Origin of the sequence: Brevundimonas bullata, assembly GCF_003350205.1 — a bacterium.
GTDB classification, from domain to species: domain Bacteria; phylum Pseudomonadota; class Alphaproteobacteria; order Caulobacterales; family Caulobacteraceae; genus Brevundimonas; species Brevundimonas bullata.
This window is the reverse complement of record NZ_QLLC01000027.1, coordinates 1-41,424: the sequence shown is the minus strand read 5'-3', so window position 1 is coordinate 41,424 and position 41,424 is coordinate 1. Positions and strand designations below refer to the sequence as shown.

Here is a 41,424-nt window from a genome sequence, read left to right as displayed (position 1 = left end):
TCCTCGTCGCTTCAATCCGCTTGTGGGTCAGGCACTTTGTCCACACCACCTAGGCCAGACGACGGCGCGCCGTGCGGGCGTCGTCGGGGAAGCTGACGCTGGTCTCGGCGCAATCCAGCCGCCATAGTTGCGGGACTATGAGACCCGGCCGAGCATTCGGGTCGCTGGCGACAGGGACCTCAGCAACATGCGGTTAAATCAGTATTCGGCCTTTGGCCTCTGCATCCTCGTTCTCATCGTCGGCGTGGCGTTGGCCCTGTATTATCCGTGGCTGTGGTTTGTGCCCGTGATCGCCGGCGCGCTGGTCCTGCTGGGCGTCGTCGACCTGATCCAGCCGCAACACTCGATCCGCCGCAACTATCCGGTCCTGGGCCACGTCCGCTGGTTGGCCGAGATGGTCCGACCGGAAATCCGGCAGTATCTGATTGAGGCCGATCAGGAGGCTGCGCCCTTTTCCCGCAACCAGCGCTCGCTGGTCTATGCCCGGGCCAAGAAGGAAGGTTCGGAACGATCGTTCGGCACCCAGATGGATGTCTATAGCGTCGGCTATGACTTCATGGGCCATTCGATCCGGCCCGCGCCCGCTGCGGACCCCGCCACCTTCCGCATCCTGATCGGCGGCGACCAGTGCGCCCAGCCCTACTTGGGCTCGGTTTTCAACATTTCGGCCATGAGCTTCGGTTCGCTCAGCGCCAACGCCATCCGCGCCCTGAACAAGGGCGCGGCCATGGGCGGGTTCGCCCATGACACGGGAGAGGGCGGCTATAGCCCCTATCACCGCGAAAACGGCGGTGACATCATCTGGGAGCTGGGCAGCGGCTATTTCGGCTGCCGCACGGAGACCGGGGCCTTCGACCCCGAAAGGTTCGCGGCCCAGGCGGCGAACCCCCAGATCAAGATGATCGAAATCAAGCTGAGCCAGGGCGCCAAGCCGGGCCACGGCGGGATACTGCCCGCTCAAAAGGTCAGCGCCGAGATCGCGGCCACGCGCGGCGTGCCCATGGGGCAGGACTGTGTCTCTCCCGCAAGCCACAGCGCCTTTTCGACCCCGCTGCAGATGATGGAATTCATCGCTCGCTTGCGTGAACTGTCGGGCGGCAAGCCGGTGGGCTTCAAGCTGTGCATCGGCCAGCCGTGGGAGTTCATGGGCATCGTCAAGGCCATGCTGGCGACGGGCATCCGTCCCGACTTCATCGTCGTCGACGGCGGCGAGGGCGGCACCGGCGCGGCGCCCGTGGAGTTCACCGACCATCTGGGCACGCCGATGCGCGAGGGTCTGCTGTTCGTCCACAATACGCTCGTCGGCGCCGGCCTGCGCGACCAGATCCGCATCGGCGCGGCCGGCAAGATCACCAGCGCCTTCGACATCGCCAGCGTTCTGGCCATAGGCGCTGACTGGGCCAATGCCGCGCGCGGCTTCATGTTCGCCCTTGGCTGCGTCCAGTCTCTGAGTTGCGGCACCAACCGCTGCCCCACCGGGGTTGCGACCCAGGACCCCCTGCGCCAGCGCGCCCTCGTCGTGCCGGACAAGGCCGAGCGGGTGCACCAGTTCCACCGCACCACCCTGAAGGCCTTGTCGGAAATGCTGGCGGCGGCGGGCATCCGCCACCCCAGCGACCTGCGCCCCCACCATCTGGCGCGTCGCATCAGCCAGACCGAGATCAAGCTGTTTTCACAGCTTCACGTCTTCCTTCGCCCGGGCGAACTCCTGACTGGCGAAGAGGGCCGCAGCTTCTATTCCGAGAGCTGGCGCCTGGCCCGGGCCGACCGTTTCGATCTCGAAGAGCCCGCGACAGCGCGGGTCTAGCAGGGCGGCCCCACGGTTTGCCAATCTACGTTCTTGAACGCCGTCCCAACGGGTTGATTTTGGTCTTGGGCATCGGACCGAAACCGTCCTGGAATTTTTAATGACATAAAAAGCGAAATTTGGCGCAACAAGAAAAGCGAAATTTAACGCAGCCAAAAAAGCGAAATATAAAACGACATTAAAAGCGAAATTTGATACAGCATAAAAAGCGAAAAATAGCGCGTAGCTTGATTCAGCGATCGAAGCGCACGTTTTGGACGAAGGACGCAGACCCCTTGGCCACGCCGCAGGAAAAGCTAGCTGACGCCCTGGAGGCGCTGCACGCGCTTCAGGAGCAGGGGCGAACCGTCATTCGCACGCAGGATCTCACGCGGGTTCAGCGCGAACGTCTCACCAGGCAGGGTTTCATCCGCCCGGTCATCAACGGCTGGTACATTCCGGCTCGTCCAGACGAGACTGTTGGAGAAACCACCGCCTGGTATGCCTCCTACTGGGATTTCGTCAGCGCCTATCTGGAAGACCGCTTTGGAGACGCCTGGTCGCTTTCCCCGGAACAATCCCTGCTGCTGCATGCAGAGCAGTGGAGGGTGCCTGAGCAGCTTCTGGTCCGGTCTCCACGTGGCCGCGGTCAGGTCACGCAGTTCATTCACGGCTCAAGCGTGTACGATCTCCGCTTGCCGGGGGCTCAGGACCGGGACCAGACGGTTCTGAGAAACCTGCGGGTCTACAAGGTGGAGGCGGCGCTCATCGCCGCTGGGCCCGGCGTCTACGCAACCCATCCGACGGAGATGAGGACCGTTCTGGCTGGCCAGCGCGATTTCTCCGCCGTGCTTGAGAGGCTGTTGAACGGGGGGCATTCCGTCATCGCCGGTCGCCTCGCGGGCGCGTGCCGAAATATCGGCCGTGATGGCGAAGCCGTCGAAATTCTCGAAACCATGCGCGCCGCCGGCTATGATGTCAGGGAGACCGATCCCTTTGCCGGACGATTGCCCGGCTTTGTCTATCGCCGTGACGAGCCGCCGGCTTCCCGACGGATCAGGTTGATGTGGCAAACCTTGCGGGACGACATACCCGCGCGTTTTCCGGCGCCTGCCCACCAAGCCGTCGCCCCCAGGGACTATCTCCAGGCGGTGGAGGACCTCTACGTCACCGACGCCTATCATTCGCTCTCGATCGAGGGCTACCGGGTCGATGCGGCCCTGATCGATCGGGTGCGGCGCGGAGACTGGAATCCCGAGTCAAATGATGAAGACCGTCGGCAACGCGACGCTCTGGCGGCAAGGGGCTACCATGACGCCTTCCAGGCGGTGAAAGCCAGCGTCGCGCGGGTGCTGGAGGGCCAGAACGCCGGGCGCATCGCCGATGAGGACCATAGAGGCTGGTATCGCCAACTCTTCGGTCCGAGCGTCACGGCCGGGCTTATTCCTGCCGGCGCGCTCGCCGGTTATCGCAACGGGCCGGTCTATATTCGCGGGTCGCGCCACACGCCGCTGAACCCTGATGCGGTGAGAGACGCCATGGGGACGCTATTCGAACTGCTCGATGAAGAGGCCGAGCCCAGCGTGCGCGTAGTGCTGGGTCATTTCATCTTCGTCTATATTCACCCCTATCTGGACGGGAACGGCCGGATGGGGCGGTTTCTGATGAACCTGATGTTCGCCTCGGGCGGCTATCCGTGGACCGTCATCCCGGTTCAACGGCGTCAGGCCTATATGGCTGCGCTGGAACAGGCGAGCGTCGATCAGAACATCGGCCCCTTCGCCGACTTTCTTGCAGGTCTGATTGGAGAGACGCCGCCCGCCGCTCCGGCATGATAGGTTGCGGGTCGATCATTCCTGAAGGCGTCGGGTCAGGCTGCTCGTTGGGGGAGGGGCTTGCGCGAGCGCGTCACATCTCGAAGTCTCAGCCAGGAGAGCTTGGTGCATTCAGAGGCTGCTTGGCCACTATCTCACCGACTAACACGCTCCATGCTGCCAGCGCTGATCGCTTCTCCGCCATGAAATCATAGAGGGCGTAGGTCGACAGGGTGACGGCGGCGGCTCCGCCCTTTTCGCTCGTGTGATTGAGGATTCGACCGATGACGAAAGGTGAGATCCGCAGGCGTTCGCTCGCCATGCTGGTCGCCGCCGTGCGTCTCAGGTCATGCGGGGTCAGGGCGGGCAACGAAAGAGCGCTTCTCACATCGCGCAGGGCGCGGCTCAATGCGGCGGGCGTCAGGGATTTCTCACGGTCCCAGCGGGCAGGGAAGATAAACTGCGTGGGTTCGTTGACGAGGGTCATGGCCTCCCGAATGAGCGCCACGGCCCCCGGCGACAGCGGCACCAGCGTAGGTCGGCCGTTCTTGGTTCTCGATCCCGGTATGGTCCAGACCGCCTGTTCGAGGTCGACCTCCGCTCGGGTCATGCATGCGACCTCGTGGCGGCGTTGCAGGGTGAGCAGCAGCAGCTTGATCGCAATGCCGACCGGACGGCTGACGTAGACGCGCTGGTTCTTGCGACGTGCGCTTTTCGCGCACGTCAGCGCAGTGGGGTCATCCAAGGCTCGCCAGATCGCGCCGATCTCCGCATCGCGCAATACGCGTTCACGAGGGGACTCGTCACCCAGGGCCGGCACTCTTGCGACAGGGTTCGCGGTTACGGCTTCGGCCTCGAGGATCGCGTAGTTGAACATCTGACGGATCTGGGCGCGGACTCGATTGGAGCTCGTGTCCTGGCCCTTTGTGATCAGCGCGCGCAGGAGCGTCTTGATCGCGGCTGGAGTGACGTCCTCAAGGCGAAGCGACCCCAGGGCCGGCTCTATGTGCTTGGTCCAAAGCCATTTCTCGCCAGCGATCGTGGACGCCCGCTTGCGCTTTCCGCGCGGCTTCCATTCGCCGCGCTCGGTGGCCTCGAAATAGGCGAGGCTGAGGTCCCGAAATGTCTTGATGGTTTGGGAGCGGCGCTCGACCTTCTTGCGGCGCTTCTCTCCTGCGGGATCCACCCCATCCAAGGCCTGAAGGCGAGCTTGAGCGCAGCGTTTTCGGGCATCGGCGAGCGAAAGGTCGGGGTAGAGGCCCAGACTGAAGCGGCGCTCGTCGCCGTCTTCCGTCCGGTAGCGGATCGCCCAGGTTTTTCTCCCCGTCTCGCTGACTCTCAGCATGAGACCCGCGCCAATCGGGTTTTCATCATAGATCTCAATGCGTGCCCTGGCCGGCGCGACGACCGAAGCGACGAACTTGTCTGTCAATCTGACTTTGGGCATCCGACGAGTATGCCAGATTTGTCTGTGTCCCAAAGCGATTTGGGACACATATGGGACACAGAAAGCAGAAGCAGCCTGAACACCCCTGACGATATTTGAATTTGAAAATCTAATAAAAACAGTGAGTAATGGATTCTCGTGAAATGGCCTGAAACCCAATGAAATCAATATTTCGTCTGACTTTTAATCAGAGGGTCCTCGGTTCGAGCCCGAGGGGGCGTACCATCTCCCCTTTTTTCTGAAACGCTGTGCCCGGCTGCGGACGACCGCTGGCCGCCGCTGGGTTCTGTTCAGGCAGTTTCAGGGAGACCGGCCATGGCGCAATCTCCACACCCGCCCGAACCGCACCGAGGTCCATAGAGGCGTGAGTCTTCACCATGGGCGCGGGGCGTGGTCTAAGGCCGGATGCGCCATATCGCCCTTGCCGTTTCCGCCGTCTCCCTTTCGCTTGTCCTGGCTGGATGCAACGCCGGCGCCTCGGCGCGCGGCGGGGTGGAGCAGGTCGGCGCGGGACTGGGTGACGCCGTCACGGCGCCGCTGGATGATCTGAACCTGCGGCGTCAGGAAATCCCGACGGTTCTGCTACAGGCGGAAAGCAATCCCTATGATCTGCGCAATCTGAACCACTGCCGCACCATCGCCGCCGAGATCGCGCGGCTGGACGAGGCCCTGGGGCCGGATACGGATGCGCCGCCGTCGCAGGACGGTTCCTATATGAGCGAGCGGGCGGCGGACGCCGCCGCCGCGGCTGCGCTCGACGCGGTGCGGGATACGGTGACGGACTTCATCCCGGCGCGCAGCTGGGTGCGGCGCCTGACCGGCGCGGACGCCCACAGCAAGCATGTGCAGTCGGCCATTCAGGCGGGGCTGCGCCGTCGCGCCTTCCTGAAGGGCGTAGGGATGCAGCGCAACTGCGCCCCGCCGGCGGCGCCGGCAGGGTTCGTGCCGCGCAGGGGCCGCAACTAGGCCTTGACGTGCCGGGCGCGGAAGTCGCGCCGGAACTGTTCAAACCGACCTTCGCTGATCGCCTCGCGCATGGCTGCCGTCAGGGCCTGGAAGAAGGCGATGTTGTGCCAGCTCAGCAGGATCTTTCCGAGGATTTCGTCGGCCCGGATGAGGTGGTGCAGGTAAGCCTTTGAATAGTCGTTCGACGCAGGGCAGGGCACGCCCATATCCAGCGGGTCCTGATCCTCGGCGAAGCGGGCGTTCTTGATGTTGATGGGCCCGTCCCAGGTCCAGGCCTGACCGTGACGCCCGGCCCGCGTCGGCAGGACGCAGTCGAACATGTCGACGCCGCGATAGACCGCCTCGACCAAGTCGATCGGCTTGCCCACGCCCATCAGATAGCGGGGGCGATCCTTGGGCAGGAACTCGGGGGCGTAGTCCAGGACCTCGCACATGGCTTCATGGCCTTCGCCGACGGCCAGACCGCCGATGGCGTAGCCGTCGAAGCCGATCTCTTGCAGCCGTTCCGAGGATTCCCGGCGCAGGTTCTCATAGGTCGAGCCTTGCTGGATGCCGAACAGGGCCTGAGTGTCGCGCGTGCCGAAGGCGTTCTTGGAGCGTTGCGCCCAGCGGGCCGACAGCTCCATGCCCTGACGGGCGCGCTTTTCCTCGGCGGGCCAGGCGACGCACTCGTCCAGTTGCATGACGATGTCGGAGCCGAGGCGGTCGGCCTGAATCTGGATCGAGCGTTCCGGCGTCAGGACGTGCTTGGACCCGTCGATGTGGCTGGAGAAGGTCACGGCCTCCTCGGTCAGCTTGGAAATGCCCGACAGGCTCATGACCTGGAAGCCGCCCGAGTCGGTCAGGATCGGCTTGTCCCAGCGCATGAAGTTGTGCAGGCCGCCGAGGCGTTCCATCCGCTCCGGGCCGGGGCGCAGCATCAGGTGATAGGTATTGCCCAGCAGGATGTCGGCGCCGGTCTGCTTGACCTGATCCACCGTCATCGCCTTGACCGTGGCGGCGGTGCCGACCGGCATGAAGGCGGGGGTGCGGATGTCGCCGCGCGGGGTCTTCAGCACCCCGGTGCGGGCGCGGCCTTCGGTGGCGTTGATCTGGAAGGGAAAGGGCAACAGTGAACTCCGCTCATCCCGGCGCGCCGGAATTTGTGAGTGCTCAACCACGGAACGGCGCGCCTGTCATCAGGCTTGGATGCGATCCTCCCTTGCTAAGCGGGGGAGGGGGACCATGCGGAGCATGGTGGAGGGGGCGGAACCAGCGTTGCGGCTAAAAATTCTGGCTTTGGTCATGTATCGCGGGGCCGAAGGTGCGTGCAGCCGCCCCCTCCACCGCTACGCGGTCCCCCTCCCCCGCGAACGGGGGAGGATGAAGTGCGGCCTCAGCCCCGCAGGCCTTCCAGCATTTCGGCCCGCAGCAGGTCCTTGGGGCGGCCGAACAGGCGGCAGGTCTCGATCTGCTCGTTGATCGAGGGGGTGAAGACGGTGAAGTCCTCCAGCACGATCGGCACGCGCGTCGAGAAGGTCACGGGAACCCAGTCGCCGCCGGCGCGCACGTCCATGTTGGCCATGACGTCCAGCGGCACCGGCGTGGTCAGGATCTGGCCGAAGACCTGTGAACGGAACAGGCCCTCGCCCGGATCAGGCGTGACTTCGCCGTGCAGGGCCTCGATCAGACGACGCGCGTCGCGCGGGCTGCACAGGACGTCGATGTCGGGCGCGCGCCAGTCGCGCAGGCCCCACAGCACCATGGCCGCGCCGCCGAAGATCCACCACGGGTCCTGCATCTCGCCCGCCGCCGAGGCGAGGATGTCGAGCGAGGCGGCGAAATCATCGGGCAGGTCGTCGGTCATGCGTCCTTCCTGAACAGCAGGCTCCCGTCGCCATAGGAATAGAAACGATAGCCGCTGTCGATGGCGTGAGCATAGGCGGCGCGCATGGTCTCCAGCCCGGCGAAGGCGCTGACCAGCATGAACAGGGTCGACTTCGGCAGGTGGAAGTTGGTCATCAGCACGTCGCAGGCGCGGAAGCGGTAGCCGGGGGTGATGAAGATGGCCGTGTCGCCGTGGAAGGGCTGGACCACGCCGGCCTCGGTCGTGGCGCTTTCCAGCAGGCGTAAGCTGGTGGTGCCGACGCAGACGATGTGCCCGCCGGCGGCGCGCACGGCGTTCAGGGCGGCGGCAGTCTCGGGCGAGACCTCGCCCCACTCGGAGTGCATCCTGTGGTCCGCGGTGTCGTCGGCCTTGACCGGCAGGAAGGTGCCGGCGCCGACGTGCAGGGTCACGGCGTGGGTGCTGACGCCGCGTGCGCGGATGGCGTCCAGCAGGGCGGGGGTGAAGTGCAGGCCCGCCGTCGGGGCGGCGACCGAGCCGTCGTAGGTCGCAAAGACCGTCTGATAGTCTGATCGGTCGCGGTCGTCCTCCGGCCGCTTGGCCGCGATATAGGGGGGCAGGGGCATGACCCCGACGTCGCGGATGGCGTCGTCCAGCGCAGGACCGGCGAGGTCGAAGCGCAGGGTGATCAGGCCGTCCTCGTCCTTGGCTTCGACGGTGGCGTCCAGACGCCCCAGTTCGCAAGCAGCGTCGTTGGTACGGCCAAAACGGATGCGGTCGCCCGGCTTGATGCGCTTGCCGGGCTTCATGAAGGCGGACCAGACGTCGGGGGCGTCGCGGTGGTGCAGGGTGGCCTCGACCTCGACGGTCAGGGTCTCGCCTTCCGGCCCCCCGACCACGGGATTGGGCCGCTGACGCACGCCCGACAGGCGCGCGGGGATGACGCGTGTGTCGTTGAACACCAGGGCGTCGCCCGGTTGCAGGAAGTCCGGCAGGTCGCGGATGATCCGGTCGTCCAGCGCGCCGTCCCTGACCACCAGCAGGCGCGCGGAATCGCGCGGCTCGGCGGGGCGCAGCGCGATGCAGTCATCGGGCAGGTCGAAGTCGAAATCTGAGGTCAGCATGAGGTGGGGCAAAGGCCATGCCCGCGCCGCCGGGTCAAGGCGCACGGCGGTTGGCCACGCGGCATGAAGCGTCTATCTGAGCCTCAGTTCGCATGAGGAAGACGACATGGCCGATCGCTATCTGGACGACCTGACGGTCGGCGAAAGCTGGGAAGGCGCGCCCTTCACCATCACTGAGGGCGAGATCATCGCCTTCGCCGAGCAGTTCGACCCCCAGCCCATGCACATTGATCGCGCCGCCGCCGCCCAGGGCCGGTTCGGCGGCCTGATCGCCAGCGGCTGGCACGTCGCCTCGCGGGTGATGCGGGAATATGTCGACGCCGCCTATTTCGGCGCCACGCCGATGCTGGGCCTCAGCATCGACGATCTGCGCTGGCTGCGCCCGGTGCGTCCCGGCGACACGCTGACGGCGCGACGCGAGATCCTGGCCGTCACCCCGTCGCAGAGCCGCCCCGACCGGGGTACGGTCAAGACCAAGACCTGGGTCCGCAACCAGGACGGCGACCTGGTCATGACCTTCGAGAACCTGATGCAACTCCCCAAGGACGCCTCGGCGCGGCTCTAGGCGGCGTCCGGGCGCAGGAACAGGGCCATGCCGATGGAGGCGGGCGCCGTGGGCTGGAAGCCGTACTGAGCATAGAGGCGGTGGGCCTCGCCGTCCGCGATCAGGCTGATGTAGGCCTCGGCCGGGACGGTGGCGCGCAGGTGCTCGACCAGCGCCGCCATGACGGCCTTGCCAAGACCCCGGCCCTGATGGGCGGGATCGACGGCGATGTCGACGATCTGGAAGAACAGGCCCCCGTCACCGATCACCCGGCCCATGCCGACCGCTTCGCCCGCCAGATTTTCGATCACCACGGCGAAAACGGTGTTGGGCAGGCCGACCGCAGCGGCTTCGGCGCTGCGCGGGGTCAGGCCCGAGATCGCCCTCAGGCGACGATAGTCGTCGATAGCTGGCGTGCGGGCGACAAGGCGGTAGTCGGGGCTCATGTCACCCTTGCTAACCGATGATCCAGCCGCCTGACAGGGGGATCAAAAGTTGACGTGATGCTGCGGAGCCTTCAAAGCCCGTGGATGCTTCAGAACCTTGAAACCCTGTCCCGTGAGGCCCGTTCGTGGCCGTTTGAGCAAGCGCGCAACCTGCTGGCCCACGTGCTCAAGAAACGGCTGTCGGATGCGGAGCGCGATGCGGCCAAGCTGCTGATCGACGCGGGCAAGGCGGATGAGGCTCTGGCGACCTTTGAGGCGCTGAACGCGCCGGTGATCCTGGAGACGGGTTACGGTCCGTCGGGTCTGCCGCACATGGGCACCTTCGGCGAGGTCGCGCGCACGACCATGGTGCGCAACGCCTTCCGCGCCCTGACCGGCGACCACTGGCGCACGCGCCTGATCGCCTTCAGCGACGATATGGACGGTCTGCGCAAGGTGCCGGAGGGCGTGCCGAACCCGGAGATGCTGCGCGAAGACCTGCACCTGCCGCTGACCAAGGTGCGCGATCCGTTCGGCACGCACGACAGCTTCGGCGCGCACAACAACGCCCGTCTGCGCGCCTTCCTCGACAGCTTCGGCTTCGACTACGAGTTCATGTCCTCGACCGAGACCTATCGGTCAGGCCGGTTCGACGCGACCCTGCTGACCCTGCTGGAACGCTTCGACAAGGTCATGGGCATCATGCTGCCCACCCTGGGCGAGGAGCGTCGCGCCACCTATTCGCCCTTCCTGCCGATCAGCCCGATCACCGGCCATGTGCTGCAGGTGCCGACGCTGGAGCGCAACGTCGAGCGCGGGACCATTGTCTTTGACGACCCGGCGGGCGGCCGCACCGAGGTCCCCGTCACCGGCGGCCATGTGAAGCTGCAGTGGAAGCCCGACTGGGCCATGCGCTGGACCGCGCTGGACGTCGATTACGAGATGTCGGGCAAGGACCTGATCGAGAGCGTGCGCGAGAGCGGCAAGATCTGTCGCGCCCTGGGCGGCACGCCGCCGGAAGGCTTCAACTACGAGCTCTTCCTCGACGTCGAAGGCAAGAAGATCTCCAAGTCCAAGGGCAATGGCCTGACGATGGACGAGTGGCTGCGCTACGGCACGCCCGAGAGCCTGAGCTGGTACATGTTTCAGTCGCCGAAGTCGGCCAAGAGCCTGCATTTCAACGTCATTCCGCGCGCGACGGACGACTATCTGTCCTTCATCGAGCAGTACAAGACGCAGGAACCGGCCAAGCAGATCGACAACGCCGTGTGGCACATCCATTCGGGCCAGCCGCCCGAGAGCGCCTCGCCGGTGTCCTTCGCCCTGCTGCTGAACCTGGTCGGCGTGGCCAACGCCTCCAGCAAGGACCAGCTGTGGGCCTATTTCGCCAAATACCTGCCGGACGCCACGCCCGAGAACGAGCCGGTGCTGGACCGTCTGATGGGCTATGCGCTGAACTACTACGAGGACTTCGTGAAGCCCTCGAAGACCTATCGCCTGCCCGACGACAAGGAGAAGGCGGCGCTGCTGGACCTGGCGGAACGTCTGAAGGCCCTGCCGGCCGATACGACCGACGGCGAGATCATTCAGGGCGAGGTCTATGCCGTGGGCAAGGCGCATGAGTTCGAGCCGCTGCGGGCTTGGTTCCAGGCGCTGTACGAGGTGCTGCTGGGCGCCTCGCAAGGGCCGCGCTTCGGGTCGTTCGCGGCCATCTATGGTCTGCCCCAGACCATCGCCCTGATCGAAGCGGGCGCGAACGGCGAGTTGGTCGCCTAAGCAGCGTCGTTGAGGGCGGTGCTTCCTGCGGTCCCGGATAACGGTTTAGCCGTTTCCGGGATGACGGGGTTAGCGGGCCTCAAGTAGCCCGAAGGGCGGTAGGCCCAGCATCATGGCCTCAAGTAGCGCGAAGCGCGGTAGGCCCCAAGAAAGATGAACCGAATATAACGGTGAGGCCGGGGGAGCCTTCAGCTTCGCTGGCGCATTGTCCTCCTCACGATAGTCGATGACAGGAGAGAGACATGTCGAAGTTCTTCAAAACGGGCCTTGCCGCCACCGCAATGTTCGCCGCTCTGGGTTCGGCCGCCGTGCCGATGACCGCCAGCGCCATGCCTCAAGCCAACGGCGTCACCAACTGCGACGCCCCGGGCGGTCGCCAGCAAGCGGGCGCCGCGATCGGCGCCCTGCTGGGCGGCCTGGCCGGCAGCCAGGTGTCCAAGAATGAGCGCGCCCTCGGCGCCGTGGTCGGCGCGGGCGCCGGCGCCGCCGCCGGTTCCTATATCGGCTGCAACCAGCAGCGCGCGCGTTCGGCCAACCAGGCCGCCGCCAACTCGTACCGCGCCACGTCGAACCTGCGCATCCGCACGGGTCCGGGCGCCAACTATCGCCAGACCGGCAGCCTGTCCGCCGGCCAGCCCTTCACCGCTGTGGGCTCGCAGGGTGAGTGGGTTCAGATCGCCGGCGGCGGCTGGGTGAACGCCCGCTACGTCGCGCAGAACTAAGGGCTTTCAAGCCTGAATCTGATGAGGGCCGCCCCGGTGGGGCGGCCCTTTTTCGTTGGGCGCCTTACTGACTGACCCACAGGATTCGGGCCATCCACAGGATGTCGCGGCGGGGCAGCGCGCGTGGCGGATAGGCGGGATTGATCGAAGCCAGGGTCACTTCGCGGGCGTTCAGGGCGGCGATTTCCTTGGCCAGGGTCTCGCCTCCGGTGGTGCGGACCACGACGCGGTCGCCCTTGCGCACTTCGGTCGCCTCGCGGTCGACGATGACCTTGTCGCCTTCGCGATAGAGGGGCGTCATTGAATCGCCGGCGATCTGCAGACTCAACAGGCTGTCCTTCACGCGCGGCAGGTCGGTCTGCTCCCAGCCCTCGGCCAGAGGCAATCCGGCGTCGTCGAAGAAGCCGTCAGCCCCGGCCTGGGCCATGCCGAGCAGGGGAATCGCTCTGGGTTCGGGCGGCGCATCGTCAGCCAAGGCCGCAAAGGCGCCGAGGGAAATCCCGGTCGCAGCAAGAACCTGCATCAGGCTTTCGGTCGATGGCCAGCGCGGTCGGGGCGGCTCGCCGGGGCCAAAGCGCTTTGACCGATTGAAGCTGGTCGCGTCCAGGCCCGCGCGGCGCGCCAGACCGGAGGGCGACGTGCCTTCGCGCTGCGCCAGGGCGTCGAGGGCCTTCCAGAGCTTGGCGTGGGAAAGGGGCACGGGCGTTCTCGAAGCGGCGACGCCGGCAGTTTAGCGCGAGGCAGTAGGAATATCTACCTAGTCTATATCGGCGCCTATGGCGCGGCGCTCTTGCCAGGCCCAGAAGGTGCCGACCGCGATGGCCAGCATGATGCCGTAACCGGCCATGTTGACCACGGTGTAGAAGGCCGAGATCGGGGGGCTGAGTTTCATCATGACCATGATGTGGCTGGTGACGGTCAGAAGTTGCAGCGCGCAGGCCCAGACCGGCCAGGACCGGGGGGCCTTCCAGACCATGGCGCTGAAGATGATCAGCATCACGACGTCGAGGACGAAAACGCCCCACTGCACGCCGAAGGGGCTGCCCGAGGTCTGAAGCAACAGGGACGCGAACCAGCCTATCATATAGGCTCCGGCGCCGATGCGTTCCGGTTCGCCGCCCTTGAGCAGGGCAAAGAGGCCGACCATGACCATAAAGCCAGCGCCGACATAGGCAGCCATAGTTTCGAACAAGAAGCGCCCCCACTGTCATTTATGACAATGGGGGCGATCATAACCTAGTCTAATCCAGAACCGGAGAGCCGATCCTAAAGGTTACGGGAATTTCACGCGACGCGCAGGTGGTCGCCCTTGTGAGTCATCGGGCGGTTGTCCCATTGGTCGGGCTTGTTCAGCGGGCCCACGGCATAGGTGCCGTAGCCGAGGCGGCGATGATCTTTTTGCAGTTCGGCGTGGCAGGCGACGACGGCGTCGCGGGCGGTGCTGAGCGCCATGATGGCTTCGATGGCCTTGGCCTGCGAGGCCGCGCCCGACACCGGCGAGATCGACAGGGCGGCGCGGGCGCCGATCATCGACTGAACCAGGGTGGTGGCGTGGGTGATGGCGTCATCCACCGCTTTTTCGGTGGCGTAAAGATCGCCGGCGACGCCGGCGATGACTTCTGTGCGGTCCATGACTTTACCCCTCAATAAAGAAACACGTTCATTTCTTAACGCGTATTAAGGGTGTTTGGTAGGGTTTTGTTTACCAAAGGTTATATTTCAACCTTTGGCTGCGCAATCTGCTACCCTAGGTCTCGTCGCCTTCGTCGCCGCTGAGCAGGAAGTGGGCGGTCAATGCGGCGATGGGCTGGTCGCGTCCCTGCTGCCAGGCTTCGGCGGTCACGTGGGCGACGCGCCGACCCGCCTTGTTGATGCGGGCCTGGGCGAAGACGTCGCTTGGCCGACCCGAGCGCAGATAGGCCACGGTGACATTGATCGGGCGGGGCAGACGCAGGCGCGGATAGCTCAGCGACACCTGGGCCACCGCCGTCATCTCCAGCAGGGCGGCGGTCGATCCGCCGTGCAGAGCGGGCAGCATGGGGTTGCCGATCAGATGGTCGGCGAAGGGCATGACCACGGTCAGTTCATCTCCGTTCAACTGCGTCTTCAGGCCGAGGAAGCGGGCGTAGGGCAGGCTGTCCAGCAGGGGGGCGGTCATGCGGCGTCTCCGGCATGGGTCTTGGCGCGCAGGTTGGCCCCGGCGCGGTGATCGCCCTCTGCGCTGATGACATAGGCGGACTGGGCGGCGGCGACGGGATCGGCGGGATCGTCCTCGAAGGCCCAGGCGCGGACGAAGCCGATGCTGCGCGTCAGCCGATAGCAGCGCGCCTCGGCGATCAGGTCCCGGCCTGGGATGGCGGCGCGCATATAGTCGACGCGCAGGTCCAGGGTGGCGATCGGCTGATAGGCCTTCAGCCCGACCCAGACCGCAAGGCCGCCGACGTGGTCTAGAAGGGTAGTGACCAGCCCGCCGGCCAGGACGCCGGTTTCGGGGTCGCCGACCAGATCCTGGCGATAGGGAAGGCGGAGGCGGACACGGTCGCCGTCGAGGCCCTCGTATTGGAAGCCCAAGGCATGGGTATGGGCCGCCCCGGAGGCGAGCTGAGGGAGTAGGGTGGTCAGGAACTGGTCCGTCATCGAGACGCCTTTGGCTGGGCTGTCTACGGTCGTGCGGATCGCGACAGCATCTGCCTTGGTGGCCTGTGGCCCGGGGTCTTGTCCAGTCGCGCGGGGCCGATCAGGTCTTGCAATGACGGATCAGGCGGCGGGGCGCTTGCGTGCGGCAGGGGTGTCCGCGCCTTTGGACGCTTCGGACGCGAGGGCGGCGTTCATGGCCATGCGCAGCCGCTCCGGCTTGATCGGCTTTTCGACGACGGCGGCCATGCCGACAGCCAGATAGTGCCTGGCGTCTTCGGGATCGGCGTTGGCGGTCAGGGCCACGATGGGGATGTTGCGGCTGTCGCCGGGCAGGGCGCGAATGGCCTGCGTCGCCTGAACCCCGTCCAGGCGCGGCATCTTGATGTCCATCAGGATCAGATCGAACGAGCGGACCTGAACAGCCTCCAGCGCTTCCTGACCGTCCTCGACGGTTTCCGAGGTGCAGCCGAACATTTCACACAGAGCCTGGGCCACGACGCGGTTGGTGGCGTTGTCGTCCGCGATCAGGACGTGCGGGCGGGCCTGCAGGTCCAGTTCGTTCAGGGTGGAGACATTGGACGGCGCCTCCTGTTCCAGGATGGCGCGCGGCGCGGACAGATCGAAGGCGAAGGTGGCGCCGCGACCGATGTTATTTTCGACCCATATCCGGCCGTCCATCTGCTCGACCAGGTGGCGGCTGATCGACAGGCCCAGGCCCGCGCCGTCGGGGCCGGCTCCATGGTCGAAGACCTGGTCGATGCGGGCGGGGTCGACGCCGGGGCCGTCGTCGCGAACGCGGGCCTCCAGACGGACCTGATCGCCGATGACGACGGCCTTCAGGCTGGCTTCCACCATGCCGTTACGGGCGAATTTCAAGGCGTGGCCGATCAGGTTGTTGAACACCTGGCTCAGTCGCGCGCTGTCCAGAACGCCGGCCAGTTCCGTGTCGCCTTCATAGCCGACCATCAGGGTGACGCCGTCCTGGGCGGCGCGGGGCGCCCACAGGGTCTGGACCTGGTCCATCACGGCGCGCAGCGGCGTCGGGGCCGGTTTCAGCTCCAGTTCGCCGGCCTGGGCGCGGGCCAGGTCGAGGGCGTCCTGCAGGGTTTCGAGCAGGGTTTCGGATGAGTCGATGATCGTCTGGACATGGGCCAGAGCGGCCTCGTTCAGTGGTTGGCGGCGCAGCAACTCGGCCACCGCGAGGACCCCGTTCATCGGCGTGCGCAGTTCGCGGCTCATCAAGCCCATGAACTGGCTCTTGGCGTGGGCGGCGGCAGCGGCCTGAACCTCGGCGTCGCTGAGCGCGCGCACCTGTTCGGCCAGATCGCGGTTCTGCTGACGCTGGATGGCGTTGACGGCGCGCAGCAGCGACACCGCCGTCCCGACGCCGCGATAGGCGCCGTTCCGCGTGACGATGAAGCCGCGCATCAGGGCGCCGGGGCCGCTTTTCAGGATGATGTCGGAAAAGGCGTCGATGCGGACCCCGGCCTCGACCACGGCGGGCTCATTGTCCATCACGTGGGTGATTTCGCGCGCGCTATACAGGCTCTGGCCCAGCGGTCCAGCCAGCTTCATCAGGAAGTCGCTGCGTTCGATCAGACCCAGAGGGCGTTCGCCGTCGACCACCGGGATGACCAGGGTGTCCGGCTCGCGCTCGAAGCGCGCAAAGACCTCGCTCGCCATAGTGACCGCAGTCACCGGCTCTACGCGCTCAGTCAGCACTTCGATCGTCGGCATACGGCCGGCACTCCAATATGGATTTTTACACTTGATGAGAACGCTTTGCGAAAGGGTTAAGGACGAACGGAATTTGCTCAAACTGATGAAAAGGGTCTGCGGTCGTGTTTTGCGGCCCGGCGCGGACTGGCGTATAGGGGAGCTCTGATCCGATCTTTCCCTGTTCCTTTTGGATGCGCGCGGCCCTTGGCCGACCGCAGGTTCGTCATGAGCGTTACGTCGCAAGCTTCTGAAACCTCTGCTCTTGTCCTGTTTTCGGGCGGGCAGGACAGCGCCACCTGTCTGGCCTGGGCGCTGGAGCGGTATGACCGGGTCGAGACCATCGGCTTCGACTACGGCCAGCGCCACGCGGTCGAGATGCAGGCGCGCCAGACCGTGCGGTCGGAAATGGTGAACGTCCTGCCGCAATGGGCCGACCGGCTGGGGCCGGATCACGTGGTCGATCTGACCGGCTTCGGGGCCATCGGTGAGACGGCCATGACCACGGATCGCGCCATCGAGGCCGACGCGCGCGGCCTGCCCAACACCTTCGTGCCGGGACGCAACCTGATCTTTCTGGTCGCGGCGGCGGCGCTGGCGGATCGCCGGGGGCTGGAGGTTCTGGTCGGCGGCATGTGCGAGACCGACTTCTCGGGCTATCCCGACTGCCGCAACGACACCATCCAGGCCATGAGCCAGGCCCTGACCCTGGGCCTGGCCAAACCGTCGCCGATCGAGACGCCGCTGATGTTCCTGACCAAGGCCGAGACCTGGGCCCTGGCCGAACGGATCGGCGGGGCGGCGCTGGTGGAGATGATCGTGGAGGCCAGCCACACCTGCTACCTGGGCGACCGGACGCACCGCCATGCTTGGGGTTATGGCTGTGGAGCCTGCCCGGCCTGCGAACTGCGCGCGGCGGGCTACGGCGAATGGGCGGCGCGCGCGTGACCTATTCGGCCAAGGAAGTCTTCCTGACGGTGCAGGGCGAGGGCGGTCAGGCCGGGCGGCCCGCCGTCTTCCTGCGCTTTGCCGGCTGCAACCTGTGGAGCGGGCTGGAGCGGGATCGCGCGACTGCCGTCTGCAGCTTCTGCGACACAGACTTTGTCGGCGTGAACGGCGACGGCGGCGGCAAGTTCAAGACCCCCGACCTGATGGCCGACCATGTCGCCGGGATGTGGCGGGGCCGCGAGGGCGATCCCAGACTGGTGGTCTGCACCGGCGGCGAGCCGCTGATGCAGCTGGACGCGCCGCTGATCGAGGCCCTGCACGCGCGCGGGTTCGAGGTCGCCATCGAGAGCAACGGCACCCTGGCTGCGCCCGAAGGGATCGACTGGATCTGCATCAGCCCCAAGGCCGACGCCCCCGTGGTCCAGACCTGGGGGCAGGAGCTGAAGCTGGTCTATCCGCAAGCCCTGGCCATGCCTGAGCGGTTCGAGGGCCTCGATTTCGAGCGTTTCTGGCTGCAACCCATGGATGGCCCCGACCAGGCCGCCAACACCGCCGCCGCCATCGAATACTGCCTGACCCACCCGCAATGGCGGCTGAGCGTCCAGACGCACAAGTATATCGGGGTGCGGTAGGGCGAGAAGCGGACCGCTGACCGTCCGTTAGGGTTGGAAAGGGATCTTGGACCTGGGCGCCGTTAACGTGGGCGCAGGCGGCGAGCCAAAACCCTGTCGCATTTCTTCAAGACGCCGCTGCTGCATAGACCGTATGCATTTCCCGTAGTCGAGGAAATGCATGATGAAATTGCGGTACACCATATTCTATGTCGATGATGTCGCGGCCAGTGTCGACTTCTATAAATCGGCATTCGGCCTGGACCTTCGCATGGTCCATGGGGAGGGTGACTACGCGGAACTGGACACCGGGACGACGAGCCTTTCCTTCTGTTCCCGCAAGCTCATGGATCAACTGGGCAAGCGGACCGGAACCCCGGAGGTGGATGCGCCTGTGTTCGAGATCGCCTTCGAGACCGATGACGTGGAGGGCGCTTTTAAAAGAGCGGTGACAAATGGCGCCCGTCCGATCAGCGCACCTGAAGAGATGCCTTGGGGCCAAACCGTCAGCTATGTCGCGGACATCAATGGCTACATGGTCGAGATCTGCAGCCCTGTCAGTCCGCCCTAGGCGTAGCCGCTCTGCGACAGGGCCGCATTCAATTGTGCATCCTGCCTGATGCTCGATGGCGCACATCCAAACCATCGACGCATCTCACGGCTTAAGTGCGCCTGATCCGAGAAGCCGTTCTCGTAGGCGACCGTCGCCATGTCGTGCGTACTGAAAAGAGATTTTGCGGCACGTCGCGCGCGCGCCAATTGCCGCCAGAAGACCGGGCTTCTGCCGGTGCTCCCCATCACAAGCCGCTGGAAAGAACGCTCCGACACGCCCGCCTGCCGCGCGCAATGTCCCATGCGTATCTCTGACTGGGCGAGCAGGGTCAGAGCTTCCTCGACATGGCTATCGACCCGGACGAACTCCGCCAGACGCTTGAGCACGTCGTCGGGAGGAGATGTGCTCTGCCGCGCAAGACCAAGGAAATTCTTGGCGTCCAGGATCGCGCCAGGCCTGAGCCTGGCTCCCAACAGGGTCGTATTTGACGCGACAACCTTGCGCTCGGTGGTGTCGGCCAGAGCAAACAGGGTCCAGGAGTGGGGGCCGCTCGATGGCAGACTTACGATGATGTCGCGGCAACCGTCCGGGGGTATGTCCACCCTACAGGCCGAAACCTGATAGTGTTCCCAAAGATCGAGAACGCCTTCCACTGCCGCCACCCCTGTTGCTCCACCCGCTCTGAAGGGCGGTCGCTCAGGCCCCCTAACCAGTCATAGTGGACGTTCCTTTTGACGCCTATGGGGCGAGAACAGCCCTAAGCCGCCAGCGTATTTTCATCCGTCAGAAACGGCGTCACCGCCGATATGGCGCGCGCGACGTATTCGGCCTTTTCGCCGACGGGGGCGACGTAGTGGATGGCGTCTTCGGCGTCCTGCGGGGTGGCCAGGCGGGCGATCATCCAGGCGGCGAGGTATTGTGAGGCCAAGCAGCCGCCCGCCGTGGCGACATTGCCGTGGGCGACGAAGGGGGCGTCCACGACATTGACGCCGGCCTCGATGACCCAGGGCTTGGTGGTCAGGTCGGTGCAGGCGGGCAGGTCGCCGATCAGCCCCAGCTTGGCCAGCAGCAGGGTTCCCGAGCATTGAGCCCCGATCAACTGGCGTGATGGGTCCAGCGTCAGGCGCGAGAGGAAGGCGGGGTCGGCGGCGTAGTCGCGGGTCTTGATCCCGCTGCCGATCAGGACGGCGTCGGCCTCGGCCAGGAAGTCCAGCGGCTTCTGGCGCTGGATCGTCACCCCGGCCATCGAGGTGACTTCGGGCGTGGGGCAGGTGATGTGGGCCGCCCAGCCCTGCGGCTTCATCCTGTTCAGGATGCCCGCCGCGATGAAGCTGTCCAGCTCATTGAAGCCGTCAAGGGTCAGGATGGCGATTTGCATGGTGGGCTCGTCAGGGGAGGGAGGCGCTACCCTAAGCCGACAAGGGCGCGGCGCGACAGGGCCAGTTGGCGTGTGAGCGGCCTTAGCAGTCCTTGCCTTGGCGCTGGCGTTGTTCGCAGCGGCGCTGTTCGCGTTCGTATTCGCGCTGCTCGCGCTCGCGCTTGGCCTTGGTTTCCTCGTCCGAGGTGGTGACGGCGTCAAAGCCAGCGCCCACCACAGCCCCGGTCGCCTTGACCGTGCCGCCGACAACGGCCGCGCCGGCTCCCGCGACGGCGCCGACGACGCAGGCTTGCAGCAGCAGCGAACCGCCGACGACAGCCAGAAGGGCGGTCGCCCGCGCGAAGGGTTTGGTCATGTGAAGCTCCCGAGGCGCCCATTCTGCGCGAAGGAAGTGAACAGAGGCTGACGGCGAGATCATGGCCTGCATCCTCCTGCCGTCATCCCGGGGCCGCGAAGCGGAACCCGGGACCCAGACGGTGGAGGCTTGAAGGGGCGGGAAAGCGACAGGAGCCGCGGCCTGGGTCCCGGATAACGGCTTGCGCCGTTTCCGGGATGACGGAGGGGTGGTTACAAGCTGTCAACCATGACCAGTTCGGCGTCTTCGCTGGCCGTGATGGTGATCGTCGGCTCGTCGATGATGCCGGCGCCGTCGCGGGCGTTCAGCGTCGTGCCGTTGACGTCCACCCGGCCCACGGCGGGGACCAGATAGGCGCGGCGACCGGCGGCCAGGTCATAGGTCAGGCTCTCGCCCGCCTTCAGCGTCGCGGCCAGAATCCTGGCGTCGGCGTTGATCGACAGGGCCTCGTCCGCCGGATCGCCGGAGGCGACGACGGTGAAGCGGCCGGAACGGTCGTTCTTGGGGAACTCCCGTTGGCCCCAGGACGGCTGGGCGCCCGGCTTGTCCGTCTCGATCCAGATCTGGAACAGGGTGGTCGTCTCGTTCTCGAGGTTGAACTCGGAGTGACGGACGCCCGTGCCCGCGCTCATCACCTGAACGTCGCCCGCGCCTGTGCGGCCCTTGTTGCCCATCGAGTCCTCGTGGGTGATGGCGCCGGTGCGGACATAGGTGATGATCTCCATGTCGGCGTGGGGGTGGGGCGGAAAGCCCGACTTGGCGGCGATCTCGTCGTCGTTCCAGACGCGCAAGCGGCCCCAGCCCATGCGCTTGGGATCATAGTAGTTGGCGAACGAGAAGTGGTGCCTGGCGTTCAGCCAGCCGTGGTTGGCGCCGCCGAGGGTGTTGAAAGGTCTGACGTCGATCATGATGCGGTCTCCCTGTGGCGCAGCCTATGCCGCGCTGTTCGGGAGCTATATAGGTAACAATAACTGTTGCGAAAAGGGGTGTCGTGCGGGGTTCGTCATCCCGGAAGCGGCGGAGCCGCTATCCGGGACCGCCGGAAAAGCTGAAGGCGGCGTCTTGGGCGGTCCCGGCTCTGCGCTGCGCTTCGGCCGGGATGACGAAGGAGAGGGTTTCAGCCCATCTGCGCCCGGTGGCGCAGCATGGCGTCGGCGAGGACGATGGCGGCCATGGCCTCGACGACCGGGACCCCGCGCAGGGCGACGCAGGGGTCGTGGCGGCCCTTGGTGCGCAGGTCGACCTCGGCGCCGTCGCGGTTGATGGTCTGGCGCAGGGTCAGGATGGAGGAGGTGGGCTTGAACGCCACGCGCGCCGTGATGGGCTGGCCGGTGGAGATGCCGCCCAGAACCCCGCCCGCCTTGTTGGACAGGAAGACCGGCTGGCCGTCGTCGCCGATGCGCATTTCGTCGGCATTGTCCTCGCCCGACAGTTCGGCGGAGCCGAAGCCCGCACCGATCTCGACGCCCTTGACCGCGTTGATGGACATCAGGCCCGAGGCCAGTTCGGCGTCCAGCTTGGCGTAGAGGGGGGCGCCCCAGCCGGCGGGAACGCCCGTGACCTCCAGCGCCACGACGGCGCCGATGGACGAGCCCGCCTTGCGGACGCCGTCCAGATAGGCTTCCCAGGCCGGGACCACGTCCGCTGAGGCGGCGAACAGGGCGTTGTCGTAGACGGCGTCGAAGTCGAGGGCGTCGTCGGGGATGCGGTGCGGGCCCAGCTGGACCACGCCGGCGCGGATACGGATGGCGTCGCCCAAAACACTGGAAAGCACCTTACGCGCCACGGCGCCCGCCGCGACGCGGCTGGCCGTCTCGCGGGCTGAGGAGCGTCCGCCGCCGCGATGGTCGCGCACGCCGTACTTGGCCTGATAGGCGTAGTCGGCGTGACCGGGGCGGAAGGCGCGGGCGATCTCGCCATAGTCCTTGGAGCGCTGGTCGGTGTTCTCGATCATCAGACTGATCGGCGTGCCGGTGGTGACGGGGCCGTTCCCGTCGTCGAAGACGCCAGACAGGATGCGGACCTGATCGGCCTCCTGCCGCTGGGTGACGAAGCGGCTGCCGCCGGGCTTGCGCAGATCCAGCAGGGGCTGAATGTCGGCCTCGGTCAGCGGGATCAGCGGCGGGCAGCCGTCGACGACGCAGCCGATGGCCGGGCCGTGGCTTTCGCCCCAGGTGGTGACGCGGAACAGATGACCGAAGGTGTTGTGCGACATGGCTTACCGCTTAGGCCGCGATGCGCTGTGGCGTCCAGACCCGCGTGAAGCGAAGCAGCAGGTCTTCGGCCGCCGAGGGCAGGTCGGCCGAGGCCTCCAGCTTGACGAACAGGTCGCCGGCCGGGCGGTTTCCGCGTGCGGGCAGGCCCAGGCCCTTCAGCCGCAGACGCACCGGCTCGACCATGTCGGGGACCAGCCAGGACGAACGCAGCCCGGCGTGGGTCATGATCTCGATGCGGCCGCCGTCGTCCATCATCCGCTGCGGCACGGCCCAAGTCATGAACAGGTCGCCGCCGAGCACCGATAGGCCGTCGGCGGGGCGGATCAGCACGGGCAGCAGGGCGTCGGCGCCGTTCGGGCCGCCGCCCTTCAGACGGATCTTGTCGCCGGTCCGCACGCCCGGCGGGGCGTGAACCAGCAGGGTGCGGGCGCCGACGACCATGCGGACGCAGCCGCCGCTGATCGCCTGCATCGGCGTCAGGACCAGCAGGGGCGCGGGCGGGGGCGGCGGCGTGAAAGGCTTCGGTCGCGCGTGACCGGCGGGTGCGGGCAGGGCCAGGGTCTGGGCCTGCAACAGGCGGTAGGCGGCGATGACGCGGCGGAAGGTCTCGGCGTCGCCGCCGGGCGCATCGGGGCGGGCGGCCTTGACCGCCGCGCGAAACGCCGCCGTCAGGCCCTCGGCGCCCACCGGGCCGGTCAGGCCCAAGAGCGACTTGGCGTTTTCGAGGGTGAGAGCGTCCGCGTACATGGTCGCCAGCCTCGGACCAATATGGTCAAGACGGGGTTAACCCTGTCGATTGAAGCGGCAAATTCAGTTTATGGTGAAGCTTGGTGTCGCACCCTAGTCCACGGCTGATGACGTAGGGGAAATGCGGGTGTAGAGAATCGTCCATGACCCAGTCCGTGATCCCGCCCAGCCCGTCTGCTCAAGACTATGCCGCGCAACTGGCGGCCAATGCAGACGAGACCATGTTCGAGCGCGCCGAGCCCTTTGGCCTGTTTGTCGAGTGGCTGGAAGCGGCCAAGGCGTCCGAGCCGAACGACGCCAACGCCATGACCTTGGCGACCATCGACGCCGAGGGGATGCCGGATGCGCGGATCGTTCTGCTGAAGGATGTGGATGCGCGCGGCTTCACCTTCTTCTCCAATCAGGAGAGCGCCAAGGGCGAGCAGTTGTGGGCCCAGCCGTCGGCGGCCCTGGTCTTCCATTGGAAGAGCCTGCGCCGTCAGGTGCGGGTGCGCGGCGTCGTGGAGCAGGTCAGCGCGGCCGAGGCCGACGCCTATTTCGCCAGCCGGGCGCGCGAGAGCCGCATCGGCGCCTGGGCGTCGGACCAGTCGCGACCGCTGGACAGCCGGGCCATGCTGGAAACGCGCGTGGCCGAGAAGACGGCGAGCTTTGAAGGGCAGGACGTGCCGCGTCCCGACCGCTGGACGGGCTGGCGGGTCGTGCCGCAGCAGATCGAGTTCTGGCGCGACCGGGCCTTCCGTCTGCACGACCGGCTTCGGTTCGAGCGCGACGGCGACGCCTGGAAGCGCACCCGTCTCTGGCCGTAGTCGGCGCTAGACGGCGTAGCGGGCCAGGAAGGTCTCGACCGCGTCCTCGGCGATGGCGCGCGGCGTCCGTTCGGCCAGGACGTCGTCGCCCGTCACCAGGGGCACGAAGAAGACCGGGTGCTCAATCATGCCCATCAGTTGGCCAGCCGCCCAGGACGGCTTTTCGACCTTCAACTGCCCTGCCTCGGTCATTTCGGTCAGCATGCCCATCAGGATGGCGCCGAAGTCGTTACGTCCACGCTCGAAGAAGCGCATGGCGATGGCCTCGAAGCGCGGGCGTTCAGCCAGAACCAGCCGGAACACCGAGCGGACGAAGCTGTTGCTCATGAACTCGGCATAGCCGCCGATGAACTCTGTCAGGCGCTCTCGCGGCGAGCCTGAGGTCGTATGCACCGCCGCCATGTGACGGGCGAAGTCTTCCGAGGCGTTGTCGATGACCGCTTCGAACAGGACCGCCTTGCTGTCGAAGAAGGCGTAGAGGGTGGCCGTCGATACCCCTGACTCTCGGGCTATCGGCTCCATACGGGTGCCAGCGTAGCCCTCTGAGATGAAATGCAGTCTCGCTTGTCGCACGATGGCGGCGCGTCGAGGGTCGTCGAAGTCGTGGACCGGCGTGGTCATCGGTGCATACCCGGAAAGAGTATGGCTAACGTGCCTTTATATTGCCTTGATTGCAACAAGTAACGACGGTCTGCAAATGCAAATCATCAACGATGCCAAGATTCTAGCAGGGGGTGAGCCAGAACCGGCGCGGCCAGCCGAATGACCGCCTGCGGATCTTCCAGCCGCACCGCCGCTGTGGCGTCGGCGACGATGAAGTCGGCATGGGTGCGCGAGGGTTCCGTCAGCCGCTCGTGGCCAGGGCGGACCGTCAGCAGATACTGGTGAATGACGGATTCGGCGGTGCGGCCGCGCTCGGTCTGGTCGCGCAGCAGGCGGCGGATGAAGCGGATGTCGGCCGGAGTGTCGACGAAGACCTTGATGTCGAACAGGGCCGTCAGCGCCGGGGTGCACAGGACGTGGGTGCCTTCCAGGATCACCACCTCGGCGGCGGGGATCGGCTCGCCGCCCGGATCGCGTCCGTGGTGAAGGAAGGAATAGAGAGGGGCGACGACGGGGCGTCCGGCCTTCAACTCTGACAGGTGCTCGACCAGCAGATCATGGTCGCGCGCGGCGACGTCGTCGAAATCGTGGGTTTCGGCGTCAAAGCCCGGCACGCTGGCCGCGTCCAGATAATAGGAGTCCTCGCGCATCAGCACCGCGACCCCGGCGGGCAGGGAGGAGACCAAGGCCTCGGCCAGGGTGCTCTTGCCGGAGCCGGAACCTCCGGTGATGGCGATGAGGATGGTCATGAGGGGGGCTCCGTGCGTCGCCGGCCCCCTTGATCAGGTGTCCTCGCGTTTGCGCCGGAGATGTAGCCTGCGTCACGATTTCGGAAAAGAGATGACCTAAAACTAACGGGCCGCAGAATTGCTCCAGCGGCCCTGAGTTCGAAGCGAGGTCCTGCTATTCCGATTCAGGCGCAGGAGTTGCTGGGGCCTGAGTCAAGATGCACCCCCCTCCGATTTGCTGGGCGGTGGCGCAAGGATAGACGCGGTTCGTGACGCTATTTTGAACCCGAGCGATGAAGCCTTCACCTTCAGTTGCGCATTTAACCTCATAATACATGCCGGTCGGATTTTGGCCCATCAGGCGAGCCTGGGTGACATCACAGGCTGCGGCATCCGTTCCCGCGAGCAAGGCCTTCGCCGAGGTCGCGATCTCCGCTGGCGTTGTAAACTCGCAGGCAGCGTTTTCGGCCACGACCTGAATGCAGGCTGTCTTGCTCCAGTCTGGGCCCGTCTTGCGTATCCAGAAGCCTTGGGTCCCCTGACAGCCGACTTCGTAGATTACGGTATCGCCGTCCGCACCCAGCACTTTGCCTTGGTCTACGATGCAGTCGACGTCAGCGTGTTGAGCATAGCTCTTAATTGCACCTAGAATATCAGTGTTTCCAGGCAGCTCGCATTGCGACCCTACCTCTGCAGTTGGATCTTGTGCGCGTAGTGCCTGAGCAGAGGCAGCCAAAATGATGCAGTCGGTAACTGACGGTGGTGTTTTGGACTGAATTATATAGCCCGGTCCATCGGCGCAGGCGACTTCATATAACGATGTCTTGTCTGGGGTTTCGCCCAGGAACTTTGCATCGGTGACTTCGCAGGCTGTATCGGTCAGCGCGATTTGAGTTCGTGCAGCCGTCACCACATCCTCGGGGCTGAGGCCGTGCTGGGCGCGTTCACGCCGGTTTGCCCATAGCAAGTTGTCGACTTGTTGTCTGCGCGCTGCGTCACCACGGATCTGATCCTCTCTGGACTGAGCGTGCGTTGGAGCGGTGGGAACCAATAAGGAGCCGCTCGTTAATGAGACCAATAGGGCGCCGCAAATAGCGACAAGACGCGATGTGATCACCAAAGTTCCTCCCACATGACCTCAAATAGCATTGGTTGTTCATGCTCATTGCGTCAAGGGTGAGGAGCATCGGGCCAACAGCATGGGCGGCGGCAACCCGCCGTGAAGTGAGAGTTTAGCGATGGCCTACGCGAAATATGGCCTCTTAGTATGCGGCTTTGTTTCCCTAACGGCGCCGTTGCTTATCGTCGATCACATAGATAGCGTCCCTTGAAAGCGCCACGCACAGAGGGCGCAAGACGAGGGAATGCGATGCTGGGATTGATGCAGGACTGGCCGCTGACGGTCGACAAGATTCTCGATCACGCCAAGAACTGGCACCCGAACCGCGAGGTCGTGACGCGATCCGTCGAGGGGCCGATCGAGCGCACCACCTATGGCGCCATTCATGGGCGGGCCAAGCGGGTGTCGAATGCGCTGAAGGCCTGGAACGTGCAGCCCGGCGACCGCATCGCCACCCTGGCCTGGAACACCGCCGACCACATCGAGGCCTGGTACGGCATCATGGGCATCGGCGCGGTGTGCCACACGCTGAACCCGCGCCTTTTCCCGGAACAGCTGGTCTATATTATCAACCACGCCGCCGACCGGATCATCTTCGTCGACCTGACTTTCGTGCCGCTGCTGGACGCCATCCTGCCGCATTGTCCGTCGGTCGAGCGCGTCGTCATCATGACCGACGCCGACCACATGCCGCAGACCAAGCTGCCGGTGGTCGAATGCTATGAGACCGTGCTGGAGCAGTCGTCGGAAGACGTGGAGTGGGGCGGGTTCGAGGAGAACACGGCCTGCGGCCTCTGCTACACCTCCGGCACGACGGGGAACCCCAAGGGCGTCCTCTATTCGCATCGCTCGAACTTCATCCATACCCTGCTGGGGTTGCAGTCGACGGTCCTGGGCGCCACGCCCAAGGAAGTGATCCTGCCGGTGGTGCCCATGTTCCACGCCAACGCCTGGGGCATCGCCTTCGGCGGGCCGGCGGCGGGGTCCAAGCTGGTCATGCCGGGCGCGCGCATGGACGGCCCGGCCATCTATGAACTGCTGGAGACCGAGGGCGTCACCTTCTCGGCCGCCGTGCCGACGGTCTGGCAGGGGCTGTTGAACCACCTGCGCGAGAACAATCTGAAGCTCTCGACGGTCAAGCGCGTGCTGATCGGCGGCGCCGCCGTGCCGGAGAGCATGATCCGCGCCTTCCACGACGAGTTCGGGGTCGAGGTGCTGCAAGGCTGGGGCATGACCGAGACCTCGCCCATCGGCACCCTGTCGAACATGACGCCGGAACTGGCCGCCCTGCCGTTCGAGGAGCAGTTGAAGTGGCGCGTCAAGCAGGGCACGCCGCCGCTGGGCGTCGAGCTGAAGCTGAAGAACTACGCGGGTCAGGACATGCCGCACGACGGCTCGACCTATGGCCGTCTGATGATCAAGGGGCCGACCATCGCCCGCGCCTATTTCCGCGATGAGGGCGGCGAGATCCTGGACAACGAAGGCTTCTTCGACACCGGCGACGTCTCGACCATCGACGATCACGGCTTCATGCAGATCACCGACCGCGCCAAGGACGTCATCAAGTCCGGGGGCGAGTGGATCAGCTCCATCGAGATCGAGAACCTGGCGGTCGGCCATCCCAAGGTCGCCCTGGCCGCGGTTATCGGCTCGGCCCATCCGAAATGGGACGAGCGCCCGGTCCTGCTGATCAAGCTCAAGGAAGGCGAGGCCGAGGACAAGCAGGAGCATCTCGACTTCCTGGTCGGCAAGATCGCCAAGTGGTGGATGCCCGACGACGTGGTCTTCCTGGCTGACATTCCGCTGGGCGCCACGGGCAAGATCGACAAGAAGCTGCTGCGCGAGCAGATGAAGGACTATCGTCTGCCGACCGCAGGCTGATCTTTCAGGAGGGCCGCATGGCTGAACCATCCCAGGCGCGAACGGTCGAAATCCGTTTGCGCTGGCTGACGCTGGCGGCGTTTGCGGCGCCGATTCTGGTGCTGATCGCCGTCTTCGGCACCCGGTTTGGTCTGTGGGGCGCCGAGTTCGGCCTGGGCGTTCTTACGCTGAAGATCGGCCGCATCCTGGCCTTCGCAGGCCTGGCGGCGGCGCTGGTCGCGGTCATCATCGCGCTGAAGGACATGCGGCGGGGGGGGCTTTATGCGGCGGTGTCGCTGGTCGTGGCGGGGGCGACCGTGGCTTTGTTTCTGGTTCAGGAGCGACGCTTTGCGGTTCCGGCCGACAACGACGTGACCAGCGACGTCGCCGAGGCGCCGGCCTTCTCGCGGGCTGTTCTGGCGATGCGTGGCGGCCAGGGCGTCGCAGGGAGCGGCGGCGCATCCGTCGCCTGTCCCGGTCTGGTTTCAGTTCCCCGTCAGGTTGCGCCGGAAACGGCGGCGGCGGCGCTGTCCGCAGCGGGCTTCACCGTACGCGGCGCGGCGCCCTTCCGTGCAGACGGGGCCCAGGAAGGCTTTTGGTTCGGCCTCACCTATGACGCCGCCATCCGCATTCGCCCAGGCCGCACCGACGTGCGCGTGGCCCAGCGTGAAGGCGTCAAGGTCGGCGACGAGGCCTGCCGCCTGGCGCGCACGGTCGTTATGGGGCTGACGCCGCAATCCTGAGATTGCATTGTTCGTCCGCGCTCCGGTAAGATCAGGAAAACCGGGGGGTTAGATGACAGACGCAACGCTGGATGGCGGGCCGATCAATGACGGTCTGGGGCCGCTGCATGGGGTCTATCCCCAGGATTTCGAGGCGGGGGAGGTCCTGCGCTTCCAGTCGACCTTGCAGCCGAAGCGCTTCCTGGGTCTGAGCCTGCGCAACGGTCTGCTGAACATCGTCACCCTGACCCTCTACCGCTTCTGGGGAAAGACCGAGGTGCGGCGCCGGGTCTGGCAGGGCGTGCGGCTGAACGGCGACGCCTTTGAATACACCGGGCGAGGCAAGGAGCTGTTCATCGGCTTCCTGCTGGCCCTGGTGGCCCTGGGTCTGCCGATGCTGCTGACGGTGTTCGCGATCCAGTTCGGCGGACCGGCGATGATCGCGGTCCTTTATCCGATCCTCTATTTTGGCCTCTTCTGGCTTTGGGGCTTCGGTCTTTTCACCGCCTTTCGCTACATGGCCAGCCGTACGACCTGGCGCGGGGTGCGTTTTCGACTGGGCGGCTCGGCGCGAAGCTACGGCTTCAAATACCTTGGCGCTCTGTTCCTCAGCGGGCTGACGATGGGCTGGTTCTGGCCCGTGGCGCAGCGCGGGCTGGCGGAAAAACTGTGGGACGAGCTTCGCTTTGGCGACCGCCGTATCCGTTTCCGCATGGCGCGGGCGGAAAAGGTCAGCGTCTACGGCTGGTATGCCCTGGGTTGGGTCGGCACCTTGGTCGGCTATCTGGTCTTCGTTATCGGGATGGTCGGCCTTTTCGCCGCCCTTGGCATGATGGACGCGCCGGAAGGGCAGCCGCCCGGCCTGGGCTTCACCCTGGGGATCTATGGAATGATGCTGGTCCTGGCGCCGCTCTTCCTGCTGATCTGGTCGCCCTTCCACGCCGCCATGTTGCGTTCGATCAGCGCAGGCGTGACGCTGGACGGTGCTGGCTTCCATCTGGACGTCAAGGCGATGCCGCTGTGGTGGCTGACGGTGTCGAACATGGCGGCTCTGCTGCTGTCGCTCGGCTTTCTGACCCCCTGGGTGCAGGCGCGCACGGCCCATTTCATGGTGTCGCGGCTGACCTCGGCGGGCCTGGCGCATCTGGATCTGGCGCGGCAGGCGGGCAGGGGGCCGGGGTCGGGTGAAGGCCTGGCCGACGCCTTCGGCTTCTCGGCCATCTGACCATGAAGGGGCGGTTCCACGACGGGCTGAGCGCCCGCCCCTCGACGGTCGAGGTCGCGTGGATCGACGACGGCCTGCGCTTCGCCGCAGAGGGCGGCCAGGCTCGGTTCTGGCCGCAAGTCGGGCTGAAGGTGGTGCGCGAAGGCGATCAGGCCCGGCTGTCGCATCCGTCCGATCCTGACGCGCGTCTGGTGCTGACCGAGGCCGACTGGCTCGCCCTGGGCGGATCGGCGGCGGTCGCCGTGGAGAAGCGCGGTCGGGTCAGAGAGTTTCGTCTGGTGGCGGGTTTGGCGGCGGCCGGCCTGTCGGTCACGGCCTTTGTCTTCTGGGGCGTGCCGGTCTTCGCCGGGCCGCTGGCGCGAGCGACCCCCATCCAGATGGAAAAGGACATGGGCCGCAGCTTCGACGCCCAGATGGGCGCCATGTTCCGTCGCTGCGAGGGCGAGGCGGGGCAGGGCGTGCTGGACGAATTGGGCACGCGGCTGTCGATGCAGTCCGACACGTCGTTCGACGTGCGCGTGCGCGCGGTTCAGGCCCCCTTCGTCAATGCCTTCGCCCTGCCGGGCGGGTCCGTCCTTGTCACGGACGACCTGATCCGGGAGGCCGAGACGCCGGACGAACTGGCTGCGGTCGTGGCCCACGAAGTCGCCCATATCGAGAAGCGCCACGTCATGCAGGCGGTCTGGCGCAGCCTGGGCGTCGGCCTCTTGCTGGACGCCGTGGTCGGCGGCGGCACGGGAGCAGGGCAGCAGGCGGTGCTTTTGGCCGGGCAGGCGACCGACCTGCGCTATGGCCGCGAGGCGGAGCTGGAGGCGGATGAGCGAGGCCAGGCGCTGCTGACCGCCGCAGGGATGTCGTCGCAGGGCATGGCGCCCTTCTTCGCGCGGATGCACGGCGAGGGCGAGGACAAGCGACTGGCGACCGCCGCCGAATTCGTCTCGACCCACCCGGACTCCGCCCGGCGGGCCCAACGGGCGCGGGCCTACGAAAAGGCTGGCGCTCCGGCCCTGACGCCCTCCGAGTGGGCCGCGGTCCGCGCCAGCTGCGGCGCGGGGTCAAAGGATGCGGTAACGCGCCTCAAGGACCGGCTGCGGCGTCGCGGCGACAAGACCCCTGTCGACCAGGGCGATCAGGTGGGCCAGGACTGACAGGCTGGCCGCCGGCCACAGGCGCGGATCGACGGCGGCGTAGAGGGCCGGGACCATCTCGGCGATGGTCTCGTCGCCCGCCGCCAGACGCGCCATGATCTGGGCCTCGCGCTCCAGCCGGTGGTGGCGATAAGCCTTCAGGAAGGGCGCGACCTGGGTGATGGCCGGGCCGTGCGTCGGCCACAGGGTCGAGAAGCCGCGCGCCAGCACCCGGTCCAGACTGTCCATATAGGCGGTCATGTCGCCGTCAGGCGGGGCGACGACCGTGGTGGACCAGCCCATAACGTGGTCGCCGCTGAACAGGGCGTTCTCCTCGCGCAGGGCGAAAGCCATGTGGTTCGACGCATGGCCCGGCGTGGCCATGGCTTCCAGCGTCCAGCCGTCGCCCTCGGTCCTGTCGCCGTCGCTCAGGATGACGTCGGCTTTGAAGTCGGCGTCGTCATCCTCGTCCATCGCGGCCTGGTCCATCTGATCCGAGGCGTGGACCGTCGGCCCGTGCGGCTTCGCCGCCAGGATGGGGGCGCCGCCGACCGCCTCGGCCAGGGCGCGCGACAGCGGCGCGTGGTCGCGGTGGGTGTGCGTCACCAGGATATGGCTGACCGTCCGCCCCTTCAGCGCCCGCAGCAGGGCGTGCAGATGCGCCTCGTCCTCGGGGCCGGGATCAATAACCGCCACGCGGGCGCCCGGCATGTCGCGCCCGACGATGTAGGTCCCGGTGCCTGTAAAGGTGAAAGGCCCCGGATTGTCGGCGATGACCCGCTGGATCAGCGGCGAAACCTGATCGCGACGGCCATAGGTGAAGTCGAACTGGCGGACATAGGGGATCACGGGCGAACGTCCTCGGCGAGCGGCAGCGGTCGGACCGGCCCCGACCTAGCTTTCAACGCTTGTAACGCATCAGACGCCGTCGCCGTGATCCGAACTGCGGCTTTTCTGGTTTTAGAGCGGCAGGCGGCTGAGGTCGTAGCCGGCGGCCAGAGCCTGCGCGCGCAGATCATCAGCGTCCGCGCCGCGAAGACGTTCCGCCATGGCCCAGGCGGCGGTCGAACGCATCCCGGACCGACAGAACATCAGAATCCGTTCGCCCGGCTCAAGGCTGTCCATGGCTTCCAGAGTAAGGACCGCAGCCTCGTGGCTGGGGATGCCGGCCACAGGGATTTCGAGGTACCGCATGCCCGCGTCCGCAGCCATCGCCACTATGTTCTCCGACGACGGCTGGCCGAGCTCCTCGCCGGGCGTCCGGTGATTCACCAGGACCTTCACATTGGCCTCGGCGGCGGCGCTCAAGTCGTCGTGGGTGATCTGGCCGGCGACAAATGTGGCATGATTGAGGGATTTCATAATTCTATATCCAAAATATGTCAGCAATTGCAGCAGTTTAGCTATAACTGTGGCGATCATGCGACAATACGAAGCCGAAAATGTTGTTACTAAGTAATTTCAGTGCGATCTGGCGATGACGTCGCTACGATATCCTAGTCGTGAGCATGGGGGCTTTCGATAGCTGTGGCTGTTAACCCGCATTGGCGAAGCTCCAGCATGGTTCGCAGCTACTAGGAGGATTGATTTTGAACATTAGGACTATTCGCCAGCGCTTATTGCAGTCGACGATGATCGGCGGCACCGCGCTCATGGCGCTCACGGCTGTTTCAGCCACCATGCTCGCAGCGCCCTCGGCAGCGGTTGCGCAGGACTACACCAGCGGCGTGCTCACCGGGAACGTCACTGATGGTTCTGGCGCTCCGATAGCGGGTGCAGCGGTTTCCGCTACCTCCGCGCAAGGCACCGTGCGAACGGCGACGACTGACGCCAACGGCTCGTTCCGGATGCCCGCCCTTGCGATCGGCAACTACGAGATCACTATCAGTCAGTCTGGCTATGATACGTCGACGCAGCGCGCGACGGTTGCGCCCGGTGGCGCGTCCTATGCCTTTACTCTGCGCGCGGCTGGTTCTTCGGATGCTACCGAATTGTCCGACGTGGTTGTTACCGCTCGTCGCGTTCAAGACTTCAATGCTACAGACACTGGCTTGACCGTCAGCGTTCAAGACCTCGCTGAGCGCGTGCCGGTTGGGCGCAGCATCAACGCAGTGACTCTGTTCACACCGGGCGCGAGCGCTCCAGACGCTTCGATTGGCGCTAGTTCGCGTCGTAATCAGGGCTTGGTGTCCCTGTCGGGCACCTCGGCCGCTGAAAGCGTTTACTATATCAACGGCTTGAACGTCACCGACCAGCGCAGCTTCCTGGGTTACGGCGAAGTACCGTTCGAGTTCATCCAGACGATTGAAACCAAGACGGGTGGCTATCAGGCTGAATTCGGTCGCGGCACGGGCGGCGTGGTTAACATCGTGACCCGTTCGGGTACCAATGAGTTCACGGGTGGTTTAAGCGTTTTCTATACGCCCGATAAACTTCGTGCTTCGCGTGGCACGTCGTACACTCAAGGCGGCAACAATTCTGCTGGTACAGAGGTCTACAACCAGTACTCGTACAGCGAAGTTGCCGACTACACGGCCTTCCTGGGCGGTCCGATCATTAAAGACCATCTCTTCTTCTTCGGTACGTACAACGTACGTGATGTGAAGTCTGAGGGTGCCTATTCACGCGCTTTCGCCTATAATCAGGCCACGGGAGCTATCACGCCAGGCGCTAACTATAGCCAGGCCATATCGTCGTATGATGACCCTCGTTGGGGCCTGAAGCTCGACTTCGTCATCAACCCGAACCATCGTATCGAAGCGACGTTCCTGAACGATGAATCAACGACGGAAAGCCAGACTCGTACCTATAGCGCGACGACTGGTGCAGGACTGACGGGCATTACTGATCCTCTTTATTCGGATGCTGGCGAAGACATTCGTGAAACCTATCGTGTTGATGCAGATTTCTACTTCAATCTGTTTGGGGATCATCACGTTCGTGTCGGCTATGACCGTGAAGATCTGACGAGCAGCGCAGAGAGCGCTTATTCGGGCGGAGCGCTTTATAATGTTCTGACTGCTGCTCAGTGCGCCGGGATTGCGGCGGCGGGGCAAGGCTGCCTCAACATTGTGACCTTCGCCAATAATGGTGTTTTCACCGCAGAACAGTCCGCTTTCTACATTCAGGACTCGTGGGACATCACGGATAACTTCAGCGTTCAGTTGGGTGTCCGTAATGATCAGTACACCTATAACAATGTCGATGGGGAAGCTTACATCGACCTGAAGGATCAATGGGCTCCTCGCCTTGGTTTCAACTGGGATCCCTTCGGCAATAAAGTGGACCGGGTTTATGGTTCAATAGGCGATTATTATCTCCCCATCGCTACTAATACCTCCATCCGCGCGTCTTCCGGCGAAATCTATACCGACGCCTATTACACCGGGCCGACACGTGATGGTTCCGGCAACGTCGTCCTCGATGCAAATGGCTATCCGACATATGGGTCGCTGCTCCAACTGGATTACCTGAGCCCTCCTGGTGCACCGGATCCGCGAGCGGTCACCGAAGCTGACCTGAAGCCTATGTATGAGCGCGAGTTCATCCTGGGATATGAGCACAGCTTCATCGATGGTCGGTTTGCTGACTGGTCGGTTGGGGTGCGTGGTATCTATCGGAATCTCGAAAGCGCGATTGAAGACACCGCTATCGGGGATGCGATCGTTCGCTACTGCGTTCGGACCAACACCGCCTGCGGTCAATCGGGACCGGGTGACGCCGACTTCGCTTCTCTGTTCCCCTACGTCTTGTTCAACCCGGGTGATGGCGCAACTGTCTTCATCGATCTGGAAGGCGATACGCGTACGGATGCAGCAGGCGTCGCTAACCCAGCCTATAATCCGCAGACGATCAATCTGACCGCAGAAGACTTGGGCTTTGATGAGGTTGAGCGCACTTACAAGGCGCTTGAGTTCACCTTCCGCCGTGAGTTTGATGGTGTTTGGGGCCTGGCGGGTTCTTATACTCTTGCTCAATCCAAGGGGAACTATGAAGGCGCTGTGAAGTCTGACATCGGTCAAACTGATACCTCTCTGACCCAAGACTACGACCACGTCGCCAATCAGCTTGGCTCGTATGGCTATCTGCCAAATCACCATGCCCATACTTTCAAGGCGTATGGTAACTGGATGCCTGCTGATGGTTTCAACATCGGTGCTAGCTTCACGGCTCAATCCGGTCGCAAATATGGCTGCATTGGACGTGTGCCGCTCTCGGTCGACCCGCTCGCTCCTCAAGTGGGAACTCCGTCGGGTTGGTACTGCCCGTTTGGTGAGAATAACGCTTCAATCCAAACGCCGCGCGGTTCGCAGGGTGAAACTGACTGGACCTATCAGGTTGATCTGAACATCGCCTACACCGTGATGGATTCGCCTTCTGGCAAGCTCACGGCCTCTGTTGACGTGTTCAACCTGTTCGATGGCGACACGGCCACCCGTGTTGTCGAGCAGGGTCTGATCCGTACTTCGGGGAACGTAATGACTGCGCGCTCGCCCTATTACGGGATGGCGCGTTCCTATCAAGCGCCGCGGAGCATCCGCTTTGGTCTCCGTTACGCCTTCTAAAGTCTAGAAGGTTATTGAGTTGGGGCGGCAGATCTTTCGATCTGCCGCCCTTTCTTTTGCGGATGCTGTGAATGATGTCGCCCGGCCCTTAACGTGTCCAGTATGACTTGGGCCGGAGCATCCGTCGTGAACTTGGCCTTGGATCAGCTTGAGTGCGATCCGTAGACTGTTAGCACCGACCAGGGCGTGGATATTAGTCGTCAGGCTGCCGTGCGAACGACCCATGCAACCGGATCGGTCTTCTTTTTGGCGTTGGCGGTTTGCTGATGCACGCGGATGGACGACGGGCGAACACCTAGATTTCGCCGCCATGAGCTATTGAAACGGCAGCCAGAAGTCGATGATACGTTCGCGATTGAAGTGATTTACGAACGTCGTGCGGCCCATAGTAATCCGGGATGTCCGCCCACGGCGCGCCGGTCATTTCCAGATGATGCAGTTCGCACCCTGCGCGGCTTGTTCGGAAGCAAGGGCTGGGTCAGGCTGCTCGAAATCCGTCAGATCAAATCTGCGCCGTCCTCAACTTATCGCTCAAAAGCAAGGATAGTGAATCACTCAAGTTCGATCTGGAAAACTAGACTATAAATCTGTGGCCTAATGTTTCGCAGGTCTAAATGCCCTGAAACGGTTTGCGGCTCGAGATGAATTTGTGGTTGCCGCCCTATTGTTCGTGGCCTTTGTCAGGCCGCCGTGTCGCGCTTGATGGCACCCGGATCATAGTTCAGGATAGGAGACAGCCAGCGTTCCGCGGTCTCGATGTCCCAGCCCTTGCGGCGGGCGTAGTCCTCGATCTGGTCGCGGTCGATCTTGCCGACGCCGAAATAATGGCTGCCGGGGTGGCCGAAGTAGAGGCCGCTGACGGACGCCGGGGGCGTCATGGCGTAGCTTTCGGTCAGGGCCATGCCGGCATTGTTTCCGGCGTCCAGCAGGCGGAACAGGGTGGCTTTTTCCGTGTGGTCGGGCTGGGCCGGATAGCCGGGGGCGGGGCGGATGCCCTGGTACTTCTCTTCGATCAAGTCCTGCGTGGTCGTGGCTTCGTCTGAGGCATAGCCCCAAAGCTCGGTCCGCACCTTCTTGTGCAGGGCCTCGGCGAAGGCTTCGGCCAGGCGGTCGGCCAGGGCCGTGGCCATGATCGAGGAATAGTCGTCGCCGGCGTCCTTGAACGTCTTGGCGATTTCCAGCTCGCCGTGACCCGCCGTGACGGCGAAGGCGCCGACATAATCCTGGCCTTCTTCCGCGATGAAGTCCGACAGGGCCAGGTTGGGCTTGCCGTTCGACTTCTTGATTTGCTGGCGCAGGGTGTGGAAGCGGGCGATCTCTTCGGCCCGGCTCTCGTCGGCATAGACGGCGATGTCGTCGCCCACGGCCTGAGCGGGCCAGAAACCGACGACGCCTTTCGCCGTGAACCACTTCTCGTCGATGATCCGCTTCAGCATGGCCTGCGCGTCCTTGAACAGATCCTGCGCCGCCTCGCCGACGATCTCGTCTTCGAGGATCAGCGGATAGCGGCCGATCAACTCCCAGCTGGCGAAGAAGGGCGTCCAGTCGATGTGGTCGGCCAGATCGGCCAGGTCCCAGGCGTCAAACGCCCGCACGCCGATAAACGACGGCTTGCCGGGCATGGGCGCGGTCGGATCGACGTTGAAGCGGTTGTCGCGCGCCTGCTGGAGCGTGGCGCGGGCCTTCACCTCCTGGCCGCGCGCATACTGTTCGCGGATGCGGATGTATTCGTCGCGCGTCGCGGCCTCGTTCTTGGCCTTTTCGGTAGGCGACAGCAGGCCCGAGACCACGCCGACGGCGCGGCTGGCGTCGATGACATAGGTGGTCGAACCCTTGCGATAGCCGGGCTCGATCTTCACCGCCGTATGGGTGCGGCTGGTGGTGGCCCCGCCGATCAGCAGGGGGATGTCAAAGCCGCGGCGCTCCATCTCTCGCGCGACGAAGACCATCTCGTCCAGCGACGGGGTGATCAGGCCGCTGAGGCCGACGATGTCGACCTTGTGCTCGATGGCGGCGTCGAGGATGCGGTCAGCGGGGACCATGACGCCTAGGTCGATGACCTCGTAGTTGTTACACTGAAGCACGACGCCGACGATGTTCTTGCCGATGTCGTGGACGTCGCCCTTGACCGTGGCCATCAGGATGCGGCCCGCCTGCTCGCGCGGCTTGCCGGCCTTTTCCGCCTCCATGAAGGGTTCCAGCCAGGCCACGGCCTGCTTCATCACGCGGGCCGACTTGACCACCTGGGGCAGGAACATCTTGCCCGAGCCGAACAGGTCGCCGACCACGTTCATCCCGTCCATCAGCGGACCTTCGATGACGTGCAGGGGGCGCTCGACCGACAGGCGGGCCTCCTCGGTGTCGGCCTCGATGAACTCGGTGATGCCGTGGACCAGGGCGTGGGCGATGCGGGCTGCGACGGGCTGCTCGCGCCATTTCAGATCGACGACGCGCGCCGCGCCCTTTTCGCCCTTGTAACGGGGCGCCATATCCACCAGCCGCTCGGTGTTGGATACATTGGTCCGCTGCGGCCGATTGAGGATCACGTCCTCGACCGCCTCACGCAGTTCGGCGTCGATGTCGTCATAGACCGGCAGGTCGCCAGCGTTGACGATGCCCATGTCCATGCCGGCGTTGATGGCGTGGTAGAGGAAGACGCTGTGGATGGCCCGGCGCACCGGCTCGTTGCCGCGGAAGCTGAACGAGACGTTCGACACCCCGCCCGAGATCCGGGCGTAGGGCAGGGTGGCCTTGATGACCTTGACCGCCTCGATGAAGTCGACGGCGTAGTTGTCATGTTCCTCGATCCCCGTCGCCACGGCGAAGATGTTGGGGTCGAAGATGATGTCCTCGGGCGGGAAACCGACCTCGTTGACCAGGATGTTATAGGCGCGGGTGCAGATTTCGATCTTGCGCGCGGCGGTGTCGGCCTGACCCACCTCGTCGAAGGCCATGACCACGACGGCGGCGCCGTAGCGCAGGCATTTGACCGCGTGCTCGCGGAAGGCGGCCTCGCCTTCCTTCATCGAGATCGAGTTGACGATCGGCTTGCCCTGAACGCACTTCAGGCCCGCCTCGATGACCTCCCACTTGGAGCTGTCGATCATCACCGGCACACGGGCGATGTCGGGCTCGGCGGCGATCAGGTTGAGGAAGGTGCGCATGGCGACGGCGCCGTCCAGCAGCCCCTCGTCCATGTTGATGTCGATGATCTGGGCGCCGGCCTCGACCTGCTGGCGCGCGACGTCGAGGGCGGCGGCGTAGTCGCCGTCCACCACCAGTTTGCGGAATTTGGCGGAGCCGGTGACGTTGGTCCGCTCGCCGACGTTGATGAAGACAGGACGCATCAGTTTCTTTTCGGCGATTTCAATCGCAGCTTGAGGCCAAAGAAGCTGGGCTCGATCGTTACTCGGTCCCACACAGCGTCGATGAATGAGGGGGGGCGTTGTAGCTTTGGCGGCACGTGCCTCAATGCTCGAACTTCAAGGAGAACCTCTGAGAGCCGCTTGAAGGAAAGTTCCATGTCGGCTTCCGTCTTCCCGATAGGGAGGTACAGAAATTCATCGCCTGGTTTGAAATCAATCAGTTGGCTGCGCGCGACCATTAGTCCGGGAAGCTTTCCGCTTAGTTCCCACCATGCTTGGGTGAAGGTCGATCTAAGTTCATCACTGATGCGCGTTAGGCAGTCTTCGTCCGGCGCAAAAAATGCAGCGTCATTTCCGAATCTTTTACCGAATTCCCTAAGCCTGTTTGTTGCTTTTTTGGTAATTTCAGTTTGCTCTCGAGAGTAATCCTCGAAGAGGTAATAGACGAAGCAGCCCTGCCCTGGCTCGACGTTTGCCAAGTATGTCTGTGATACCCACATTTCAGGCCACCAGCTCGAAGGGTTCCAGCCCCGACAGGCGCATAGCCACCGGGCGTTCAGGGATTTGGCGCGGCTTCAGCGGGGCGACTTCTTCGGCGACGTGCCTGATGTGGTCGGGGGTGGTGCCGCAGCAGCCGCCGACAATGTTGACCAGGCCCGAGGCGGCCCATTCCTCGATGAAGTGGGCGGTTTCGTGCGGCTGTTCATCGTACTGGCCCATGGCGTTGGGCAGACCCGCGTTGGGATAGGCGGCGACCAGGGTGTCGGCGACGCGGCTCAGTTCGGCGATGAAGGGGCGCATCAGGTCGGCGCCGAGGGCGCAGTTGAAGCCCACCGCAAACGGTTTGGCGTGGCGCACGCTGTTCCAGAAGGCTTCGGCGGTCTGGCCGCTCAGCGTCCGACCCGAACGGTCGGTGATGGTGCCGGAAATCCAGATGGGCAGGGCGGGCAGGCCCTCGTCCTCAAGGTCCTTGATGGCCTTGATACAGGCCTTGCAGTTCAGCGTGTCGGTGATGGTTTCGATCAGATAGAGGTCGACGCCGCCCTCGTTCAGGGCCTTCACCTGATGACGATAGGCCTCATAGACCTGATCGAAGGTCACGCTCCGCGCGCCGGGATCGTTCACGTCCGACGACATGGACAGCATCTTGGTCAGCGGGCCGATGGAGCCGGCGGCGAAGCGCGGCTTGTGCGGCTCCTTGGCGGTCCAGCGGTCGGCGGCGGCGCGGGCCAGCCGGGCGCCTTCCAGATTGATGTCCCAGACGGCCTGGGCGTCCAGGTGGTAGTCGTCCTGGGCCAGCACCGTGCCGGAGAAGGTGTTGGTCTCGCTGATGTCCGCGCCCGCGCCGTAATACTGGTCATGCAGGTCGGAAATGATGTCGGGGCGGGTGATGCAGAGGATGTCGTTGTTCCCCTTCATCTGATGCTTTTCATCATAGCCGTTGGCCGCGACGAAGCGGTCGCCGCGGAAGTCAGCCTCCTCCAGCCCGCGTCGCTGGATCATGACGCCCCAGGACCCGTCGAGGACCAGGACGCGTTCCTTGGCCGCCGCGTGCAGGGCGGCGATACGGTCTTGGCGGGTCATACGCAGACTCTTCCGAAGCCCTCCCCCTCGAGGGGGGAGGGTTGGGTGGGGGTGTAGGCAGGAGCTTTGGCGCTCGCACGCTGGAGACTTAGGTCTTGGGGCGACGCCTCAAGCGTCATGGTCTGAAGG

At 64.8% G+C, this 41,424-nt stretch carries 40 protein-coding genes; 15 read left to right on the top strand and 25 right to left on the bottom strand.

The annotated features are described in order from the left end of the window. The first annotated feature begins 187 nt into the window (after positions 1–187). Positions 188–1,807, top strand: coding sequence for an FMN-binding glutamate synthase family protein (locus tag DXK21_RS12625; protein ID WP_114818139.1), 1,620 nt, complete (start codon positions 188–190; stop codon positions 1,805–1,807). Between the two features lie 275 nt (positions 1,808–2,082). Continuing rightward, positions 2,083–3,621 carry a Fic family protein gene (locus DXK21_RS12620; protein WP_114818132.1) on the top strand — a complete coding sequence of 513 codons (1,539 nt, stop codon included), beginning with the start codon at positions 2,083–2,085 and terminating at the stop codon, positions 3,619–3,621. Positions 3,622–3,709: 88 nt separating this feature from the next. On the opposite strand, the gene DXK21_RS12615 is transcribed toward DXK21_RS12620, so the two are convergent. Then, the gene (locus tag DXK21_RS12615) at positions 3,710–5,032 is read right to left on the bottom strand and encodes a tyrosine-type recombinase/integrase (protein WP_162790667.1); all 1,323 of its coding nucleotides are present in this window, start codon (positions 5,030–5,032) and stop codon (positions 3,710–3,712) included. A 420-nt stretch (positions 5,033–5,452) separates the two neighbouring features. On the opposite strand from DXK21_RS12615, the gene DXK21_RS12610 reads away from it, so the two are divergent. Continuing rightward, positions 5,453–6,013: a hypothetical protein gene (locus DXK21_RS12610; protein WP_114818130.1), complete on the top strand. Its 561-nt coding sequence runs from the start codon at positions 5,453–5,455 to the stop codon at positions 6,011–6,013. On the opposite strand, the gene tgt is transcribed toward DXK21_RS12610, so the two are convergent. The 3 genes from tgt to queA all read right to left on the bottom strand — a co-directional run bounded on the left by tgt (position 6,010) and on the right by queA (position 8,962). Next, positions 6,010–7,125 (bottom strand): tRNA guanosine(34) transglycosylase Tgt, encoded by a 1,116-nt coding sequence (gene tgt / locus DXK21_RS12605; protein ID WP_114818138.1) that lies wholly within the window; start codon positions 7,123–7,125, stop codon positions 6,010–6,012. The two genes, DXK21_RS12610 and tgt, sit on opposite strands and share 4 nt — an antisense overlap. A 263-nt stretch (positions 7,126–7,388) precedes the next feature. Continuing rightward, complete coding sequence (locus tag DXK21_RS12600; RefSeq protein ID WP_114818129.1) at positions 7,389–7,859, bottom strand: hypothetical protein; 471 nt, start codon at positions 7,857–7,859, stop codon at positions 7,389–7,391. Beyond that, positions 7,856–8,962 carry a tRNA preQ1(34) S-adenosylmethionine ribosyltransferase-isomerase QueA gene (queA, locus tag DXK21_RS12595; protein WP_114818128.1) on the bottom strand — a complete coding sequence of 369 codons (1,107 nt, stop codon included), beginning with the start codon at positions 8,960–8,962 and terminating at the stop codon, positions 7,856–7,858. The genes DXK21_RS12600 and queA overlap by 4 nt, the downstream gene beginning before the upstream one ends. A 106-nt stretch (positions 8,963–9,068) precedes the next feature. Between queA and DXK21_RS12590 the strand changes: the two genes are divergently transcribed. Then, positions 9,069–9,527 carry a MaoC family dehydratase gene (locus DXK21_RS12590; protein WP_114818127.1) on the top strand — a complete coding sequence of 153 codons (459 nt, stop codon included), beginning with the start codon at positions 9,069–9,071 and terminating at the stop codon, positions 9,525–9,527. On the opposite strand, the gene DXK21_RS12585 is transcribed toward DXK21_RS12590, so the two are convergent. After that, positions 9,524–9,952: a GNAT family N-acetyltransferase gene (locus DXK21_RS12585; RefSeq protein ID WP_114818126.1), complete on the bottom strand. Its 429-nt coding sequence runs from the start codon at positions 9,950–9,952 to the stop codon at positions 9,524–9,526. The two genes, DXK21_RS12590 and DXK21_RS12585, sit on opposite strands and share 4 nt — an antisense overlap. An 84-nt stretch (positions 9,953–10,036) precedes the next feature. Here DXK21_RS12585 and DXK21_RS12580 point away from each other — a divergent pair, with 84 nt between their 5' ends. Both DXK21_RS12580 and DXK21_RS12575 read left to right on the top strand, forming a co-directional pair. Continuing rightward, a complete protein-coding gene (locus tag DXK21_RS12580) occupies positions 10,037–11,707 on the top strand; it encodes a lysine--tRNA ligase (RefSeq protein WP_114818125.1) in 1,671 nt (556 codons plus the stop codon). Positions 11,708–11,949: 242 nt separating this feature from the next. Next, positions 11,950–12,429 carry an SH3 domain-containing protein gene (locus DXK21_RS12575; protein ID WP_114818124.1) on the top strand — a complete coding sequence of 160 codons (480 nt, stop codon included), beginning with the start codon at positions 11,950–11,952 and terminating at the stop codon, positions 12,427–12,429. A 64-nt stretch (positions 12,430–12,493) separates the two neighbouring features. Here the strand turns inward: DXK21_RS12575 and DXK21_RS12570 are convergent, their stop codons facing one another. The 6 genes from DXK21_RS12570 to DXK21_RS12545 form a co-directional block, all read right to left on the bottom strand. Next, positions 12,494–13,129, bottom strand: coding sequence for a S24 family peptidase (locus DXK21_RS12570; protein ID WP_114818123.1), 636 nt, complete (start codon positions 13,127–13,129; stop codon positions 12,494–12,496). A 57-nt stretch (positions 13,130–13,186) separates the two neighbouring features. Further along, positions 13,187–13,609 (bottom strand): hypothetical protein, encoded by a 423-nt coding sequence (locus DXK21_RS12565; RefSeq protein WP_114818122.1) that lies wholly within the window; start codon positions 13,607–13,609, stop codon positions 13,187–13,189. Positions 13,610–13,713: 104 nt separating this feature from the next. Further along, on the bottom strand, positions 13,714–14,061 hold the full coding sequence (locus DXK21_RS12560) for a hypothetical protein (protein ID WP_114818121.1): 348 nt from the start codon (positions 14,059–14,061) through the stop codon (positions 13,714–13,716). A gap of 115 nt (positions 14,062–14,176) precedes the next feature. After that, entirely contained in the window at positions 14,177–14,587 is a 411-nt protein-coding gene (locus DXK21_RS12555; protein WP_114818120.1) for a PaaI family thioesterase, read from the bottom strand. Then, on the bottom strand, positions 14,584–15,066 hold the full coding sequence (locus tag DXK21_RS12550; protein WP_114818119.1) for a PaaI family thioesterase: 483 nt from the start codon (positions 15,064–15,066) through the stop codon (positions 14,584–14,586). The genes DXK21_RS12555 and DXK21_RS12550 overlap by 4 nt, the downstream gene beginning before the upstream one ends. A gap of 120 nt (positions 15,067–15,186) precedes the next feature. Further along, positions 15,187–16,803: a response regulator gene (locus tag DXK21_RS12545; protein WP_114818118.1), complete on the bottom strand. Its 1,617-nt coding sequence runs from the start codon at positions 16,801–16,803 to the stop codon at positions 15,187–15,189. A 207-nt stretch (positions 16,804–17,010) separates the two neighbouring features. On the opposite strand from DXK21_RS12545, the gene queC reads away from it, so the two are divergent. The 3 genes from queC (at position 17,011) to DXK21_RS12530 (ending at position 18,912) form a co-directional block, all read left to right on the top strand. Then, positions 17,011–17,730, top strand: a complete 720-nt coding sequence (gene queC, locus DXK21_RS12540) for a 7-cyano-7-deazaguanine synthase QueC (RefSeq protein WP_114818136.1) — start codon at positions 17,011–17,013, stop codon at positions 17,728–17,730. Next, entirely contained in the window at positions 17,727–18,362 is a 636-nt protein-coding gene (gene queE / locus DXK21_RS12535) for a 7-carboxy-7-deazaguanine synthase (RefSeq protein ID WP_114818137.1), read from the top strand. Before queC ends, queE begins: the two co-directional genes overlap by 4 nt. A 163-nt stretch (positions 18,363–18,525) precedes the next feature. Continuing rightward, positions 18,526–18,912 (top strand): VOC family protein, encoded by a 387-nt coding sequence (locus DXK21_RS12530; protein WP_114818135.1) that lies wholly within the window; start codon positions 18,526–18,528, stop codon positions 18,910–18,912. Here the strand turns inward: DXK21_RS12530 and DXK21_RS12525 are convergent. From DXK21_RS12525 to DXK21_RS12500, 6 genes are all read right to left on the bottom strand, one after another. Further along, complete coding sequence (locus DXK21_RS12525) at positions 18,909–19,556, bottom strand: AraC family transcriptional regulator (protein ID WP_114818117.1); 648 nt, start codon at positions 19,554–19,556, stop codon at positions 18,909–18,911. The genes DXK21_RS12530 and DXK21_RS12525 overlap by 4 nt on opposite strands. Positions 19,557–19,651: 95 nt before the next feature. Next, on the bottom strand, positions 19,652–20,272 hold the full coding sequence (locus DXK21_RS12520) for a DJ-1/PfpI family protein (RefSeq protein WP_114818116.1): 621 nt from the start codon (positions 20,270–20,272) through the stop codon (positions 19,652–19,654). Between the two features lie 82 nt (positions 20,273–20,354). Beyond that, positions 20,355–20,627: a hypothetical protein gene (locus DXK21_RS12515; RefSeq protein WP_114818134.1), complete on the bottom strand. Its 273-nt coding sequence runs from the start codon at positions 20,625–20,627 to the stop codon at positions 20,355–20,357. Between the two features lie 212 nt (positions 20,628–20,839). Next, positions 20,840–21,535: a pirin family protein gene (locus DXK21_RS12510; RefSeq protein WP_114818115.1), complete on the bottom strand. Its 696-nt coding sequence runs from the start codon at positions 21,533–21,535 to the stop codon at positions 20,840–20,842. A gap of 209 nt (positions 21,536–21,744) precedes the next feature. Continuing rightward, positions 21,745–22,842: a chorismate synthase gene (aroC, locus tag DXK21_RS12505; protein WP_114818114.1), complete on the bottom strand. Its 1,098-nt coding sequence runs from the start codon at positions 22,840–22,842 to the stop codon at positions 21,745–21,747. Positions 22,843–22,852: 10 nt separating this feature from the next. Beyond that, entirely contained in the window at positions 22,853–23,590 is a 738-nt protein-coding gene (locus DXK21_RS12500) for a DnaJ C-terminal domain-containing protein (protein ID WP_114818113.1), read from the bottom strand. Between the two features lie 143 nt (positions 23,591–23,733). Here DXK21_RS12500 and pdxH point away from each other — a divergent pair, with 143 nt between their 5' ends. Then, positions 23,734–24,396, top strand: coding sequence for a pyridoxamine 5'-phosphate oxidase (pdxH, locus tag DXK21_RS12495; RefSeq protein WP_114818112.1), 663 nt, complete (start codon positions 23,734–23,736; stop codon positions 24,394–24,396). A gap of 6 nt (positions 24,397–24,402) precedes the next feature. Here the strand turns inward: pdxH and DXK21_RS12490 are convergent, their stop codons facing one another. The 3 genes from DXK21_RS12490 to DXK21_RS12480 form a co-directional block, all read right to left on the bottom strand. Then, positions 24,403–25,017, bottom strand: coding sequence for a TetR/AcrR family transcriptional regulator (locus tag DXK21_RS12490; protein ID WP_114818111.1), 615 nt, complete (start codon positions 25,015–25,017; stop codon positions 24,403–24,405). A gap of 86 nt (positions 25,018–25,103) precedes the next feature. Further along, positions 25,104–25,748 carry a uridine kinase gene (gene udk, locus DXK21_RS12485; protein ID WP_114818110.1) on the bottom strand — a complete coding sequence of 215 codons (645 nt, stop codon included), beginning with the start codon at positions 25,746–25,748 and terminating at the stop codon, positions 25,104–25,106. Positions 25,749–25,902: 154 nt separating this feature from the next. Continuing rightward, positions 25,903–26,844 carry a hypothetical protein gene (locus tag DXK21_RS12480; protein WP_245945215.1) on the bottom strand — a complete coding sequence of 314 codons (942 nt, stop codon included), beginning with the start codon at positions 26,842–26,844 and terminating at the stop codon, positions 25,903–25,905. A 252-nt stretch (positions 26,845–27,096) separates the two neighbouring features. On the opposite strand from DXK21_RS12480, the gene DXK21_RS12475 reads away from it, so the two are divergent. From DXK21_RS12475 to DXK21_RS12460, 4 genes are read left to right on the top strand one after another with little or no spacing between them, the layout of a single operon-like run. Further along, positions 27,097–28,728, top strand: coding sequence for a long-chain-fatty-acid--CoA ligase (locus DXK21_RS12475; RefSeq protein WP_114818109.1), 1,632 nt, complete (start codon positions 27,097–27,099; stop codon positions 28,726–28,728). Between the two features lie 17 nt (positions 28,729–28,745). Next, positions 28,746–29,450, top strand: a complete 705-nt coding sequence (locus tag DXK21_RS12470) for a DUF1499 domain-containing protein (RefSeq protein WP_114818108.1) — start codon at positions 28,746–28,748, stop codon at positions 29,448–29,450. A 52-nt stretch (positions 29,451–29,502) separates the two neighbouring features. After that, positions 29,503–30,654 carry a YjgN family protein gene (locus DXK21_RS12465; RefSeq protein WP_114818107.1) on the top strand — a complete coding sequence of 384 codons (1,152 nt, stop codon included), beginning with the start codon at positions 29,503–29,505 and terminating at the stop codon, positions 30,652–30,654. Between the two features lie 2 nt (positions 30,655–30,656). Continuing rightward, complete coding sequence (locus DXK21_RS12460) at positions 30,657–31,802, top strand: M48 family metallopeptidase (protein WP_114818106.1); 1,146 nt, start codon at positions 30,657–30,659, stop codon at positions 31,800–31,802. On the opposite strand, the gene DXK21_RS12455 is transcribed toward DXK21_RS12460, so the two are convergent. Continuing rightward, positions 31,710–32,630, bottom strand: a complete 921-nt coding sequence (locus DXK21_RS12455; RefSeq protein ID WP_114818105.1) for an MBL fold metallo-hydrolase — start codon at positions 32,628–32,630, stop codon at positions 31,710–31,712. The two genes, DXK21_RS12460 and DXK21_RS12455, sit on opposite strands and share 93 nt — an antisense overlap. A gap of 111 nt (positions 32,631–32,741) precedes the next feature. Continuing rightward, positions 32,742–33,143 carry a protein tyrosine phosphatase family protein gene (locus tag DXK21_RS12450; protein WP_162790666.1) on the bottom strand — a complete coding sequence of 134 codons (402 nt, stop codon included), beginning with the start codon at positions 33,141–33,143 and terminating at the stop codon, positions 32,742–32,744. 269 nt (positions 33,144–33,412) lie between these two features. Between DXK21_RS12450 and DXK21_RS12445 the strand changes: the two genes are divergently transcribed. Next, positions 33,413–36,346, top strand: coding sequence for a TonB-dependent receptor (locus DXK21_RS12445; protein WP_162790665.1), 2,934 nt, complete (start codon positions 33,413–33,415; stop codon positions 36,344–36,346). Positions 36,347–37,026: 680 nt separating this feature from the next. Here DXK21_RS12445 and metH read toward each other — a convergent pair. From metH to DXK21_RS12430, 3 genes are read right to left on the bottom strand one after another with little or no spacing between them, the layout of a single operon-like run. Next, the gene (metH, locus tag DXK21_RS12440; protein ID WP_114818102.1) at positions 37,027–39,693 is read right to left on the bottom strand and encodes a methionine synthase; all 2,667 of its coding nucleotides are present in this window, start codon (positions 39,691–39,693) and stop codon (positions 37,027–37,029) included. Further along, complete coding sequence (locus tag DXK21_RS16565) at positions 39,693–40,190, bottom strand: hypothetical protein (RefSeq protein ID WP_162790664.1); 498 nt, start codon at positions 40,188–40,190, stop codon at positions 39,693–39,695. Before DXK21_RS16565 ends, metH begins: the two co-directional genes overlap by 1 nt. Before the next feature lie 22 nt (positions 40,191–40,212). Next, positions 40,213–41,295, bottom strand: a complete 1,083-nt coding sequence (locus tag DXK21_RS12430; protein WP_114818100.1) for a homocysteine S-methyltransferase family protein — start codon at positions 41,293–41,295, stop codon at positions 40,213–40,215. Positions 41,296–41,424: the final 129 nt, after the last annotated feature.

What these genes read in the sequence shown, in the direction of transcription:
- DXK21_RS12625 (WP_114818139.1), top strand. Translation starts at nt 188, where the DNA reads ATGCGGTTAAATCAGTATTCGGCCTTTGGCCTCTGCATCCTCGTTCTC.
- DXK21_RS12610 (WP_114818130.1), top strand. Translation starts at nt 5,453, where the DNA reads ATGCGCCATATCGCCCTTGCCGTTTCCGCCGTCTCCCTTTCGCTTGTC.
- DXK21_RS12600 (WP_114818129.1), bottom strand. Translation starts at nt 7,859, where the DNA reads ATGACCGACGACCTGCCCGATGATTTCGCCGCCTCGCTCGACATCCTC.
- queA (WP_114818128.1), bottom strand. Translation starts at nt 8,962, where the DNA reads ATGCTGACCTCAGATTTCGACTTCGACCTGCCCGATGACTGCATCGCG.
- DXK21_RS12590 (WP_114818127.1), top strand. Translation starts at nt 9,069, where the DNA reads ATGGCCGATCGCTATCTGGACGACCTGACGGTCGGCGAAAGCTGGGAA.
- DXK21_RS12585 (WP_114818126.1), bottom strand. Translation starts at nt 9,952, where the DNA reads ATGAGCCCCGACTACCGCCTTGTCGCCCGCACGCCAGCTATCGACGAC.
- DXK21_RS12580 (WP_114818125.1), top strand. Translation starts at nt 10,037, where the DNA reads ATGCTTCAGAACCTTGAAACCCTGTCCCGTGAGGCCCGTTCGTGGCCG.
- DXK21_RS12575 (WP_114818124.1), top strand. Translation starts at nt 11,950, where the DNA reads ATGTCGAAGTTCTTCAAAACGGGCCTTGCCGCCACCGCAATGTTCGCC.
- DXK21_RS12565 (WP_114818122.1), bottom strand. Translation starts at nt 13,609, where the DNA reads ATGGCTGCCTATGTCGGCGCTGGCTTTATGGTCATGGTCGGCCTCTTT.
- DXK21_RS12560 (WP_114818121.1), bottom strand. Translation starts at nt 14,061, where the DNA reads ATGGACCGCACAGAAGTCATCGCCGGCGTCGCCGGCGATCTTTACGCC.
- DXK21_RS12555 (WP_114818120.1), bottom strand. Translation starts at nt 14,587, where the DNA reads ATGACCGCCCCCCTGCTGGACAGCCTGCCCTACGCCCGCTTCCTCGGC.
- DXK21_RS12550 (WP_114818119.1), bottom strand. Translation starts at nt 15,066, where the DNA reads ATGACGGACCAGTTCCTGACCACCCTACTCCCTCAGCTCGCCTCCGGG.
- DXK21_RS12545 (WP_114818118.1), bottom strand. Translation starts at nt 16,803, where the DNA reads ATGCCGACGATCGAAGTGCTGACTGAGCGCGTAGAGCCGGTGACTGCG.
- queC (WP_114818136.1), top strand. Translation starts at nt 17,011, where the DNA reads ATGAGCGTTACGTCGCAAGCTTCTGAAACCTCTGCTCTTGTCCTGTTT.
- DXK21_RS12530 (WP_114818135.1), top strand. Translation starts at nt 18,526, where the DNA reads ATGAAATTGCGGTACACCATATTCTATGTCGATGATGTCGCGGCCAGT.
- DXK21_RS12520 (WP_114818116.1), bottom strand. Translation starts at nt 20,272, where the DNA reads ATGCAAATCGCCATCCTGACCCTTGACGGCTTCAATGAGCTGGACAGC.
- DXK21_RS12515 (WP_114818134.1), bottom strand. Translation starts at nt 20,627, where the DNA reads ATGACCAAACCCTTCGCGCGGGCGACCGCCCTTCTGGCTGTCGTCGGC.
- DXK21_RS12510 (WP_114818115.1), bottom strand. Translation starts at nt 21,535, where the DNA reads ATGATCGACGTCAGACCTTTCAACACCCTCGGCGGCGCCAACCACGGC.
- aroC (WP_114818114.1), bottom strand. Translation starts at nt 22,842, where the DNA reads ATGTCGCACAACACCTTCGGTCATCTGTTCCGCGTCACCACCTGGGGC.
- DXK21_RS12500 (WP_114818113.1), bottom strand. Translation starts at nt 23,590, where the DNA reads ATGTACGCGGACGCTCTCACCCTCGAAAACGCCAAGTCGCTCTTGGGC.
- pdxH (WP_114818112.1), top strand. Translation starts at nt 23,734, where the DNA reads ATGACCCAGTCCGTGATCCCGCCCAGCCCGTCTGCTCAAGACTATGCC.
- DXK21_RS12490 (WP_114818111.1), bottom strand. Translation starts at nt 25,017, where the DNA reads ATGACCACGCCGGTCCACGACTTCGACGACCCTCGACGCGCCGCCATC.
- udk (WP_114818110.1), bottom strand. Translation starts at nt 25,748, where the DNA reads ATGACCATCCTCATCGCCATCACCGGAGGTTCCGGCTCCGGCAAGAGC.
- DXK21_RS12475 (WP_114818109.1), top strand. Translation starts at nt 27,097, where the DNA reads ATGCTGGGATTGATGCAGGACTGGCCGCTGACGGTCGACAAGATTCTC.
- DXK21_RS12470 (WP_114818108.1), top strand. Translation starts at nt 28,746, where the DNA reads ATGGCTGAACCATCCCAGGCGCGAACGGTCGAAATCCGTTTGCGCTGG.
- DXK21_RS12465 (WP_114818107.1), top strand. Translation starts at nt 29,503, where the DNA reads ATGACAGACGCAACGCTGGATGGCGGGCCGATCAATGACGGTCTGGGG.
- DXK21_RS12460 (WP_114818106.1), top strand. Translation starts at nt 30,657, where the DNA reads ATGAAGGGGCGGTTCCACGACGGGCTGAGCGCCCGCCCCTCGACGGTC.
- DXK21_RS12450 (WP_162790666.1), bottom strand. Translation starts at nt 33,143, where the DNA reads ATGAAATCCCTCAATCATGCCACATTTGTCGCCGGCCAGATCACCCAC.
- DXK21_RS12445 (WP_162790665.1), top strand. Translation starts at nt 33,413, where the DNA reads ATGATCGGCGGCACCGCGCTCATGGCGCTCACGGCTGTTTCAGCCACC.
- metH (WP_114818102.1), bottom strand. Translation starts at nt 39,693, where the DNA reads ATGCGTCCTGTCTTCATCAACGTCGGCGAGCGGACCAACGTCACCGGC.
- DXK21_RS12430 (WP_114818100.1), bottom strand. Translation starts at nt 41,295, where the DNA reads ATGACCCGCCAAGACCGTATCGCCGCCCTGCACGCGGCGGCCAAGGAA.